The sequence below is a fragment of the Finegoldia sp. BIOML-A2 genome (assembly GCF_009678315.1).
GTDB lineage: Bacteria > Bacillota > Clostridia > Tissierellales > Peptoniphilaceae > Finegoldia > Finegoldia magna.
Window position 1 is genome coordinate 1 of sequence record NZ_WKZE01000005.1, and the last position, 57671, is coordinate 57671.

Below are 57671 nucleotides of genomic sequence, written 5' to 3' on the forward strand. Positions count from 1 at the left end.
AAGGCCCTATGGTCAAGCGGTTAAGACATCGCCCTTTCACGGCGGTATCCCGGGTTCGAATCCCGGTAGGGTCACCAGATATATGGGCGATTAGCTCAGCTGGGAGAGCATCTGCCTTACAAGCAGGGGGTCACAGGTTCGAGCCCTGTATCGCCCACCATATATTTTTAACAAATAAATTTCTAACTAATGGCCCGGTAGTTCAGTTGGTTAGAATGCCAGCCTGTCACGCTGGAGGTCGACGGTTCAAGTCCGTTCCGGGTCGCCAAGTATGCTGGTGTAGCTCAATTGGTAGAGCAACTGACTTGTAATCAGTAGGTTAGGGGTTCAAGTCCTCCCACCAGCTCCACAAATCCTTTTTAAACAAAGGATTATGGAGGAGTTCCCGAGTGGCCAAAGGGGACGGACTGTAAATCCGTTACTTTATGTTTCGGTGGTTCAAATCCACCCTCCTCCACCAAAAGAATTCATGCGGAAGTGGCTCAGTGGTAGAGCATCGCCTTGCCAAGGCGAGGGTCGCGAGTTCGAGTCTCGTCTTCCGCTCCAGACAACAACAGATGTGCATACATCTGTTTTGTTGTATATGAACGATTAGCTCAGCTGGATAGAGCGTCTGGCTACGGACCAGAAGGTCGGGGGTTCGAATCCTCTATCGTTCGCCAAGACTATAGATTTCTGATCTATAGTCTTTTTTTATTTCTTAATAATCAATATATTCCAATTCAAATAAATAAGCCTCATACCCAATTATTTTCAAAATAATCACAAATATTTAATAAATCTAAACAAATTTTAAAAAAATTTGCAAACGATGCGATATTTTTCGCTCTTAGTAACAAATTATATCAAAAAATTCCTATTTTAAATCTATAAATTATAACGTTTACTTAAAATTATCAGGAAATTTATAAAAATATTCCTAAATTTTTATGATATATCTCACTAAATATATAGAACAATATTTGAACAAAAAACTTAGAATAAATATCAAATTAACAATTAATTTCATAATATAAAGTAAAATACAACAAATTAGTCAGTAATAAGATAAAAACAAAACAAATAAAATCTATTTAAAAAGTAATTTGTAAATATTTAATAAAACTTTATTTGTATAACATCAAAAAATCATAAAAACTATATGAACAATTCATGTAATTTGACATTTCCTATATATAATGTTAGACTATACATATAAATAATACATGCAAATATATATTACATAAAAACGAAGGCAAACGTAATTATAATGGATATAAAAAGCGATGCATTTTATTTAGAACTAACAGAGTCGGGCAACATTATTCATAAAATATGTTGGGCTGATTCTTTCTTTATTTTTAGGGATAATGCAAACGATATTCATTAATTAGCTGAAAAAATGTAGTATTTTATTCAAAATGCATGTAAAGTAGTAGAGAATAAAATTAGTATAATAAATATCAAAAAACTAACATTTGAAATAAAAATCAAGTAATTCAGGAGGTTAAAATGAAGAAAATATTTGATAGACTAACGGCGTTAGTCATGGTAATGCTGATGTTCATACAATCATGCGTTCCAGCCATAACATCATTTGCTAAGGAGGAAGAGCTCGACAAGAGATATGTAATACAAAAGCTCGAGACCTTGAAACAGGATACCTATGCCAACTTTTCATTGAACCTCGCTACAGTAATTGATGACAAGAATCTGGACACAGATACGAACGTCAAGTTTGTATTGAACACCACGAATATCAATTCTAACATCAAACTATTAGTTAGAAAGGATTTTAGTCTTTATGACGAGAGGACATTTGATACAGTAGAAGAGGCTCACAAAGAATTCGACAGAGTGGACAAATCACTCAAAGATCAAGGATTGAGCTTGGATGTATCCGTAGTACAAGAAGATGGAAAATACAGAATCCATAACAACTATGTGCCTCAAGCTGATAAGGAAGACTTTGGAGACGACTACAAAGTATACAGTCTTAAAGTCGTAGACGAATTTGATTTTGATAAAGAAGGATTGTTCAACAAACTTCCAGAAAATCTAAAATCAACAGAACAACACAGACTTCAACTTGCAGAAGAACGCAGACTTCAACAAGATGGCGAAGTACCAGAAGGTGACAAACACAACCGTACTTACATCTTCGACTTCAAAGTTGACAAAGCAGTTGACAGCAAACTTACAACAATAGCTCTTAATAAGGATGACAATAATCCACTTGAAGTAAAACAAAACGCAGACTTATTTGCAGCTATATTAGATGATAAAACTTACAGCACATATCAAACAGAACAATTACCAGCTGAAGTTACATCATCAATAGAACACAAAAAAGAAGTTGCCGAAGCAAAAGCAAAAGCCGAAGCAGACGCCAAAGCCAAAGCAGAAGCCGATGCCAAGGCAAAAGCCGAAGCTGAAGAAAAAGCAAAGAAAGAAGCCGAAGAAAAAGCAAAAGCTGATGCAAAAGCAAAAGAAGAGGCAGACGCAAAAGCAAAACAAGAAGCAGATGCTAAAGCAAAACAAGAAGCTGAAAAAATAAAAGCTGAAGAAGCTAAAAAAACAGAAGAACAAAAAGTTCTTGACGAAAAAGCGAAACAAGAAGCTGATGCTAAGGCAAAAGCAGAAGCAGACGCCAAAGCCAAAGCAGAAGCTGAAGCAAAACAAAAAGCAGAAGCTGAAGAAAAAGCAAAACAAGAAGAACTTGCCAAAAAACAAGCTGAAGCAGAAGCAAAAAAAGCCGCTGAAGAAAAAGCGAAAAAAGACCTTGAAAACAAAAAACTTCTTGGACTAGTACAAGACACAGAAGAAAACCAAGAAGAAGAACCTATTATAAAGAAGAAGGAAACAACTGAAGAAGTCAAAAAAGAACCTGCAACACCAGAAGAAAGAAAACAAAAAGCAGAAGAATTTGACAAAGCATTACAAGACAAAAAAGAAGACATCAAAAAATCAGAAGACAAAAAAGATGCTAATAATAAAGAAGATAATAAAAAGACAGCTGACAAAAAAGAAGTCAGCAAAGAAACAAAAGGATTATTAGAAGGCATCAAAGAATTCTTCGGACTTACTAATCTTCAAAAAGCAGACCGTGAACTAAAAGCAATCCTATCAGTAAAAGCAAATGGATTAAAAGAAGTTCAAGCATTATTATCCAGCTTTGAAGAAAAATATCACCTTACAAAAGAAGAACAAGCAAAGCTAATGGAAGATAACAAAGATGCAATTAAAGCATTAATCGAAAAAGATGCCGACAAGAACTTCAACCCACAAATGCTTATTAATCCAGTAGGTGCAACTAGTCAAGGCTTATCAGATAAAAAGTATACAATCATTACTCGTTTTGATGTATCTAGAAAAGCTGGTCCTATCCAAGAAGGTCAATCCTTTACAATAAAACTTGACGATAGGCTTACAGTAAAATATCCTAATACATTAAAACCAATTGTAAATAATGGAAAAACAATTGCAACTCCATCTTATGATAAAGATACTAATTCAATAACATACACAATTGCTGAACCTATTTCAGATGATCTACAAATACCTCTATCAATTGATGTCGATTACAATGTCGAAAAAATTAAAAAATTAGACGGAGATGCAACAAAACACTCTATCAAAAACTCAATCACAGGAATTGGTGTTACAAAAGCAGTAAGCCTTCCAGAAACAGTAGTTGATAATGACGGAAAGATTATAAATCAAATCATAGAACCTGGTTCAAAAGATGTGCTTGAAATCGTAGACCAAGGTGAAGATTATCAAGTTCACATGGACGTTTCAGGTTCCCCAATAGTAAAAGATGGAGAACTAGAATCAATTGACTGGACAGTTCGTTTTTCATCTACTAAAGACTTGCTGGACTTAGGGCTTATTTCTAACGCAACTTTAGTTAAAGGTTCTGGTTTATCTAGATACGAAAATATAACTATTAACGGTAAACCAATAAACAAAGATGATATAACAACAAATGAAATTGAAGGTAAACTAGGTATTAGAGAATCTAAGAATTATACATTAAAAGATCATACAAAAGATGTTACTATAAAATTCCAAACACCAGTATTTAACAAACAACAAAAATACATGATTGACTTTTCTGTTTTATTAAAGAATAGAAATAATAAATCAGGTGCAGTAAGATTAGTATTTGACAAGGGATACACTGACGAACAAGTAAAAGAAAAAACATCTAAGCGTATTGGCATGAACAACAGAACTACCATCATGGGAGAATTCACATCAGAAAATACTGCAAAATGGACAGTTACTGATGGAGTATCAACAGCTGATGCAAATAATGGTCTTCCTCTTGCAACAAGAGATTTGACTGGTGCACAAAGGCTAGATTCTTCAAGAATGGCAGTATATGGTATTGATGAAACTACTGGTAAGATGGTTATAAAAACAGTTAACCCTGATGGTGATGATGAAGGTACAAATATAACTGGAATTCCAGATAAAGAAACTAATCCAAGTGGAGGCCAAGCTCCAGGAACAATTGCGGTTTATGAATATGATACTTCATTAACAGATAGCAATGCAGGCTATTCACTAGCAGGAGTTAACATCAACAAATACCAAGATTTAACTATAAAACAAACATGGGCAGGAATAGATTCTACTAAGAAAATGCCAGCTCAAGGATTTGTAGTAAAGGATGAATCTGGCAAGGCAATTTCTCCAGAAATAAAAGTTTCTGAAGGAGAAACTGGAAAAGCCTACAGAGAAATAACTATACCAGCTGCAAAATATTGGGACATAAAGACTAATGCAGATGGAAGCATCAAAGAAAGCAAAACAAATCAAAAAATAGAACAAAGCTTACCAAAAGATACGACAATTGGTGGAACAACTTATTCATATAAAGAAAAATACAACTACCTAGCAGAAGAAGATGGCGCTTATCATATTTACAATGTAATGGCACAATCCACACAAGAAAAGGATGCTGACTTTACAGTTCTAAAATTTGATAGCAAAGACCCTAGTAAAAAGCTAGAAGGTGCTAAGTTCACTCTACAAAGTCCAAAGGAAACTATAGAACTTCTTACAGACGCCAATGGACGAGCAAGTTTTTCAAATGTAAGTCCAGGAACTTACACATTAATAGAAAACAAAGCTCCTAATGGATATAAGCTAGATACGACTGCTAAGCAAATCAGAATAGATAATGACGGAAAAGTTTCAGTATCAGGCGATAACATCGCTATGCAAGGTGGAAAAATTGAAACAGAATTAGACCATCATCAATATTATCCATCTTATCCAAGTTTCATGAACGCATTGCACTACGGTAAGATCGATGATAAAGGAAATATTGAATTTTATATTCATTTAAAACCAGAAGCAAATGGAAGTGACGGATATACAAATAAAAACACTAGATTAAACCTAAATGTATTAGGTGGAGAAATAAAAGAAGTACAAGTTCTTGATGTAGAACCTGGAAACAGAAATACTGTTAAAAACCACATGTATAATCAAACTGCAGACAAATATACTGGAAATAACCTAATAAACGCTGGTGTGGAAAATGATATTACTGGACAAGATAATATCACAGATGGCTTCACAGGAAAAGCTGGTTACCAAATCAAATTCCCTGCAGCAAGATTTGGTGGACAAACTAATGATTGGGGATTCCTAGTAAAAGTAAAAGCCACTGGTTCAGATTCGACAGCAGTATCCTACGATTGGTTAACTGATACAGATAGAGTAAAAGACGAAGCTAGAATCCAAGAATCAATTGGCTTATCAACTTCAGCGGAAAGTGGAGTTATGCTTAATATAGCTAACGATCCTTTCCCAAGACTTCCTGTAGAAGTTACAAAGATAAAAGAAGACAAATCACCACTAGCGAATGCAACTTTTAGATTAAGAGATGCTAACAATCAAATAATATCTGATGTCAAATCAGGAGCAGATGGTAAGGCAAGCTTTGGCGAATTAAGTCCAGGCAACTATACTATAGAAGAAATTAGCGCTCCTTCAGGATATCAAAAGTCACAAGTTATCTTTGATGTTCACGTTGGAGAAGATGGCAAAGTAATCTATAAGGCTAGATTTAAAGACGGAGCAGGAACTCCTAAAAACGGTGTAGACTATATAATTGAAGAAATCGAAACTGGTCAAGAAGGCGGTAAGGCAACAGTTACTGGCATAACTCAATCTATGATCCTTCAAGAAAAACAAAATCAACCAAATGATGGACGTCTTGGTTGGACAGAAGGAGTTTGGGAGGCTTATGGTATTGAATCCTATAGATATAAGGCTAATTTCTTAATTTCCAATGCAAAAAAAGGTGGATTATTCAAGATTCAATTCGACCCTAACTTAGATTTCAGAAGATATGTCTATGAAATTCCTGAACTAAAAGATGCCACAGGAAAAGTATTGGCAAAACCATACTTCAACTACGAGACAAATCTTTTAACATATCAGTTTACAGATAATATAGATAGTAACGCTGTAAATGCTTCTCTTGAAATTATTGGTATTATTCCAGATAAGTATTATGCAACACAAACTAATACAACTACTGGCTATAATTTCAGAATAGTTGTTGACCCAGATAACACTACGGGAACAAGTAACCCTACTGTTAATCACCCAAACATTCAAACAACTCAAAGTAAGGATAAGGTACTTCCATTTAACATCAAGACAGATTATTACTCATATGACTCTCAAGGAGGAAGTGGACCACTAACAAGTGAATATATTTACGATGTATACAAGGATAAAAATGGAGATATTTATCTAAAGGCCATGTCCTACTACAACCCAACAGGACTTACTAGTGGTAAGAGAACTTTAAGATACGATTGGATATCAATGAATAGGCCTGTATCAGATTTGAACACATACAAGGCAAATGGATATCCAGCATTTGGATTCCAAGAATTAGAAGTATATAAGGTAACTGATACTCCTGAGAATAAGCAGAGATTAATGCCATTATCCTATGGTATTAGACCAGACCAAGACCCAAGAAATTACGACTTGGTATATTCAAAGAATAATGTAAATCCACAAGAAGGATTTAGAGATCAAGTTGGTGATTACAGGATAACTTACGATCCTTCAAAGTTAAAATCCACAGAACTTTTAACAAAGAATGGACATAACAATCACCCATTAGAAATAGATGTTCCAAGAGTTGAAAAAAATGAAGGTTACGTAGTAATACAAACATTTAAAGTTACTGACGTACAAAGATATAAAAACTTGTGGTCAGCTTACTACCTATCAAATGGTAGTAGACAAACAGGATCTTATCAAAAAGGTAATGCAAATATTGCTACAGGATCAGAGACAGGACAAGAAATACCAAAATTCTACACAGAAAAAGTTAAACTATTTAACAAAACTTATAAGCCAGGACAATTTAAAATCGAAAAATTAAATGAAGCAGATAGAACTAAGAAACTTCAAGGTGCGACATTCTCTCTTACAAATGAAAGTGATGGCCATGTAATCTATAGATCAAGTGATGCCGATGGTATCGTTGATTTTACAGATATAGAACCAGGCGAATACATCTTAGAAGAATCTGAAGCACCAAATAGATATACGAAATCCACTAAAAAATGGCGTGTTACAGTTTATGACACTGGTAATGTCCTTATAAGAGAAATTGGTATCACAGGAACTGGGTCAGTTGTAGAAGGTACAACTATTAAGTTACCAGTAACCAACAAACCTGTTGGAGAAAAATTCCAAGTTTATAAGAAAAATGGAAATGGACAAGCTCTTCCAGGCGCAGAGTTTGCTATTTACGATAAAGATGAAAAAACAGTAATAGCAAAGGGAACATCTGATACAAATGGTATTGTTGACTTCAAGTTTGAAGCAGGTAAAAGCTTAGAAGAAGGACAAAAATATATCCTTAAGGAAACAAAAGCACCTAAAGGTTACAAGCCAATCGATAAGAAATGGGTTCTCGAAGTAAAAGATGGCAAGACAAAAGTTTATAACTATGTAGCTTCAACAGGATCAACTGACCTTAAATCCTTCCTAGCAGAAGATAATGTCAATTGGGTTGATGTTAAGAATAGATCTACAGAAGGCTGGTCAGATTACGACAACAGATGGACGGGTTGGACAGGCAATAGTAAAACTGCTCAATACATGGGTACTAGAATTATTGCTATAAATAAAAAAGATGGTTATGCTATCCAAAGATATGTTATAAATCCAGAAGCAAGAAATCTTGGACAAACAACCGCATCTATCCACAGACAAGATCCAAGAGATCCTAACATGACTTGGTACAATGGAAGTGCAGAATACAAAGTATTTGAATTAGATAAACCAGTAACTGGACTTATATCTGACTTAAGACTTGCAAACTACACAACTGAAGATATAACAGGTGATGTTAAGAAAACTGCAAAGAGTGAAGAAGGCAGATACGGAGAACCAAAAAGATTAAATCTAACACTTCCAGCTACATCTAGGCCAATAGTTATTGACGTAAAAGTTCCATATATAAATGAAGATGGTGGCGTTGGTACAGGAATGGACTGGTTGGTTGATAATTCCAACATCTATTGGAAAGCTGACTACTATGAAAGTGTCCAAGACATGGTAGTAGGAGATCCTACAAAAGCAGCTGTTGGAGACATCAAAGGCTCTTATATCTCAGAAGGATCACTTGATGTAAATAACGAAAAAGAAAAGTTCCAATTCAAACTTAAAAAAGTTAAAGAAGGAACAAACGATGCAATAAAAGGCGCTGTATTTAAACTAACTGGACCAGAACCTCTTAAAGACGAAAGGTATATGACAACTGGATCTGACGGAATGATAACTTTCGCTGGATTGGAAGCTGGAAAGTACAAGCTAGAAGAATATCAACCAGCACCGGGTTATGAAGGAGTAGATTATTACTGGATAGTGACTATAGCTAATGATGGTACCGTATCGTATAGAGAAGTGAAAAAAGAAGCTGACACATATAAAGAAAGTGTAGTCGTACAAGATATTACCAAAAATATTGGACAAAAAGCTACAGAAGAAGAAATCAAAAATGCCGTATCTATTACAGGCTATCCAACAGAAAAAACAATTACAAAAATAGTTGTAGATCCAGCTCAAATACCAGCAGGCGATAAGGAAGAAGTAAAGGAAGTAGATGTAGAATTAACTTTTAGTGATGAGTCAAAAACTACTGTAAAAGTAAAAGTTGTCACTAAGAGAATAATAACAGATTCAGAAAAATATACAGTTACCACTGAAAACCTTGAAAAGAAATATGATGGAAGGAGTATTACTTTAGATGCTTTAAAAGCGCAAGTAAGATTTAATCCACCAATCGAACAAGGACAGGTACAGCCAAAGATAACATTAGTAGAAGGTCAAAACTTATCAGCAGTTAAAGATATAGGAACATACCCTATTCAATTAAAAATAACTTATGCTGATGGTTCAACTGAAAATGTAACAGTAAGTGTGACTATAACTGGACAAAAAAACAATGAACAATTCCAAGTTTATATAAGTGGAACAGTAGAAAAGGAATTGGGACAAGCTCCAACTTCTGAAGAAATACTAGCAAAAGTAAGCACTAATTATCTAGGAGCTGGTAAAGTTAATAAAGAAGTAATTGGAAGTATTCCAAATGGACAAAATCCAGGAGAATACAAAGTTTCTATAAGGGTAACTTACCCTGATGGATCAATAGATGAAACAAAATCAGTTACAGTTAAAATAAATGACAGACAATATCCTGAAGGAACTTATAAAGTTATAGACTCAAGCAAAGCTACAAAATGGTATGTTAATGGACAGAATAGATATGATGGAGAAGCTCAAACGAGAATAGTTGAGGTAGATTATAAGAACAAAACTTTCACACAAGTATTTGTATTTGAAGTAAATTCAGCTTATAATACTGACCAACCAATATTTGAAATTCATAGACAACCATTAACTTCATTTGATCAATCTGACATTTTGTCTCTAGAATTTAACAAATATCCAACAGGAACAAATATTGATAACTACTCTACTAAAAGAGCTGGCGCTAAAGTTGCAACTACAAAAAGTGCAATGGGAACAGATAGATATATCATTGAAACAGGAAGAAATATTAGAAGATTTAATCAACCGCTTGTTTTAAAAGTTAAGGCTAAACTCCCAGAGGGAGCTGACTATAGTACACCATTTGGTTTAGGCGCAGATTGGTTCACTTATGGAAGCAGAAGTGAAGAAAATTTTAAAATATGGGTTGCAGAAGCATATAAAGGTGGACTCAATGAAGTAGGTACATCTGTTAGTGGTACATTTTCTACTAGGTCTTATGCACCGATAAGTCTATATTCACTTAGATCTAATTTTATCGAAGATAATAATTTACTAGGATTTAGAACTGAGGCTAATGAGACACCGTTAAAAGCGAAAATTGAAGGAATTCAAGAAGACGGAACTCTTGTAGTAACTAACAAACAAGTTGGTATTGAGCTTAAAGTCCACAAGAGAAACAATATAAACGAAGGACTTGAAGGCGCTAACTTTACACTAAAGAAATACACTGACAAGAGTTTTACCGAAGTAGATGGAACATTTACAGACATAACAGCAACTTCTGATAAAGAAGGTAATGTAGTATTTAAGGATAAAGATGACAAAATAGTCAAATTAAACACTGGCTACTATATCCTTGAAGAAACAAAATCACCAGTAGGATACAAGAAAGCAGCAGCTCCTTGGAAACTACAAGTAAAAGAAGAAAATGGTTCTCTTGTAATAGTAGAAAATGGACCGGAAAACACAGCTGCATCTTTCTTAACATCAGATAAAGCTGTAGCAGCTAATGATTTAAATGGTAAGATTAAGTACAAGTCTATAGTAAAAAATATAGACCCAGACTCAAAGACATTTGTTCAAAGAGTTTATATTGATACAAGAGCTTATGGTAAGGTAGTAAATGTACAAATTACACCAAAACACAAGAGAGAAGAAATTGATAGACCTGGAGAGCCACCAGTAACTATTACAGAAGGTGTGAAGACAGCTTACAGATCAACTTACCAAATCACTAATCCACCAGCAGATGTGGATGTGGATAAAGTGTTGAACAGTTATGACTTGAGAGATCCTAATGTAAAAACTGTTAATACAGCAAGATGGAGACCATTTGACTGGGGCTTTGACGAAGACTTGCTAAATCTTGAACCAGGTGTTTACTATATCGACATTGAAGGATACTATGATGGTTCTATAGTAGATAAGAAAGTTACTAATGAAGTAAATGTAGATTCTAACTATAACTTTATCGACAACAATAACCAACCAAGTGCAGAACCAGTTAAAAAAGCTCCTTATGAAAGAACTGATATACCACAAAAAGACCTAGGAAAAATCGAACTTCACTTCGACTTCTTTGATGGAGCAAGAGAGTTCCGCCAACTTTATGATAAAGGTGATGACTATGTAGGTTATAAGTATAAAGATAAAGGCTCTTACCAAGGAGGTATGATAGAACTTAGAAATTGGATTGCAAGATATAATGGAACAACTAATGCAAATTATTGGGCTAATAATAAACCAGCTGGTCAAAAATATAAGAATGCATTAAGTAAAGAAGCTTATGTTGATACTGCTAAATTTGCTGCTGGTATAATCTATCCTTCAGTTGCAGGAACTCCAGCAGCTCATGTGGATACAAGTCTTGATATTTCAAGTTTGTACACATCAGACAAGCTCGAAACAGTACCACAAGAAGGTATGTCAATCACAAATGAAAAAGAAGTCTATAACATTACCTTCTCTAAGCACAAAATGGATGGCGACGACAACACAAACAGACTAGAAGGAGCTGTATTTAAACTTCAAAAGAAGGAAGGTTCTTTCTGGTATGATATGGATGAATCCTATGTATCTTCAGCTTTCAACGGTTACTTTGGTTTCAGAAGACTTGAACCAGGAACTTATAGATTGCTAGAAGTTGCTCCTCCAGAAGGATACAGAGCACTTGACGGAACTCTATTAGAATTTGTTATCAAGACAATTGATCCAAAGGGTGAAATAATCAAAAAGGATGATGGAAAGACTTATGACAAAGAATCTGGATTAGAAGTTCAAGTTCAACCAGATGGAACTCATAAAGTGGTTGACCCAAAAACTGGTAAAATCGTAGAAAGTGCCAACGGATATGTAACAATTGAATACAAGAGAGACAACTATCTAATTCCTAATGTAAAGGATGATGAAACTTCAACTGGAAAACTTGTCGACTTCGTAACAAGCGCTACTGCCAAAAATATTGGTAAGGTAAGAAACGAAGAACCAGGTAAAGGTTCTGTTACTATCAAAAAGGTCGATGAAAATGGCAAGGCTATTCCAGGTAAGAAAAATGAATCTGGAGACTTAATAGCAGGAGCTAAGTTTAGAGCTACAAGATTAGGAGCAAAAACAGATAAAGATGGTAATCCTGTTACCGATGCCGTATATGAAGGATATGTTGACGAAAAAGGGACACTAAAACTCGAAGGACTTCCACTAGGTAACTACGAACTAAGAGAAATCGAATCACCTAATGGTTATATCAACACTGGCCATGTATGGCACTTCACAGTTGGTGGTAAGGGACTTGACCCTTACGCAGATGACGCAAGTCCAAGAACTAGAAATATTACAAGCTTAATTGAACTTACATCATCTGACATGATAGTGAATAGACCATACGATGAAGATACAACTCAAGGTACTAATGAAATAAGACCTCACGTTGGACAAAGTTTACAATTTACTAATAAGTATAATATTAAAGATGGTGTAAAAATAAGTGCAGGAGATTATTTCGTACTAAAATTAACTGACAACATGGACTTACATGGTATTAGAGAAGATAAGCCAACTAACTTAGACTTGTTCGCTGATGGTATAGGTACATTAGCTAAGGCAGACTATAACAGACAAGCTGGAACAATTACCTATACATTCACAAAGGCAGCAGAACAATATACTGTCACAGATTTCAAGAATGTTATATCATCTCACATTAATCTCAATAGGGTTAGAAACTCAAGCTATCAAAAGGTTGGTATGAGTATTGGAAATGACACAAAAAAACTTAAAGACATCTATGTAAACTATATAGTAAGCACCGAATATGATAATGATGGATATAACTACATCAATATGGCTTCTAAAATAGTAAGTTTCAATTCAGATACTGGTGAATTTGTTCACTACTTCTATATTAATAGAGAAGGTCAATATGACGGCAAGAATTTGACATTCAGATATAAACCAAATCAAACAGTCAATAATTTACAAATTACAACTTACGATTTGTATTACACTGATAATAATTCGAAAATACAAAGTATGCCAGCTTCCTTTGGTGTTAATGAAAATGACAGAAACTTATGGCGTTATGGAATAACACAACCTAAAACTGTCGAAGCAAATAAGACAACAACAACTAATATAGGTAACTATCCTTATAATAGAGCATCTATTGTAAAAGTAACTGGAAAGATTGCTAATACGAAGAATTTAACAGAGTACAGAGGAAATTCAGCTTTATACTATGGTTATAACTATACAGATAATTATGGTTATCAACGATGGGCAGAAAATCCATCAGTTTACAGATGGGATGGAGTATATGTATTTGAAAACGAAAGTACTGCCAAAGCTAACTTTGAACTTCCAATAACAAACCCATCGAACAAAGTTGTATTTGAAAAGGTAAATACAGAAGGACAAGTTCTAAAACCAACAGTAGATGAAACAGGAAAAGTAACTAAAGGCGCTAAGTTCACATTAGAAAAGAATGATGGAACTATAGAAAATCCAGCAGCAACTTGGACTGCAAAGACTAATCCAACATTTGTCGATAAAGATGGTAGAATTTCCTATAATCACCTTGAAAAGGGCTTGTACAGATTAATAGAAAATGAAGCTCCAGAAGGATATGCTAACCCTAATGGTCCAGTAGCCTACCTAAAGGTAGATGACTCTGGTAAGATTTATCAAAAAGTCACTGTTCCAAATGCAGATGGAACTGGTACTGCTGAAATTTACCAAGAAATAAGTGAGACTATTCCAATCAAAGTTGTCAACAACAAGCCTATAGAGTTTGTCAAAGTTGATGCTGATGACAATGGTAAGATTTTACCAGGAGCTGAATTCAAAGTCCTTTATAAGGAAAAACTTGATGATAAGTATAAAGAATATAAAGTTGATGGCAAAACATTAACTGGTACTTCAGAAAAAGATGGTAAGTTTAGTCTTAATATATCAAAAGATGGTTACTATGCCTTAGAAGAAACTAAAGCTCCAGATGGATATTCAAAATTCCCAGGATATATTAAAGAATTTAAGCTAGAAAAGGGAAAAATCCAAGTTCTTGAAAAAGATCCATTAAAGGCAAGCAAGACTATTGGTGCAAATGGCATGATAAAAAGCGAAATCCTTGAAGTGGATAAAGACAAGGGAACATTCAAGCAAAGAATAATCTTGAATCCAAATCATACTTCATGGAAATTTGATGCAATTGATACTCAGCTAAGAATAGTAGAAAATGGTTGGAAGGTAAATTCATTAAATACAATAAGAACCGCTATATTGCCAAAGGATAAATCTATAGATCAGCTAACAAATTCAGACTATAGTACAAGTGTAGAAAATAGTGAAAGATACCTTAACAATGAACAATGTATAAGATATCAAGTTAGAGATCTATATAGGATACCTTGGGATCCTAATGTGCAATATCAAACTAGAACAGACTCAGTAGTAGTAGAAGTTGAAGGTAAGTTAAACCAAGCTGTAACAAATCTTAACTTAAAATCTTATATACAACACGATTTATTAAATATTGATACAGTTAATTCTGAGATTGACATCAATAATTTAAGTTCAGACAAGGGAAAATATATAAATTATGAATCTCAAGATCCAATCCAAGTTGAAAATCGTAAAGGAGAATATCCTCACACAGGGGCGTTGGGTATTATTGGTTTCCTTGTAGTGGGTGCTGTGATGATGGCAACGGCGTACTACAAGTACAGACGTAAGAAAAGAGAGAGTGCGTTATCATGATTGAATTAAATCAAAAGATGAGGTACCCTCCGTAAAGGGACTAAATAAGAGACAAAAGGGATGAGGCGATGAGCTAAGTCCCTGGTATCTCAAGGTATTTAAAAAACTGAGGAAAGCATAAAAGGCTTAATCAGTATAAGAAACGGACAGAAAAAGGCGAATCGAAAGATTTGCGAAAAGAGATTGGCTAGTATAATGATACCGTGTAAGATATTATTAGACGAAGCCTAAAGTAAAAAGTGCCTAAAAGGCAAGGGTAAGGTAATAATTTGCGAGAAGCAAATGATTATAAAAAAATATAAAGGAGTTATATTATGAAAAAAAGATTTTTATCACTAATCATAGCATTAGCGATGATGGTTGGCGTATTCACCCCATTGTTGTCAAGTGCTGCTAATGATGAAGTGACAGTTCCAACTGGAAAAGTTGAACAAGGTCAACTAAAAGATACAAAACCAACAGAAACTACTGTTAATCTTTACAAGTTGACAACTAAGAAAAGCTACAAAGCTGGTGCACCATGGAATCACACTGGTGGAAAAATTGATCCTAAAGAATATGCTAATTTAGGTTCAGGTGTTACAGCTTTAGCAGGAGCTCAATTTACATTCTACAAAATCAATGGAAAAAATGATGTAGAAAATGAAAAAATCCTTGAACTTTTAAAAGATAACCAAGGAAGTTTTAAAACAGTAGCTCAAATGAACGATTTAATTGCTAAGGGAAAAACTGACCTAACACCAAGCAAAGTTGATAATACTATGAACGCAATCGAAAAAAACAAACTTGCAATTGCAACTGGTGATGGCTTAACAGATGGACATACAGTTGATACAGATAAAAATGGTTTAGCAACAGTTAAACTTGGTGAAGGATACTATTGGGTAGTTGAAAGTAAAGCACCAGATAAAGTAACTGGACAAGTAGCAGTACCATTTGGATTAACACTTCCACTTACAAATGCATATGATGTTACAAATGAAAAAGGAGATGTAATTGCAAAAGCTGGTACTAAGTACCTTAACCCAGTTCACATTTATCCAAAGAACATTGAAATAAATGATGTAAAAATTGACAAGAACTTCTTAAAAGAAAAAACTGGTAAAATGACAGATGCAGAATTTGCACAATTTAAAAAAGAAGCTATTGCAAGCGGATATACTGAAGCACAAATTAACAAATGGCAAGCAGACATAAATAATTACAATGCTGAAAAAGCTAAAGTTGCACTTACAGTAGGTACAAAGGCACCTTACGATATAGTAACTGAAATTCCACAAAACTATAACTACACTTCTATGTCTTGGTCAGATATTATGTCTAAGGGACTAACATTTAATAATGACCTTAAAGTAACAGTTTCTCAAGAAGGACAAGATGATAAAGTATATGATTTTAAAGATGCTGCTACAGTAAAAGGAGCAACATATGCACAAGGAAGCTATGGATTCGATTTAACATTCGATGAAAATGGCGAAATAATGAAAGATATATTGGCAAAAGCTAAAAATGGAGCTGTAAAAGTTCGTTTACAATATTCTGCAACTGTAAATAACAAAACAGTAGTTGATAATTATGAAAACAACAAGGTTTCATTCACACCAGGTAAACCAAATCCAACACCAAATTTAACACCTAAAGATAACAAGATTGAAGTTACAAAAACTTGGGATGACGGAAAAGGTGGAAATACTGCACCTACAGGTGTTGAAGTAACTTACTTCCTAATTAACAGTAAAGGCGAAGTTGTAGACTCTGTTACTAAGAAAGGTCCAGACTTCAACCACACATTTAATATTGATAAAGAAATTGCAAACGACACATTCACTGTAAGAGAAGTTGTACGTGGATATAAAGCAGCTTATGAATCAAAAGCTGATGGAAAAGTTACTGTAACTAATAAAATTAATCCAGATGTTTTAGTACCAACAAACCCAGAAGTAACAACTGGTGGTAAGAAGTTTGTCAAAGCTGACCAAACAACTGGCGAAAGATTAACTGGAGCAGAATTCGAAGTTTATGATTCTAAAACTGATGGAAAAGTTTTAGCTTATGTTTCTACAACAGAAGCTGCAGCTAAGAAGAAAGCAGTTACTGATGCAAAGGCTGCTTTAGATAAAGCAATAGATGCTTATAATAATCTATCAGCTGAACAACAAAAAGGCGAAGATGGGAAAAAAGCTAAAGCTGCTATTAACACAGCTCAAAAGAAATACAATGATGCAGTAGTTGCAGCAGCACAACAATACAAATGGGTTGAAACAACTGATAAAACTGCTGAAAGAGTAAAATTAGTTTCTGATGGACAAGGTAAGTTTGAAATAACTGGTCTTGCTTATGGAACATACTACCTAAAAGAAACTAAAGCTCCAAAGGGATATGCACTAAATAATGCTAGATATGAATTTAAGATTGCTAAGGGTTCTTATAGCGCTACTGAAGGTGGAGTAACTTATGAATCAGATGATAATCTAACTGATAAAACTATCGGTGGAGCTCAAAGAATAGACAATAAGAAAGTAACAATCCCACAAACAGGTGGTATTGGTACTATTATCTTCACTGCTATTGGTCTTGCAATAATGGCATCAGCTATTATCGCTATCAAAAAAAGACAAGCAACTGAAGCTAGATAATAACTAAAAGAAGAGAGGAAAAGCAATTTTCCTTCTTCTAAAAGTGCAAATATGTGAGGTATTTGCACTTTTAGAAGGATAAGATAATGGATATAAATATATATGGAAGGTAATAATATGAAGATTTTAAGAAAAATTTTGATGGTTATGATAATGGTGGCGATGATTGCGACTAGCAGTTCATTTGCTGCGGGTGATTATTCGATAACTGTGACGGTTGACAAGAAATACGGAGATGTTACGGGAAAGATGAGTTTGTGGAAGGTGAAGGATGAACAGATTCCCGATTCCGAAAAGGCTACTGAGCTTGGAGATTTGAATAAGTTGTCCGTAGAAAATCTGAATTCTACATACAAGAATGCTACTGAAGTGGAGTTTTCCAATAATGAGGCAGTATTCAAGAATTTGGATAAGGGTGCGTATTATGTGCGTGACACTTCGGGTATTAAACGTGACAAGGATATTGTTCCTGCTTTGATTAACCTTCCAGATGATGTGGAGAATGACAGCAAGAATGTGACTATTCACGCGAAGGAATCTTCTACTAATGTGAGACTTGTGAAGGTGGACGAAAGCGGCAATCCTTTGAAGGGTGCTAAGTTTAAGTTACTTGTGAGACGTGGCAGCGAATACGTTGAGTTGAAGAACAAGGATACTTTGAAAAAAGATGACAAGCTTGAACTATCTCCAGAAGATGAGAACAGATCCAAGGTGCAATCTGAAGAAAACGCAGATGAGTCGAAGGACGAAAATTCCAAGTCTGAAAAAAGGGAAGAAAAATCCAAGGATGAAAAAAAGGAAGAAAAGTCCAGCGAAGAATCTAAGAAAGAGGAAAAATCTGATGAGGGCTTGTATATTTCCAATGAATCTGGTGAGATTATAATCAACGATATTAAGAAGGGCGATTATATTTTCAGAGAGGTGGAAGCACCAGCAGGTTATATGATTAAGAATGTGGACACTAGGTTTACTATTACTGACAAGTCGGTGGAACTTAGGGTTGTAAACAGCAAGACTTCTACTGACAAGGGTAGACATGATTTCATGAAGACTGATGAAGCTAAGAAGCCTTTGGGTGGCGCGATGTTCAAGGTTATGACTAAGAATGCGGATGGAAAGTTTGAGCCTGTGAAGAAGGACGGCAAGGATTATATTGTAACAAGTGCTGACAATGGTAAGTTTGCTGTTGAGGATATGGATTATGGTAAGTATTACTTGGTTGAGATAAAAGCTCCACAAGGTTTCATTTTATTGAGTGAGCCTGTGGAATTTGAAATCAAAAAACAAGCTGATGATAAGACTATTTCCATTGCTTTCATCACTAACAAGAGTGACACTATTACTAGACGAAGAACTCCAGGTGGAGATATTACTCGTCGTATTCCAAAGACTGGGGACATTAGATTTTTCATGAGTATGATTGGCGGTGCGATTATGTTCTTTATTGGTAAGTGGATAATTGCGAAGGACGATAAGTTAATAGGAAAAGATATTAAGTAAGTCGAAAAATAGATTTTAGAATATGTAAAAATAAACCCTCATGCTAGGTGGTCTACGATTTTGTGAGATGTGTTATTGGTGTGAGGGTTTGGTTATGTTCGTTATCAAATATTTTTCGATTTTATTTTTTAAGGTATAATTGACTTAGAAACCGGTATTTGAGAAAGGTAATTGTAATGTGGAAGAAGATTAAGCATAATTTTGTGTTTATTTTAATATTTTTATTGGGATTTGGTGTGATGATGTATCCTGTAATTTCTAGGTTGTATTATAGGGTGGATTCCACTAATCAAGTGAAGGAGTTCGACAAGGCTGTGAAGGGTTTGTCGAAGGAGGAATTGGATAAGAGGTTGGCTTTGGCAAAGGGCTACAATGATTCATTGAATAATGTGGTGAGCAAGGATCCTTATGATAAGAAAAACCAAGAAGAGGGCAGGAAGGCTTATGCGAGAATGCTTGAGGTGAAGGAGAAGATTGGTCACGTTGAGATTCCGAAGATTAATCAGGATTTGCCGATGTATGCTGGTACGAGCGAGGATGTGTTGCAGATTGGGATTGGCCACTTGGAGGGGACTTCTCTTCCTATTGGTGGGAACAATACTCATGCGGTGTTGACTGCTCACAGTGGGCTTCCTACGGCGAAGTTGTTTACTGATTTGAAGATGATGAAGATTGGCGATAAGTTTTATGTGCATAATATTTTCGGTACGTTGGCTTATCAGGTGGATCAGATAAAGATTGTGGAGCCTTCGAATTTCAATGATTTGCTGATTGTGAAGGGTCATGATTATTGTACGTTACTTACTTGTACTCCTATTATGATTAATTCGCACAGGCTTTTGGTTAGAGGTCATAGGGTTCCTTACGTTCCTGCTGTGGATGAGGCGTTGATTGCTGATAATAAGGCAAGTTATATTTACAGGTATTTGTTCTATGTTTCTTTGGTTATTATCGCTATTTTGTTGTATTTGATTTATCGTCAACGTAAGGCGAAGAAGAGATTAAAAGAACTTGATGTAGAGGATAAGCATGAAGAAGTCTAAGTTAAAGGAAAATTTGAAGTATGTGTTGATTTTCTTGATGGGGTTTGCTGTGGCGATGTATCCTTTGATTTCAAGGTTGTACTACAGGATTGAGGCTAATAGTGCGGTGCACGATTTTGATATTACGGCTAAGAAGATTGACAAAAAGGAGATTGACAGGAGGATTAGACTCGCTCAGATTTACAATAAGACTTTGGATCCTAGTAAGCTTGCGGATCCTTATTCTGAGAAGGAAAAGAAGAATGCGATTAGCGAGTATGCTAGGATGCTTGAGGTGAAGGAAAAGATCGGCCACGTTGAGATTCCGAAGATTAATCAGGATTTGCCGATTTACGCTGGTACGAGTGAGGAGGTTTTGCAAAAGGGTGTGGGTCACTTGGAGGGGACTTCCCTTCCTGTTGGTGGCAAAGGGACTCATACTGTGTTGACTGCTCACAGGGGTCTTCCTACTGCGAAGCTGTTTACTGATTTGAATAAGATGAAGAAGGGCGATGTGTTCTACATTCACAATATCAAAGAGGTGTTGGCGTACAAGGTTATCGACGTTTTTGTTGTGGAGCCGAGCGATTTCGACAAGGTTTTGGTTGTGGAGGGCAAGGATTATTGTACGTTATTGACTTGTACTCCGTATATGATTAATTCGCACAGGTTGTTGGTTCGTGCTGAGCGTACTGAATACAATCCTGCTGCTGTGGAGAAGGATTTGGTGAGTCAAGTGACTGGTAAGTACAAGATTTATTTGATTATTTCACTGATTATTATAGCGATTTTATTGTGGTATTACATTAGACAAAGAAGAAGGAAGAAGAATAATGAGATCAAGTAGGAAGTTTGGTTATGTGATTTTGTTTGTGGGGATTGGGTTGTTGACTTTTTGTTTGAGCAATTTGTCGTACAAGATTTTCTCACAAGATAAAAAGATGGATGATTTTTTGAGGACACAAGGTGAGATGTCGACTGAGCTTTCCGAACGAATCGAAAAATACAATTCGAATGTGAATGTGGATGAGACGGGTCTTGTGGATCCTTTTAATTCGGAGGATATTGAGCTTGAGAATAGTAAGGTGATTGATGAGAATGGGATTTTCGGGTATTTGGAGATTCCTAAGATTAATTTCAAGAAGCCTATTTATTTGGGTGCTAGTTACGATCATTTGGCGAAGGGTGTCGGTCAACTTGACGGTACTTCGATTCCTGTGGGTGGTAAGGGCAGGCGTAGTGTGCTTGCGGGCCACAGGGGTTGGTACGGCGATATTATGCTCTTGAAGGTGGGTCAATTGTATTCTAATGATGTGGTGTATGTGCATCATCATGGGAAGACGTTGACTTACAAGGTTGTCGGAAGAGAGTACATCAGTCCGTCAGATTGGGATAGGTTGAAACCTGTGGAAGACAAGGATATGCTAACGATATTGTCGTGTGATCCGATGTATCCTCCATTTACTAGAAGAATTTTGATTAATTGCGTGAGGGTTGATGAGAATTCTGGTAAGACGGGTGCTGATGCTACAAGTAAGAAAAATGCGGCGACAATGAATACTAAGAGCAATTCGTCATCAAAAACCGTTGATTATGTTTTGTTGGCGCTTACAATCGTAGCGTGGATTGTGCTTATTGTGAATATCAGAAAATTCGTGTTGGATATTAGAAGGTATGGGAAATAGGAAAACTGCGGGTGTGAGCTCGCAGTTTTTTGGTTGTGTGAAATGGCAAATGTGTGTGAATTAGGATATAATTGATGTAACGAATGATGAAAAAGAGGGATTTATGAGATATAGATTATATAGTGCAGATGATTACGACAGTTGTTGTGATTTGTTGAGAGATTCTGATATGAAGTACAGTTTTTCTGAGAAGAACGATGCGAAATTGTTTGAGGACATTGTGAAATCAGAGAGTTTCTGTGAGGATTGTACGTTTGTATTGGAAGATGAAGATGTGATTTGTGGGCTTGTGATGTTCACGAAATGTCGTGTGAGGAAGTTCGATGGGTTGTTGTTGTCGATTTTCTACATTGACGATGAGCATTTGAGTGATGATAATGTGGATTTGCTTGTGGGAAATGCTGTGAATGATGTTATGAGTCGTGGTGTGAAATTTGTCTGCGTAATGGGAGAGCCTGATGTGTTCACGAGGTTTGGTTTTACGAGGGCGAGGGACTACGGGATTTTGTGTCCTTTTTATGTTGAGGATGATTATTTCATGGCGAGATGCGAGGAAGGTTTTAAAACTCGTGGTGAGTTGAGTTATGCAAAGGAGTTTTTTGAGTAATGAAGATTAGTTTGTGTGCTGTAGAGCAACGTTTGAATGATAAGGTATTTAATATGAAGCAGATTGAGAAATACGCGAGAGAGGAAGCTTTAAATGGAGCTGACATGTGTGTGTTTGGGGAGAGTTTTCTGCAAGGGTTTGAGTGTTTGAGTTTCGTGTACAAGGATGATGTTGGTGTTCCTGTGACGCAAAATTCGAATGAGATTGCGGAGATTCGTAGGATTGCAAGGGAGAATGAGGTTGCGATTTCGTTCGGATATATTGAGAATGATCATGGTGCGTTTTATTCTTCGCAGATGACTGTGACGAAACGTGGCGAGATTATTAACAATTACAGGAGAATGAGTCCTGGTTGGAAGGAGCCTTCTGCTTGCAGCGATTACAGGGAAGGCGATAAGTTGTATTTGTACAAGATGGATGGAGTGAGTTTTTCGACGTTGATTTGCGGTGATTTCTGGGATGAGGATTTGTATACTTATATTTCTATGATTGACTCTGATATTTTGTTGTGGCCTGTGTTTGTCGATTTTTCGGTGAAGGACTGGTTTAAGAATGAGTTTGTGGACTACAGGAACCAATCGCAGCTTGTGCCAATGCCGGTGTTGTTTGTGAATTCGTTTGTGGATGAGGATGACAGGGCGAAGGGCGGCGCTTATGTGTTTTACCAAGGGAAGGTTGTTGAGGAACTGGAGCCAGGGAAAGAGGGCGTTTTGAGGTATGAGTTTGTAAGGTGAGGTATTAGAGAATTCGTGTGTAGGTAGGTTTTGAGTGAGTGGTAAATTGTTAGATGGGGTTAGAGAGTTCGTGTGAAGGTAGTTTTTAGGTAGAGTTAGAGAATTCGTGTGAAGATAGACAGAGACGGGGTTTTTGATTGCTGGAAATACTTGGTTTCATACCAGAATAAAAGGTTTAACACGCTCCTCTGACTTCCAAAAATTGGAAAACAACAAATCTCGAAATCCTAAAATTTGAAGCACGCTTCGCTTACGCGGTCAAATTTTGGCCGGATTTCTGCGATTGAGTTTTCACAATTTTTTCCAGATGACTCGCTTAGTTAAAGCCTTTTATTCTAAAGGATCATACCTCTGGGGGATTAGGGGGAGAAAGTTGATAATTCAACTCTCAAAATCCTAAATCAGTCCGCTTGCTTGCGCTTGCGCTTCCTGATTTTGACGGATTTTTTCGAATGAATTTTCGTTTGTATGGGGCTGGTGCTTAGGTAGGTAAGGACAGGAGTTATGGTTGCTGGATTGAGAGCAGAGAATTCGTGGCTAGATAGACAGGGGCAGGATTTGGTTGCAGGAGTTACGCAGAGAATTCGTGTGAAGATAGACAGAGACGGGGTTTTTGATTGCAGGAATTAGGTTGTTTCATACCAGAATAAAAGGTTTAACACGCTTCGTCTGGCTTCCAAAAATTGGCAAACAACAAATCTCGAAATCCTAAAATTTGAAGCTCGTGCTTCGCACTCAAGCGGTCAAATTTTGGCCGGATTTCTGCGATTGAGTTTTCACAATTTTTTCCAGATGACTCGCTTAGTTAAAGCCTTTTATTCTAAAGGATCATACCTCTGGGGGATTAAGGGGAGAAAGTTGATAATTCAACTCTCAAAATCCTAAATCAGTCCGCTTGCTTCGCCTTGCTCCCTGATTTTGACGGATTTTTTCGAATGAATTTTCGTTTGTATGGGGACAAGTGTTGACGTAGGTTAGGAATGGGCGTTGTTGCAAGAGTTACGGAGAGAATTCGTGATTAGATAGACAGGGATTGGGGTTTTGGTTGCAAGATATGGTGTGAGAATTCGTGTGTAGAGGTAGATAGGGACAGGTTTTTGTTGAGAGATTTACTCTGTTTCAAACCAGAATAAAAGGTTTAACTTCGCTCCTCTGGCTTCCCAAAATTGGAAAACTCTAATCTCGAAATTCTAAAATTTGAAGCAAGCTTCGCTTACGCGGTCAAATTTTAGCCGGATTTCTGCGATTGAGTTTTCACAATTTTTTCCAGATGACTCGCTTAGTTAAAGCCTTTTATTTTAAAGGATTTTACGGATAAACTTATGGTTTTTGCATGAAATACTCTAAAAATCCTGGATATGAATTTGAAAATTACGATAGGTTTACATATCTCTAAACGAGAAAAAAGCAGATTACTACAATTGTGGTTTTCTGCTTTATATGAATTTATGATATGTTGGCAATTTTTTATTTTGAGAGTTCCTTGTAAGCTTTTTTATTTTGTTTTAAGATTCTTTTTGAGATTTCTGTGATGCATTCATCATCAGCATTTTGTTCTGATTCAAATTCAGTATATTTAATAATTACATATTTAGGATTATTATTTTTTAATATGACAGCAGATCCTTGCTCATCTACTAAACGTGCTACTTTAGAGAAGTTTTGGTTTGCTTCTGTGATTGATACAAGATTTTTTGTATTAATTTTCATGATTATCCCTCCTAATAGAATTATACCGCTATCTAGGATAAATTAAACCTATTTTCGCAAGCTAGATATTCGGTCAATTGTGGTTTTCTGCTTTGCATATTTTGAAGAGGTTTTTATTCTCAAAAAAAAGAAGCTGTTTTGCAGCTTCTTTCCTAATTCTATTAAAATTTGTCTACTAGATTTTCTAATGTTTCGAGTTTGATTTGTGGATTCCATTCTGATCCGCTATCTTCTAGTTGTTTGATGTATGCTTGTTTGTCTTCTTTGTAGTAGTCGATTGTGTTTTTCAATGTTTTGACTGCCATTTTGAAGTTTTCTGTGTCTTTTACTTCTGAGACTTTTTTGATGAAGTATTGTTGTGATTGTTCTGGTTTTGTTTCTAGGAATTCGCATCTATTAACTATTTCTGTGAATAGTCTGTCCATTTTAAGTGATGCGCCTGCTGTTCCTACTTCGTATTTTTCTAATCTTTCGACGAATTCATCTATTGTTGCTTTTTCATCATCTGTAAGTTGTTGGTCGTCTTTTTGTGTATCTTCTTTTTTGTCTGTGTTTTCTTTTTTATCTTCTTTATCTTCTTTTTGTTCTGTTTTATCAGTGTCTTCTTTTTTGTTTTCTTGTGTGTCGGCCGCTGTATCTTTTTTGCTGTCTTCAGCTGTTGATGTTGTTGTATCAGGTTTAGTTAATGATTGTTCGCTGCTGCAGCTTGATAGCGATACTGAAGCGATTAATGCAAGTAATAATCCAAATTTTTTAATGTTTTTCATAAAATCCTCCTCCGATTTCTTTATATATATTATACCACTATTTTGATTTTCCAATCAGGACAATGTCTACAATATAGCTACGATTATACTAAGATGCCTATTATTATGGTGATGATGAGAAGCATTATGATGTGAAGTACGATGTCTAGGTAGACTGCAGCTAATAATTCTATGAGGTATGTCGAGATTTTGGAGTTGAGGTTAGATTCTGCTGGTATTACTGTCCAATTGACTTTCATTTTGTTGCAGATGAGTTTGGTTCTGAATGCGTGGAAGTTGTTAGTGATGACGCAGACTTTTTTTCTGTCGCACTCTGCATCTTGCTGTTGTATGAGTGTTTTTACGTATTCTATGTTTTGCATTGTGTTCATGGCAAGTTTTTCCAATAAAATATCTGTGTCCTGGATGTTGTTTTGGACGGCGAAGTTTTTCATGGCTACTGATTCTTCGATGTCTCCGTTGGATTTGCCACCGGAAAATATCATTATGCTTTTATTGGTTCTGTAATATGCGAATGATGTGAGCATTCTTTGTTTGATGAGTTCGGACAGTTCGATTCCTTTCATGGATCCACCGAGGACTACGATGTAGTCGAAATCCGTGTCGATTTTTTGGTATTTGATTATGAGGTTTCCAAGTAAATGCGACAATACCATCAAGCTTAGATACAAATTCATTCCTATTATGTATTTGTAAAGGTCAAATATTTTGAACAGGTTTATTGCTATCATTGCGATGTATAGTAAACTTGCCGATAAGTGAAGTGCGATGTTGGCTTTGACTTTTGCTTTTTGGTAGAGTCTGTATGATATTATCGCAAGGATAAATAAATTTGTGATTACATTGATCGCTATGATTATGTTCAAGATTATGTTTGAACGTGGCGCAAATATTAGTCCGATGGCACTAATTGCGAACAAAACGATGCTTGTTGCTGTGAACATACTTATGAAGTTGTCTGCGGCTGCGATTATTAGAAGTATCGCAGATATGAGTAAAAGTGTGTACATTTTGTGTCCTTTCACGAAAAATTATATCACACATTGTGGGGTGGTTGATGATATAATCATATTAAGAAGGGGGTTTTTATGAGAGGTTTAGTGTTGGAAGGCGGCGGAGCGAGGGGCTGCTATCAGATTGGCGCTTACAAGGCGTTGGTGGAAATGGGAATTGACTTTGATTATGTTGTTGGAACTTCGATTGGAGCTATCAATGCGGCTATGATTTGTCAGGGAGATTGGGAGATTGCGTATAAATTGTGGGAGAATTTGACTTACGATGATGTGATTAGCCTAAAGGACAATGATGTCAATTCTATTATGGAACAGAGTTTAAGTTTGGATAATGCGAAGGATAAGCTTGGGTTGGCGAAGGATTTTATCGATAACAAGGGTTTCAGTGTGGAGCCTTTGAATGAGTTATTGAGCGAATATATTGATGAGAAAAGAGTCCGTGAATCTAAGATGAAGCTTGGGCTTAATACTGTTGATGTGGAACAAAGGAAGGTTTTGAATTTGTTTATTGAGGATATTCCACAAGGTCATTTGCGAGATTATTTGCGTGCGAGTTCCAATTTGTTGGTGTTTAAGCAAGAGAAATTGGACGGTAAGAGGTTGATTGACGGCGGATATATGGAGAATAATCCGTACAAGATGGTGGATGATGTGTGCGATGAGATTGTTCTTGTATCGTTGAAGCCGTATTTGTTGACGAATAAGTTGAAGAAAAATCCAAAATACACGATTATTAAAACGTGGGACAGGGATTTTCCTAAGGTTATGGAGTTTGAGAAGGAAAAGATGAGATATGGTTTGAAGCTTGGATATGATGATACGATGAAGGTGTACGAGGATTTGAAAAAAGAAAATTTGTAGAATTATTGGAAAATATGATAAAATTTGAAAATTTTGTTGGGAAAAATTTTTGTTAGTTGTATAATATTTAATATAGAGAATTTTTGAAAGAAGGAGGTCTGAATAATGAGCATTAAAATTAATAAGGGGGGTTTTATGAGAGGTTTAGTATTGGAAGGCGGCGGAGCGAGGGGCTGCTATCAGATTGGCGCTTACAAGGCGTTGGTGGAAATGGGAATTGACTTTGATTATGTTGTGGGGACTTCGATTGGAGCTATCAATGCGGCTATGATTTGCCAGGGCGATTGGGAGATTGCGTATAAATTGTGGGAGAATTTGACTTATGATGATGTGATTAGCCTAAAGGACAATGATGTCAATTCTATTATGGAACAGAGTTTAAGTTTGGATAATGCTAAGGATAAGCTAGGCTTGGTGAAGGATTTTATCGATAACAAGGGTTTCAGCGATAACAAGGGTTTCAGCGTGGAGCCTTTGAATGAGTTGTTGAGCGAATATATTGATGAGAAGAGAGTTCGTGAATCTAAGATGAAGCTTGGGCTTAATACTGTTGATGTGGAACAAAGAAGGGTTTTGAATTTGTTTATTGAGGATATTCCAAAAGGTCACTTGCGAGATTATCTACGTGCGAGTTCCAATTTGTTGGTGTTTAAGCAGGAAAAATTGGACGGTAAGAGGTTGATTGATGGTGGATATATGGAGAATAATCCGTACAAGATGATTGATGATGTGTGCGATGAGATTGTTATTGTGTCGTTGAAGCCGCATTTGTTGACTAGTAAGTTGAAGACAAATCCAAAATACACGATTATTAAAACGTGGGACAGGGACTTCCCAAAAATTTTGGAGTTTGAAAAGGAAAAGATGCGATACGGTTTGAAGCTTGGATATGATGATACGATGAAGGTGTATGCGGATTTGAAAAAAGAAAATTTGTAGAATTATTGGAAAATATGTTGAAATTTTGAAAATTTTGTTGGAAAAAGTTTTTGTTAGTTGTATAATATTTAATATAGAGAATTTTTGAAAGAAGGAGGTCTGAATAATGAGCATTAAAATTAATAATGAAGTAGTTGAAATGATGCTATATTTCTGGCAATCAGCGTCAGAAGGTCAAAAGGTTGCTGAATCTTTTATCATTGATGTAGCTAATAGAGATGAAATGAAGTTAATATACAATGACAAATTTGATGAGGAAGCTGTAAGAAGAGTTTTATCATCTATTACAAACAAAGAGCTTTTGAATGGTGGAAGTCCTGAAGAAAAAAGATTCTGGAACAACAACATGTGGATGATGGAAGATATGGGTGTGGTTGAAGCCATGGTTGACCCTATCAAACATCTAAACCTTGATGATGTTGAAACAGACAAGAAGGAATTGATTTTCGTTCCGGGTCATATCGAAGAACACTATGATTTGGGAGACAAATTAGTTGTGAACTTCTTCAAGGTATCTGTGGATATTTTTGGTGGCACAGGTGCTGTTACTATGGACGGAGAAGATTTCAGAGAACACATCATTAAATTATTGCAAAAATAGAATTTGCTATTTAGGGCTCTTTATGAGCCCTATTTTTTATTGCAAAAGTAAAGGAGTAAGTATGTTAAAAAGGTATAAGTGGTTTATTGATTACTACAAGAAAAGCTACATAATCGCAATTATCGCACTTATTTTTGATTATGCTTTCAAGTTGATTTTGCCTTACATGATTGGTAATGTGGCGGACAATATTTTCAACAAGAATGTGACAGCTGAAAATTTGAAGATTAATTTGGGAATTTGCTTGGTTGCAAGTGTGTTGTGTTATGTGGTTAGCGTTGTGTGGAATTTGAATGTGTTTAAGGGCGATGACACGATTAGGTATTTGGTGACGACTAGGTTGTACGACAAATATTTGAAGCAATCGCCGGAGTTTTTCGAGAAGAATTCCACGGGGTCTTTGATGGGGAAGGCTACAAATGATCCGTACGCTTTGGGAGATTTTGCGGGATACGGTCTGATGAGTTTATTCGATTCGACTTTTTATCCTATTTTAATAGTTATCGTGATGATTGTGACGACAGATTTCAGGTTGACTTTGTTAAGTGTGCTTCCACTTCCGATTTTGGTTGTGGTGAGCAATAAAATTGGCAACAAATTGAATACGACTTTTGATGAGTCGCAAAAATCGTTTGATAAGATGAACGATCAGACTTTGGAAACTGTAAGTGGTGTGCGTGTGGTTCGTGCGAATAATTTGAAGGATTTTCAAAGGAAGAAGTTTCAAGACAGAGCGGATGATTTGTACGAAAAAAACATGGCGACTGCAAAGTTAATCGCATGGTATGGCCCAATCCAAAAGCCTATAGAGGTTATGACTTATGTGTTGGCGATTTCTTACGGAACTTATTTGATACGAACTGGAAGCATTACTGTGGGAAGACTGATGAGTTTTATGTTTTATTTGAATTTGTTGATTTGGCCGATGATTGGCATGGGCGATTTCATCAGCGTGAAGAAGCAAGCCGATGCGAGCATGGATAGGATTCAAGAGGTGTGGGATTACAAGGAAGACATTGTGAATAAACCTGATGCTGTTGATTTGAAGGAAAATCCTACGATTGAGTTTAGGAATTTGTCATTCAAGTATCCGAGTTCGAAGGAGAATGTTCTCAGTGATATCAATTTCTTAATTACACCTGGAAAGACTTTGGGTGTTTTAGGGAAAACTGGAAGCGGCAAGACTACTTTGTTGAAGCAATTTCTTAGATTTTACGATGTGGAAGATGGAGAAATACTTCTGAATGACAAAAACTTGACCGATTATACTATCGAATCAGTCAGAGAAAGAATGGGATATGTTCCACAAAACCATATGATTTTTTCGAAGACTATTGGCGAAAATATCAAGCTTACAAACAAGGATGCAACTGATGAAGAATTGATGGAAGCTATACGAATGAGCGATTTTGAGAAGGATTTGGATAAGCTTGTGAATGGAACGGATACGTTGTGTGGAGAAAAGGGGATTAGTTTGTCGGGCGGTCAGAAACAAAGGATTGCGTTGTCGAGAGCTTTGATAAAGAATCCGGATATTTTGATTATGGACGACTGCATGAGTGCTGTGGATGGAACAACGGAGAAGAATATTTTGGATAATTTCAGAAAAATTCGCTCCGGCAAGACGAATATCATCGCAACTCATAGGATTAGCCAGGTGAAGGATGCAGACGAGATTATCGTTCTTGAAAACGGCAGAATAGTGGAAAGAGGTAATCACGACTCTTTGATGAAACAAGATGGTTGGTACAAGGAGCAATATTTGAGACAGACAGTGGAGAGTGCTTATGAGAAAGAGTGTGACGAATAGAATTATAAAATACTCCCTAAACGAGAAGAAAAACTTGACGATAGGGATGGTGTTTACGGTGTTGATGACTGTGTTCGAGATTATCGGGCCGATTATATTGGCGTATATCATCAACAATTTACTTACAGGAGAAAAACTTGTATACAATATTAGAAAATTAGCGTTGGTGTTGTGCTTGTATGCGGTGGTTTTCTTCGTGGATTCACTGTGGAAATACAATTCTACGGTGTATTTGGAGAAAACTGCGAACAAAATCGCACGCAGAATGCAGATGGATGTGTACGATCACATTCAAAAAATGCCGATATCTTTTTACGATAATTTGCCGGCGGGAAAAGTTGTCAGCAGAATTACAAACGACACGAAAACTGTGAAGAGTTTCTATCAAATGGTGTTGGCACAGCTTATGGTAAGCGTAATCGTGAGTATATTCATGATTGCGATGGTGCTTATAACTGACACGAAAATCGGGATTATTGTGTGCCTATTTTTCCCAATTATGTTCTATATTTTTAAGAAATTTTTGCAAAAATCACGCTTTGCATTTACAAATATGAGAAAATACATCAGCGAAGAGAATGCGAAAATCAACGAGACTATCAATAATATCGAGATAATCAAGGCGTATAATTTGGAAGAAGATTTTAGCAAGGATTATGAAACTTCTGCGAAAAATGTCTACGATTACGGGTATATGGTGACCAGGGCTTATGGTACGATGAGCTACAATGTGTCGCAGCTTCTCAGAAATTTTGCGACGATTACGATACTTGGAATTTACGCGTACAATGTTTTGACTGGAAATACTGATGTAAAATTGGGGAGCATGTATTTGACGATGGAATACACTTCGAGGACTTTCTTGTACATCAGTAACTGCGTGGAAAGAATGGGCTCGTTGGAGCAATCGTTCAGTGCAGCAGAGCATGTTTTTGAATTGTTGGATACTGAGGTCGAGGAGTTTCCAGAAAGAGAAATTGGCGACATCAAGGGTGATGTTAAGTTTGAAAATGTGGATTTCTCGTATATTGAAAACGAACCTGTGCTTAAAGATTTGTCGCTTGATATAAAAAGCGGAGAAAGTGTTGCATTTGTAGGGTTTACTGGAAGTGGCAAGACTACAATAATCAATTTGCTTTTAGGATTTTATAAGCCTCAAAAAGGAGTAATCAAAATCGACAGCAAGAACTTCAACGACTACAGCGTGGATTCTATAAGGAAGAATATTTCCTTGGTGCCACAAGATCCTGTGCTTTTTATGGGAGATGTTAGGAGTAACATCAGGCTCGACAAGGATTTTACAGATGAAGAAGTCGAGAATGCGTTGAGAGATATCGGTGCGGACAGGTTGATAGATTTCAGAAATGGTCTTGATGAAGAAGTCAAGGACAATGGTGCAAGTTTCTCTGCAGGAGAAAAACAACTTATTGCATTTGCGAGAAGTTACATTACCAATCCGAAGATTTTGATTTTGGACGAGGCGACTGCAAACATCGACACGCAAACGGAATCTGTGATTCAATACGCAATCGATAAATTGAAACAAAACAGGACTACATTTATAATTGCACACAGATTGTCTACGATTAAAAACGTGGATTGCATTTACGTGTTGGACAAGGGCGTTATTGTGGAAAAAGGTACGCACGAAGAATTGTTGGCAAATGGCAAGATTTACACGAGAATGTATCGTGAACAAAACAAGAAGGGCTAATATGAGTGGTAATAGAAAAGCAGGGATTTTGTGTCCTGTGTTCAGTTTAAGTTCAAAATATGGAATAGGAAGTTTTGGAGAGAGTGCGTATGAGTTTGTGAGGTTTTTGAAGAAATCAAAGCAAACTTACTGGCAAATATTGCCACTTGTTCCGATTAGTTCTGATGGCAACAGTCCGTATTTGTCGCCATCAACTTTTGCTGGAAACTACATGTACATCGACATCGACAAGTTGATTGAGGATGGTTTGCTGACGAAGAGTGATGTTCGTGGCTACAAATTCGAAGATGATTTTGTGGATTACGATTATGTGGCAAAATCAAAGGATGAGATTTTACGAAAGGCTTTTGAGAACAACCAGATTTTGAAGATAATCGACACAGAAAATTTTAGTGAGCGTGAACTTGTTCGTGGATTTTGTTTGTTTCAGGCTTTGAAAAAGCATTTTAATGGCAAATCTTGGTTGGAATTTCCGTATGAAATAAAATACCGCAAGAAGAAAAGCGTCGATTATTACGAAAATTTGTTAGCTTCTGAGATTGAATACAATATGTTCGTACAATGTTTGTTTTACAAGCAGTATTTCGAATTGAAAAATTACGCGAATGATTTGGGGATAAAAATATTTGGAGATTTACCGATTTATGTGTCGAAGGAAAGCAGTGATATGTGGCAAAATCCCGATATGTTTGTGGTGAACGAGGATTTGTCACCGAAGCTGGCTGCAGGTGTTCCTCCGGACAGATTTTCTGAAACTGGGCAATATTGGGGTAATCCTGTGTATGATTGGGATTGTTGTGAGAAAACTGGTTTTGACTGGTGGTTAAAAAGGTTGAAGCACAATTTGAAAATGTACGATGTGCTTCGCTTGGATCATTTTAGAGGATTTGAAGCTTTTTGGGCGATTGATGCATCGGAAAATACTGCTGAAAACGGACACTGGATTAAGGCAAAGGGCGAGGAGTTTTTCGAGATTTTGAAAAAAGAAAACTTGATTGACAGGATTGTTGCCGAGGATTTGGGTTTGATTACTGATGATGTTATAGATTTGCGCGACAGATTTGGTTTCAAAGGCATGAAGGTGATGCAGTTTGCGTTTGATGTGAACGAGGAATCGGATTATTTGCCTCACAACGTGGGAGAAAATTGTGTTTACTACACTGGAACTCACGACAATCAAACGTTAAATGGATTTGTTACAAGCAGGTCTTCAGAAGAGCTTGAATACATTAAAAATTATGTGAACTCAGTTGATGTGGAAATGGCTATGATAAAAGTTGCGTACATGACGAGTGCTAGTCTGTGTATGTGTCAGATGCAGGATTTCTTGGGTTTGGATGATGATTACAGGACGAACACGCCTAATACGTTGGGTAATTGGACGTGGAGAATGAAAAAAGATTGGCTTACGGATGAGCTTGAATGTAAAATTTCTTCGATTGTGAAACTCTACAACAGGGATTAGTTGAAGTAAAATGATTATAGGTATATAATTTAATTTGCAGCAAATTATTAGGAGGAGTTATGAAGAAAGTTCTTACGATTGCAGGTTCGGATTGTTCAGGCGGAGCGGGGATTCAAGCGGATATCAAGACTATGTCGGCACACGGGGTGTATGCGATGAGCGTTATTGTTTCGGTGGTCGCAGAGAATACTTTTGAGGTGGTGTCGATTGAGGATTTGCCCAATGAGATTATAAGGGATCAGATTGATTGTATTTATAATGATATGGGAACTGACGCTGTGAAGATCGGAATGTTATCAAACAGGAGGATTATGAGTTGTGTTAGGGACAAATTATTGGAGTACAAACCAGAAAATGTGGTGTTAGATCCTGTGATGTATGCAAAGCACGGCGCTTGTTTGATGCAAGAAGATGCGATTGATTTGTTGATTGAGGATTTAATTCCTTTATGCACTTGTATAACTCCGAACATTCCAGAGGCAGAGAGAATTAGTGGAATGAAAATCGACGGTGTGGACGATATGAAAAAGTGTGCTGTGATTATTCACGATATGGGAGCGAAATACGTTCTTGTGAAGGGCGGTCATCATGTGGGAGATGCGATTGATATTTTGTATGATGGCGAGAATTTTCACGAATTTGTGACTGAAAAGATTGACACGAAGAACACTCATGGGACGGGCTGTACGCTCTCAAGTGCGATCGCTAGTAATTTGGCGCTTGGAAAATCAATAGATGACGCTGTGAAATTCAGCAAGGATTACATTACTAATGCTATTAAGCATGATTTGCATATTGGCAAGGGAAATGGGCCGACAAATCATTTCTACAAATTTTTTGAAGGAGAGTTGGAAAATGAATAAGGAATTTAACTTAGGTTTGAACTTGGTCACGAATAAACAAACTCTCAAGGGCAGGGATTTGTCAGAGACTATTGAGATTGCGCTAAAAAATGGTGCAGATTCTGTGAGACTTAGAGAAAAAAACATGGATACACGAAGCATTATGCGCGAGGCTTTTAGGATAAAAGAGATTACTCAAAGCATGGGCAAACTTTTGATTGTGAATGACAGGGTTGATATTGCTAAGGCATGCGATGTCGACGGGGTGCATTTGGGACAAAAGGATATGCCGATTAAGTACGCTAGGGAGATTCTTGGTGACAATAAGATTATTGGGATTAGTTGTCACACGTTGGAACAAGCGTTGGAGGCACAAGAGGCTGGCGCTGATTACATTGGCGTGGGGGCGATTTTTCCGACGTTCACTGGAGATGATTTCGTGAGGGTTACAATCGACACGTTGAAGGAGATTGCTGAGAATATTCACATTCCAATCACTGCGATTGGTGGCATTAACAAGAACAATATTAGGATGATTTTCGACTGTAATGTGGATTCTGTGTCATTGACATCGGCGGTTTTTTCGACGGGAGATGTTGCAGCATCAACACAAGAGTTGAAACAAAAATTCGATATGATTTTGAGTAGATAATGAGGGGTGCGAGGGCACCTCTTTTTTAATGCGGGGAATTGAGGTAGTTTAAAGACAAAGTAAAGTAGAAAACCAGTTTGCACGAATATCTAGACTACGCAAATTTGTGATTTCTAAATCTCAAAATCCTAAAATTTGAAGCACGCTTTGCTTACGCGGTCAAATTTTGGACGGATTTTTTCGATTTGAAATCAGCTAAATTTTCTCCGTATGATATTCTTAGCAAACTTGGTAATCTACTTTGTTTCACATAATTACAAATCGCTGGACACCGACGCATGACAGAGACATGGAAAACACAAAACTCGTAGCACATTCGTCTGGCTTACAAAAATTGCAAAAATTCTAATCTCAAAATCCTAAAATTTGAAGCACGCTTCGCTTACGCGGTCAAATTTTGGACGGATTTTTTCGATTGAATTTTGCACAATTTTTTCCAGATGACTCATTTAGCTACGATCTTTTTTGTTTGTTTCAATGCATCCTTATCAAATCTAATAATCTATTTTATTTCACAATAATAAAAATCAACAAAAGAAAAAACTTCGCTTAACACCAACGGGGGACGAAGGCGCCGTTGTGTCGTTATGATATAATCTAGGTTGATAGGGGGATTTTATGAAGGGAAATTATGAGACGATTGTTCATCCGTTGTCTCCTCTTTACGATGAGGATTCGAAGGTTTTGATTTTGGGTTCTTTTCCGTCGGTGAAGACTAGGGAGTACGGGTTTTTCTACGGTCATCCACAAAACAGGTTTTGGAAGTTGATGGAGAGTCTTTTCGATGTGGATTTGGATGTGAGTATTGAGAAGAGGAAGAGGTTTTTGTTGGAGCATAATATTGCTGTGTACGATTCGATTTATCAGTGCGATATTATTGGTTCATCAGATTCTAGTATCAAAAACGTGGTGCCTTCTAATTTGAAGGAGATTGTGGATTGTGCAAATATTAATCATGTTTTTTGCAACGGGACTGCTTCTTTTGAGTGTTTTGAGAAATATCACGCTAAGAATTTGGGTGTGGATGCTACGAAGCTTCCTTCGACATCACCTGCAAATGCTAGATACAGGTTGGATGATTTGGAAAAAGAATGGAAGGTTATTTTGGAATATTTGTAACAGAGGTTGTATAGATGAAATTGTGGGCGATTCAACCTATAGAGAATTATGAAACATACAATGAAAAATTTAACAAAGAGACAAAGAAAACATAATATATTTAATAAATATTAAATAAATCAAAAAAACTATTTACAAAATTATAATCACCATGCTATAATTAGAAAAAATAACTATAACACTTATTACGATGATGTTTATAGTTATTTTTTAATTGGTAAACTTTTGTTGACTATATGGTTAATAAATAAACAATAAACAATATTATGGGAAAATAAGGGGTAAGAATGAAGAATTACACTGAATTATTAAAATCTGAATTAATTATGGCGTTGGGATGTACTGAACCGATTTCTATTGCGTTGGCAGCGGCAAAGGCTAGGGAAGTTTTGGGAAGTTTTCCATGTAAGATAGAGGTTATGTGTTCAGGAAATATTATCAAAAACGTTAAGGGCGTTACTGTTCCAAACACTAACGGTATGAAGGGCGTGGAAGCTGCGACTGCTATTGGAACTGTTGCGGGAGATTCTTGTCTTGGTCTTGAGGTTTTGTCAAAAGTTACAGAAGATGACATTAAGGCTGCGAAGGATTTGATTGCAAAGAGCATCATCACTGTTAGCTTAAAAGAAGGCGTAGAAAACTTAGACATAGAAATTGTAGCAGATGATGACAATGGAAATACTGTGGATGTTGAAATCAAAAACAAACACACAAATATCGTCAAGGTTACCAAAAATGATGAAGTAATACATATTGATAATTGCTACACTCACACACCAGAATACGAAAATTATGACGAACTTTCAGTAAGGGATATTTTTGAATACGCAAACAATGTTAACCTAGATGAGGTTAAGGATTTGTTGGAAAAACAAATTACTTTGAATTCTGAAATTTCCGATGAAGGATTGACTGGAAAATGGGGAGTTTCTATGGGCAAGATTTTGATGGATGAAGATGAATCTATCAGAACAAAAGCTAAGGCAAGAGCTGCAGCAGGATCAGATGCGCGTATGAGTGGCTGTTCACTACCAGTTGTAATAAACGCAGGAAGTGGAAACCAAGGTATAACTTGCACGATGCCTTTGGTTGTGTTTGCTAATGAAAAAAATTACGACAGAGAAACATTATATCGTGGACTTTTGATTACAAACTTGACTGCTCTTCATATCAAGAGATTTATTGGTAGACTTTCAGCTTTTTGTGGGGTTACTTCTGCGGGAGTTGCTGCAGGTGCTGGAATTTGCTACATGGAAACTAAGGATTTGGATTTGATTGAAAAAACAATAGGAAATGCGTTGATGATTGCATCGGGTATGATTTGTGATGGTGCGAAACCATCCTGTGCTGCAAAAATAGCAACAGCTGTAGATGCAGGAATTTCAGGATATTATTTGGCAAAAAATAACAGAAACTTCGAACCTGGCGATGGTTTGTTAAAAGACGATATCGAAGAAACCATCAGAAGTATTGGTTATGTTGCTAAGGAAGGTATGAAAGAAACGGACATTATTGTGCTTAACACAATGATTCAAAGATAAGGAGATTTTTATGAGTAAACCAATTATAGGAATTTCAGGATCTATTATCATTGATGGATCTGGAAATTTTCCTGGTTATAGGAGAAGTTATGTAAATGAGGATTATGTAAAATCAGTAATAAAAAATGGAGGAATTCCGTACATAATACCTATGAACAGCAGTGAAGAAGTTATAAAAGAACAAATCCAAAATGTTGATGGATTGATTTTAAGTGGAGGGCATGACGTTACTCCAAGGTTTTATAATCAAGAACCACACAAGAATTTAGGTGGTATTTTGCCAGAAAGAGATGTGTTTGATTTTAATTTGGTAAAATTTGCGATTGAAAAGAACATTCCGATTTTGGGAATTTGCAGAGGTTTTCAAATTTTGAATGTTTACTATGGTGGTAGTTTGCATCAAGATGTTGGATTAAAAAAAGATACGTTTATAAAACATAATCAAGTGAATTTTCCATATTTGACAACTCACAGTGTTGAATTAATTGATAATACTAAGTTAAAAGAGATTTTCAATGAAGACACTATTATGGTAAATTCTTTTCACCATCAAATCATAGATAAGGTGGCAGATGGATTTATTACGTCGGCAGTTAGCAAAGATGGTGTAGTGGAGGCGATTGAAAATCCTAACTATAAATATATGCTTGGTGTTCAATGGCATCCGGAAATGCTTCATTCGTCTGAAGAAAAGATGAATCTTTTATTCAGTGAATTAATAAAAAATACTTATTAAAGGAGTAAAAAAATGAATAATGCAACAAAGAAATTGGGATTTTGGTCAATTGTTTTATTGACTATAAATTCTATAATCGGTTCAGGGATATTCCTGTCACCTGGATCTGTAGTTCAAATGTCGGGCAAATATGCGCCTTTCATTTATTTAGCGGCGGCTGTTTTTGCAGCTTTTTTGGCGATTACTTTTGCATCTTCTGCAAAATACGTGTCAAAGGGTGGGGCATCTTATGCTTACACTAAGGCTGCTTTTGGAGATAATTGGGGATTGTATATTGGTATTACAAGATTCTTTTCTGCTGCAATAGCCTGGGGAGTTATGGCAACAGGTGTAGTCAAAACTGTACTTAATATATTTGGAGCAGATAATACTAATTTTAATTACATTACCATAGGATTCATAATTTTGATGACAATTTTATTTGTAATCAATGTTTGTGGTACAAGGGTTTTAGAATTAGTTAGTAATATTTCTACTATTGGTAAACTTTTGGCTTTAGTCACTGCGATTGTAGCAGGATTAGTGGTAGTTATAATGACAGGACAAAACAATTTCTCACAAGTAGAAACAATTACAGCCGATGTGACAAGTAATATGAGTTTGGAAAGTATAGTAATTGCTGTAATTGCAGCATTTTATGCTTTTACTGGTTTCGAAAGTGTGGCGTCTGGCTCAGAAGATATGGAACAACCAGAAAAGAATTTGCCAAAAGCAATTCCTTTGGGAATAATAATAATTGCTGCAATTTATTTCGGAATTGTACTTGTATCAATGATGATAGATCCAGTAGCTATGGTAAACACAAAAGAAGTAGTTGCTCTTGTAGCTGTATTTAAGAATAATATTGTTCGTTCAATAATTCTTTATGGTTCATTGATATCTATGTTTGGTATTAATGTCGCAGCTTCTTTCCACACACCTAGAATAATTGAATCAATGGCTAATGAAAACCAAGTTCCTAAAATATTTGCAAAAAGAACAGACAAAGGATTCCCATTATTTTCAATGGTAATTACAGCTGTTTTGGCTATTATATTGCCAATCGCTTTTAAATACAACATGGGTTCAATAATGATAATAAGCGCAATTGCTAGATTTGCACAATTTGTTATTGTTCCGCTTGCTTTGATATGGTTTTATTATGGAAAGAACAAGCAAGAAATAGTTCAAGATGTAAAGAAAAACTTCTTCACCGATGTTATAATTCCTATCATAGCACTTTTGTTAACTCTAGTTTTACTTGCAAAATTTAGTTGGGTTAAGCAATTTACTGTTGATAACAACGGAGTATTAGCTCCTAACTATCTTGCAATAGTATCAATGTTTATCGGATATGTATTAGTACCATTGTTTGTGTACTTCTACAATAACAAACAAAAATAAAATCTTAATAAAATTTGATATCCTCTTTATCGGACTAAATGATAGAGGGGATATTTTTGTGTTGAAATAGCCGTGAAGATAAAATTTTCAGTCGTAAATAGAAATATTTGTAAGAGTTTGAAATCATTTACAATAATGTATTTCTGGTGTTATAATGGTTAATGTATGGAAGAAATTGTTATAAAATTATTTTTTATTGAGGAGTACAAATGAAGAATTACACTGAATTATTAAAATCTGAATTAATTATGGCGTTGGGATGTACTGAACCGATTTCTATTGCGTTGGCAGCGGCAAAGGCTAGGGAAGTTTTGGGGGTTATTCCATGTAAGATAGAGGTTATGTGTTCAGGAAACATCATCAAAAATGTTAAGGGCGTTACTGTTCCAAACACTAATGGTATGAAGGGCGTGGAAGCTGCGACTGCTATTGGAACTGTTGCGGGTGATTCTTGTCTTGGTCTTGAGGTTTTGTCAAAGGTTACAGAAGATGACATCAAGGCTGCGAAGGATTTGATGGCAAAGGACATCATCACTGTTAGCTTAAAAGAAGGCGTGGAAAACTTAGACATAGAAATTGTAGCAGAGGACGACAATGGAAATACTGTAGATGTTGAAATCAAAAACAAACACACAAATATCGTGAAGGTTACTAAAAACGATGAAGTAATACATATTGATAATTGCTACACTCACACACCAGAATACGAAAATTATGACGAACTTTCAGTAAGGGATATTTTTGAATACGCAAACAATGTTAACCTAGATGAGGTTAAGGATTTGTTGGAAAAACAAATTACGTTAAATTCTGATATTTCCGATGAGGGTTTGACTGGAAAATGGGGAGTTGCAATGGGCAAGATTTTGATGGATGAAGATGAATCTATCAGAACAAAAGCTAAGGCAAGAGCTGCAGCAGGATCAGATGCACGTATGAGTGGCTGTTCACTACCAGTTGTAATAAACGCAGGAAGTGGAAACCAAGGTATAACTTGCACGATGCCACTTGTTGTATTTGCGAATGAAAAAAATTACGACAGAGAAACATTATATCGTGGACTTTTGATTACGAACTTGACTGCTCTTCATATCAAGAGATTTATAGGTAGACTTTCAGCTTTTTGCGGAGTTACTTCTGCGGGAGTTGCTGCAGGTGCTGGAATTTGCTACATGGAAACTAAGGATTTGGATTTGATTGAAAAAACAATCGGCAATGCCTTGATGATTGCATCGGGTATGATTTGTGATGGTGCTAAGGCATCCTGTGCTGCAAAAATCGCAACAGCTGTGGATGCAGGAATTTCAGGATATTATTTGGCGAAAAATAACAGAAACTTCGAACCTGGAGATGGTTTATTAAAAGACGATATCGAAGAAACTATCAGAAGCATTGGTTATGTTGCTAAGGAAGGTATGAAGGAAACGGATATTATTGTGCTGAACACAATGATTCAAAAATAATTTTGAAGGCGTTAGTAAATCTAATGCCTTTTTTATTTGTGTGAACAAAAACATTTTCATATTTAACACAAAAATGATTTGATTTTAACGGAAAATTATTGTAAAGATGTGGATTTAAAAGCAAGTAAATTACTTGTGATTTTATTTATAAATTTTAAGAAAACACTTGCATAATTTATTTATTAGTATTATAATTTAATTAAATAAAATATTTTGAAGGAGGATTCTTATGGGATCATTTATTAGTGCCGAAAGTACTTGGATACTTTGGGCTGTGTTGGCATCATGTGCTGCTCTTGCAATATATTTGGAACAAAAATATACATGGGCAAGTAAGGTTACAGGATGTATTTTGGCTTTGACTTTTACTTTAATTTTGTCAAACCTTAAAATTATTCCAACAGAAGCACCTGTTTACGATGCTGTATGGGATTATGTAGTTCCTTTGGCTGTACCAATGTTGTTATTTAACGCTGATATCAAAAAAATTGGTAGAGATTCAGGAAGAGTTTTAATTATTTATTTATTCAGTGGTATTGGAACAATTTTAGGTGGATTTGTTGCATACTTTGCTTTGAAGAATGCTATTCCTGCTTTGAACGATATCGTTCCAATGTTTGTGGGTACTTATACTGGTGGTTCAGTAAACTTCGTTGCAATGAGTCAACAATACAAGGTTCCAGGAGCAACTGTATCTGCTGCTTTAGTTGCAGATAACTTACTTATGGCTTTATATTTCTTTACATTGATGGCACTTCCAACAATGGCTGTTATCAAAAAACATTACAAGATGCCACTTGTTAACGCTTTGGAAGAACAATCAGAATCTGACAAGGAAGCTAATAAAACTATGGCTGCAAAATATTGGGGAGCAAAAGAAATTTCTCTTAAAGACATTGCTTTCACAGTTGCATTATCATTTGTTATCGTAGCTATTTCTGACAAATTAGCCACTGTTTTTGGAAACTTATTCTCAGGCGAAGGAGCTGGAAGTGCAATTTTAGGTGGATTATTGGGAAATAAATACTTGTTAATGACTACATTTACTATGATAATTGCATCAGTATTTCCTAAACAAATTTCATCTATCAGAGGTAGCCAAGAAATTGGTACTTTCTTGATTTATTTGTTCTTCGCAGTTATTGGAGCTCCAGCTTCAATAGGATTGATTTTGAGAGAATCTCCATTGTTATTAGTATTCGCATTAATCGTTGTATTAATCAACTTAGTAATCTCATTGATATTTGGAAAACTTTTCAAATTCAACATCGAAGAAATCATTATCGCATCAAATGCGAACGTTGGTGGGCCAACTACTGCAGCAGCAATGGCTGTATCAAAAGGTTGGACAGAACTTATCGTTCCAGCACTTCTGGTAGGTACGTTAGGTTATGTAATTGGTAACTACTACGGTATTCTTTCGGGAATATTGTTACATTAATTTAGAAATTTGAACACATTCTTTGGGTTAATCTCAAAGAATGTGTTTGTTTGAACAGTAATTTGAACAGAAAAGGAGAAAATATGTTAGAAAATTTAAAACCAGAAAGAGTGTTTCATTATTTTGAAGAATTGACTAAAATTCCTAGAGAATCTGGAAATGAACAAGCAGTGAGTGATTTCTTATACAAGACTGGAAAAGAACTGGGACTTGAAACAATTCAAGACGAAAGCAATAACATTATAATCAGAAAACCAGCTCATCCAGATTATGTGGATCATCCTTCAGTTGTAATTCAAGGCCACATGGATATGGTTGCAGAAAAAGCTGACGGAGTTGAACACGACTTTTTGACAGATCCTATTCCACTAGTTGTAGATGGTGACTGGGTTAAAACAGAAGGAACTACTTTGGGGGCAGATGATGGTATTGCAAGTGCTATTGGACTTGCGATTATGGAAGACAAGGACGCTAAGCATCCAGCGCTTGAATTATTGGTTACTACTAATGAAGAAACTACAATGGTCGGCGCAAGAGCTTTGAAGAGAGAAAATATCAAAGGTAGAAAACTTTTGAATATTGACGCTGAAGTAGAAGGAATTTTGTTGTCTGGTTGTTCTGGTGGACACAATATAATTGGTACGAAAAAGCTAAATTACGTGGACAATAAAATGAAAAACACATTTGTAATGAACATCAACAACATGCTTGGTGGTCACTCAGGAATGGAAATTCACCAACAAAGAGGTAACTCCATCAAATTTGCACGTGAAGCTTTGAAATTGGTAGAAGAAAAATCTCCTGTATCACTTGTTAGTATAGAAGGTGGAACAAAACACAACGCTATTCCAAGAGATGCTAAGGTTGTGTTCAGTTCTAACGAAGACGATTACGATGTTGATTTTTCTGATTTAATTGCAAAATATCCATTAGATAAGGATATGAGAGTTAAGATTGAAAAATGCGACAACGCCGAAAAAGTTTTGGATGAAAAAGACAAAAAAGATATCTTATCTTTCATAGAAGATGTTCCTCACGGAGTTTACAGCATGATGAAGGAATATCCAGATATCGTTGAATGCTCCAACAACTTGGCAATATTTGAAATAAAAGATGATGTGTTGAAGGTAACTATTTCTCTTAGAAGTTCAAACCCAGAAACTTTCGACGCACACACTGAAGATGTGTCAAAAGTTTATGAAAAATACGGATTTGAAGTTAAGAAGGAAGATTATTACAAACCATGGGCGTTCGCAAAAGATTCTGAATTGAGAAACTTAGCGCTTGAAACATACAAAGATTTGTTTGGAAAAGAAATGAAAGTGGAAGTAGTCCACGCAGCATTGGAACCAGCAGTATTCATAGATACTTTCCCAGACATGGAAATGATCTCCATTGGACCTACTATGAAAGACGTTCACAGTCCTAAGGAAAGACTTTCAATTGAATCTACCCAAAGAACTTACGAATTTGTGAAATCACTTCTAGAAAGACTTTAGTTCTTGACAAAATAAATCACAGACAAAGACTGTGATAAACAAACCCTTATGCATAGAAATCGACGATTTTGTCGTCGTGTGTATAAGGGTTTTTGTGTTTTCTTATTCCTGTAAAACGTAAACGTCCAGTGATTTTTGAGAATATTTGTGAGTGCATTGAAACAAAGTAGATTACCAGCTTTGCTAAGAATATCATACGGAGGAAATTTATCTGATTTCAAATCGAAAGAATCCGTCCAAAATCGCATTTGCGTAAGCGCTAGCGTGCTTGCGATTTTAGGATTTTGAGATTTAGAAATCACAAATTTACGTAGTCTAGATATTCGCACAAACTGGTTTTCTACTTTCCTTTGTTATGAAATTTCTTTTTATTTCACGACATAGCAAAACCGCAACTTTACAACACAAGTAAATAAAATTTCTACAAATCTTTAAGTTTGCGTTTTGTGACCGACGTATTCAAAAAGAATTATGGATTTGTTTTCTTTTACGAAATTTTTCCTGAAGATAAAATAATGGTCGCGATTATCTTTGCAGTTTTTCGCATTTATTCTGAAATAATCACTTTTCGTAGTCACCATGTGTTCCAAAATGTCGTCTGTCAGAAATGTAAGAGGCACGTTGATGTTTGCGTATTTGTAAAAATCTTTTTCAAAAGCTATGAAATTGTCCGAAAAATAATCGAATTGAAATGTGTTTTTGTGTAATGTGTTCATAACTACTCCATCAAATTAATGTTCAAAATCTCGCTGAATTTTATCTCTATCATTTGATTGTCGCTTTCGAAATATATCTTGTCTTCGAAAAAATCGTAGATTGTCCCGACGTATGATTTGTTGTTGAGTATGAAGATTTCAACTGTGAAATCATTCAGAAAAGCTTGGCTTATCAGTAAAAGCAAACTACTCGCACTCAACGATTGAACGCTTATATTTTCATTCATCGAATGTAGTGCTGTTGTGTGTTCTGACAGGAAAAATCCCATCCATTTCGCCATTTTTCTGTCGCAATATTCCCTTGCTGATTTGTAGGGGAGATAATTTCTAATAATCATAAGTACCGTCCATTCCGCCGCAGTGGCCGCCGATTAGTTTGCTTCGTTCGATTACACGCGATCCTTCCATGAGAGATGTCGCTTTTTGAATGGAAGTGAATCCGTATTTGTCTCTGATTTCATCGATTGCAGCTTCCAAATTCTTCTGTTTTTCTATTTTCTCAATGTCTTCGAAAAGCGAAAATGATATGCACGATTCGTCCACCAAATTTTCGTAGCTAACGCCAAGTCTTCTGACAGATCCTCCCTGATATTTTTGATGGAACAAATCCATAACATGTTTCGTGAGCTCAGCTGTTGATTGGGAAGGGGAGATGGTTTTTTGTGCGTGTATGGATCTTTTGTTTTCCTTGTAGGAATATCCAACGTAGATCGACACCACAGTCGCCTTCTTTTTGATTCGTCGAATTCTGATTGCGACTTGTTCTGCGATTTCTTTGAGAACTATTTCGATTTCACTTTTCTTGGAGTAATCTCTGGGAAGAACTTGTGAATTGCCCAGTCCCTTGGATTTTCCTTTGTAAGGTTGTGTGACTTTGGATTCATCTACGCCGTTCGCGTGAAACCACAACTGCACGCCCATAATTCCGAATTCTCGTTTCAAAATATCTGGATTGGAATTTGCGAGATCTCTCACCGAAAAAATACACAATTTATTCAACCTTCGTTTTGTTCTTTCTCCAATTCCCCAAAAATCTGTCAAATCTGGAATATTCCACACTTTTTCTTCAACATCCTCATAAGACCAATTCGCTCTCATATTCACAGTTTTCTTAGCTTCGTTGTCCAGCGCAAGTTTTGCCAACAGAGGATTGGAATTACTCATTCCAACAGTAGAATACAAACCAGTTTTGTTTCTGATTTCGTTTTGAATCCTAGAAGATATCAAATCCAACTTGTCCTTGCGAGATATTGTTTTATCGGGGATAAAATAGTTCAAACTAGTTGTCAAATCGATAAATCCCTCGTCGATAGAGTAGGGAAGAATCTCGTCTTTCGCTGCGTAATTCATGAAAATCTTCTGGATTTTCAAATTCTCCTCAATATATAATGCCATTCGAGGAGGAACGATGACGGTGTTTTTCGCCCACGTTTCGATGTAATTTATATATGAATCAGTTATTGGTAAATTTTGTCTGAGAGCTGATTGGAAGTTAAACTTCCTATCGCAGACGTGAAAAGGCAAATCAAAAGCCCTACCGACATTCTTCTTTCCAAAAACTTTCTTGAAAGTTGGAGAGCTTGCAAGAATTAGCCCACTTGCATTGTCGGAATTACTCATAACGCAAAGAGAAGTTGTCAAGGGATTCAGATTTCTCTTGACGCATTCAACGCTTGCATAAAAACTTTTGATATCCACAAAAGCAATATCAGATTTTGGCTCCAAAGAGTAATCTATAAGTCCCATAACAACCTCCTTACTCGTCATCCAACGGACTGTAATCTTCCAAAAACGTAGATTTTGGATTTTCAATATAGAAAATATCTGCAGGAAACTTGTTCAGCTTCACCATTTCAGATATTTTCAAATTCAACAAATTAATATCCACACCTAACTTGTACGCCATAGTCTTGTCGTCAGTGTACTCGCGCATAGTTTTAATCAAATCCTCATCAGAAATCAAAAGATGCGCCGCGAAAATATTCGCTTCGTTTTCAAAAACATCGGTAGGATTGAACACCTTGTTCTCGTGAAAAGCGTGGCCATCAATGCAGTATTTTCTGTGGAGTTGATCGTGGCCAATCTCGTGAGCCAGTACGATTTTTTTCAAACTTCCGATGTTGTTCGCAATCAAAATAACCCTATTTCTAAGAATTACTTGATACACTCCCAAAAGTTTGGACGGACTATCGATATAATGAAGCTTAATTCCCAACAACTCCAAAAGCTCCTCGGGATTTCTGGTGTGGTATTTTTCAACCAAACTATTTACCTTATCATATATCCATCTATTGTACATAAGACTACCTTTTATTCTTGTTTTTTCCGTATTTTTTATTCTCTAATTTGGCTTCGTAATACGCCTCAGCAATCGCATTGAAAAGTTTATCCTTGTCTTCTTCAGGAAGAGAACCTCCAGCAAAAAGCCCTGACAAATTATCCACCAAATTCTCCGCATCTTTTTTACCAGAATATCCGAATTTTTTAGCAGAATCCAGCACGAAATTATCTTCAACAGTCAACAAAAAATTGATGTCAACATTGAAAAATTCCGAAATTTTTTTGTACATATCTTGCGTGCGTGGACGAGTGCCTTTAGTTTCGTAGTTACTTATAGTCTTCAAAGTAACACCAAGCTTGTCCGCAAGTTCTGTCTGGGTAAGACCCCTGTCTTCTCTAAGTTGTTTTAATTTAGCACCAAAGCTCATTGATTTCCTCCATAAACGAAATTAGAAGTTCAAATTCAAAACATATGAACTGTAACTACTAATATTATAATTTAAACTTCTAATCACGTCAAATTTTTGTAGAATTTGAAAATGAAACTCAATAGGTGTATAATATAAATGTAAACAAGTTGACATTGAAACTAAAAAGGTAGTGATTAAATGAAAATTTTTAGTAAAATAAAGAAAAATTTTGAAGAATTTTTAAAAAAATTGGGCAACGAAAACAAAAACACTTTCGGTGAAGAAAGATTAGACTGTTGCACAATGAATAAACAAGATAAATAGAACATCACAGATCGGATTTGATTATTCAAGTCCGATTTTTTGATTGAAAAAATCTAAATACAAATGATTATCATTATTGACAGAATAAAAAAATAATGTTATTATTTATTTGGATAAAGTTAGTAGGATGATTTTTACAATTGATTTTGCAGATTAGACGTAATTTGCAACTAAATAAGTTTTTAATTCTCAAAAAACTTATTACATATTTAAAATTGAATAGAATGATTAGAATGAGAAATAAGATTTTATTGTAATAAGTTAATTAATTAATAAAATTAGAATGCATTCGAATTTATTTTGGGATATTAATAACTACTTGTATTGTTCTACTAACAAATACAAATAAGGAGTATTGATATGAATAAATTAAAATTGATGGCTATAGTTGGAGTGATGTCAGCGGCGTTATTGCTGAATGGTTGTGGAGCACAAAAAGATGCACCGAAAGAAAACACAAAACAAGCTGAGCAAAAACAAGAAGATAAAAAAGAAGACAGCAAGGCTACTGAAAAAACTGAGGACAAAAAGGAAGAAGTAAGCTTGTCTGATTGGGACGGAGAATGGAACAACATGGGAAGCTATTTGGAAAAACCAGAAGTTCAAGGTGCTTACAAAACTTTAGCAAAAAAAGAAAATATTGATGAGAAAAAAGCAAAAGCAGATTATCTTGAAAAAAGAAAATGTGAATTCAATGGATTGAAAATCGACGGAAACAAGATTACATTCACAAGTAAAATCCCTTCAGAAAATGGAGATAAAATAGCTGAAACTGAGTACAAATTTGTGGAAAAAAAGGCTGTAAAACATGGATCACACATGCTAGAATGGGATGTTTTTGAAGCTGTGGATTCTAATGCAAAATATAAAGTTTTGTTGATGATGCCAATTCACGGCGAAGAAGAGTTGACACATTTCCACATGAGATATGGTAATGACAAGGAAGAATTATTTGCAAAGGAAGGCTGGTTCCCAACTTTCGTAAAACCAAACACAACTGATAAACAAATTATCGGAGAAATCGAAGAATAAGGTTGGAATATGAAATTGACAAAGGGCAGGGACGACCTGTCCTTTGATTTTTGAAAAGGAGAATTTAGATGAAAAAGAGATTTTTGAGTTTTCTATTAGCCTTGTGCATGGTTTTGTTTGCGGGATGTTCCAATCACACGAAAAAATCTTCAGGAAAACCTGTTATCTACACATCGTTTTTTCCTGTGCATGATTTGGTGAAGATGATTGCAGGAGATACTGTTGAGGTGAGAACTTTTATGCCTGTGGATAAGGAGCCTCATTTGTGGGAGCCGTCTGCTAAGGATATGAAAAAACTTGCCGATGCAGATTTGCTGGTTGTAAATGGTGCGAATATGGAACATTGGGTTGACAAGGTGCACGAGAATTTGCCTAATTTGGATATTTTGAAGTTGTCGGATTCTGTAGAGCTGATCACGTATAAAGGAGCTGCTGCAAGGGGCGATTTTCAATATATGGCACAATTGGACTTAACAAAGGGAAAACGAAAGATAGATTTTGGGCATACTCATGAAGATATTATGAGAGTTGCGTTCTTCAAATACAATGGAGAAGACAAAAAAGAATTGGTGAAAAAAGCTAAGGAAATTATGAATCAAAAAGGTGAGATTGTTCACCAAAAAAACACTTTCGATGTTGAAGAAGGAAAAGTATATGGCCTTGAAATGGGCCATGAATCTGGGGAGATATTTTACAATATAAAAGATGATGGCAAGTGGATTTTCGTATCGGACAGAATAAGCGAAGATTTGCTACCATATTATTTACAAGATACTAACGGTAAATTGCTTCAAGATGAGGGCAAATTAAAGCCTGTAATGGAAGGATCTTCGTCAGGGTTTGACAAGATAACTTACGATCCACATTCATGGTTATCTGTTGTAAATGCAAAAAAATATTTGAATAGTATCCAAGATAAATTGATACAAAAATACCCAGATAACGAGAGAATTTATCGAAAAAATAAATTGAAATACGTTGATAAATTGACAGATATTGACGCAGAATACAAAGAAAAATTTAGTAAATTAGACAATAAAAGCTTTTTGGTAACACATTACGCTTATGCATATATAGCGAGGGATTTTGGGCTTACTCAGTATCCATTAGAGGGTCTTACTAGCATGGAAAGTCCAAGTCTTAAAACAATAAAAAAAGCCGTGGATTTTGCGAAAACGAAAAACATTACTACGGTATTTTATGAATATGGAAAACCTCCTAAAGAAGCGAAGACTTTATCGGAAGAATTGGGAGGAGATATAAAGCCTTTGGCTTCTATGGAATTTATAACAAAAGAACAACAGGACAATAATCAAGGATATATCGAATTAATTGAGATGAATTTGAAAAACTTATACGAATCTATGAAAAAGGCAGGTGTATAAATGAATGCAGTAACTATTAAAAACTTAAACTTTGGTTATAATGAAGATTTGGTGCTTAAAGATTTGAATTTGAAGATAAATCAAGGAGAAATGGCTTTAATCTTGGGAGGAAATGGAAGTGGTAAATCAACTTTATTGAAATTAATGCTGGGAGAGTTAAAAGCTGATGACGGAGAAATCAAAGTTTTAGATAAAAATATTAAAGATTACAAGAGCTACCGAGATATAGGATATGTTCCTCAAATAAATATTGTAAACAAAATTGCGTTTCCGATTACTTGTTTGGAGCTTGTAACGTTAAATTTGTATGAAGATTTTGGGCTAATTAAAGTCGCACGCAAAAAGCATTACGATAAAGCTAGGAAAATTATGGAAGAAATGGGTATGAAAGAATATATTAATCGTCCTGTAAATGAATTGTCGGGAGGACTTCAACAAAGAGCTATGATTTGCAGGGCGATGATTAACGAGCCGAAACTTTTGATACTCGATGAGCCGACTGCAGGTGTTGACAAAGAAAACAAAGAGAAATTTATAAAAACAATTGCTAAACTCAACAAAGATTACAACATAACTGTAATAATGGTAACTCACGAAATAAAAGAAATAGAAGCTTTGGATATTGAGAGAACACAATACGAAATGATTGAAGGGAGGCTTGTAAAATGCTAGAATTTGCGTTTATGAGAAAAGCATTGGTAGCAGGATTGATGCTTTCGATAATGATTCCGATGATTGGAATAATAATGGTCAATCGTAAAACATCGATGATAGGAGATGCGCTTTCTCATACTGCTCTTAGTGGAGTTGGGCTTGGACTTATTTTAGGATTCGACCCATTAGTAGGATCTGCAATAGTTTGTGTAATAGCAGCATTTTTAATAGAATTAATCAGAAAAAAATTCCCACAATACGGAGATATGGCAACGGCTGTTATAATGAGTACGGGACTTGGAATTGCAGCGATTTTATCCGATTTTGCTCCTGGAGGAAACTCATTTGAATCGTATCTTTTCGGAAGCATTTCTTCTGTAACAAACAGAGATGTGATAAATATTTCTGTGATTTTTATATTAATTTTAGTGGTGTCTATATCGCAATATTCCGGACTATTGGCTATTTCTATCGACAAAAACATCGCTCGTCTTGCTGGGGTGAAAGTAAATCGAATTAATGCAATATTTACTTTTTTATCAGCGATTACTATAGCTCTTGCAGTCAAAATCGTTGGAGCGTTGATGGTGACATCTTTGATTGTACTTCCCGTAGCCACAGCACTCATAATTGCAAAAAGCTACAAGAAAACATACATCATAACGATAATACTCGGTATTTTGTATATGATGTTGGGAATAGTTCAATCTTATCAATTTGATATTAAACCAGGTGGAGCAATCGTAGTAAATGCAGTTATAGGAATGATAGTTTTCGTAGCATATTCAAAAATTAAACAACCAAATAGGAAAAACTTTTCAAATTCAAGAAATAATGCTAAAATAAAGTAAACACAACATTACAGAAGAAGGCAGGATAATATGAATTTCGAAGTAGAAAAAGGAAACAAAATTACAATACCAGATATATTAATGAGAAAATACGACCTAAGAGTTGGAGATATATTTGAGTGTGAACTTGAAAACGACAGGATAATATTGATTCCTAAGAAAAATCACGATGCAAACTATGTCGAAAAATTAAAGGGATTGACTGATGATACAATCGATGCATTAAACGAAGAGGAATAAAATCAAAAGGACTATCAAAAAAACGATAGTCTTTTTTCTTTTTTCTGTGTAAAAAATATAAAAAAGGGGTATAATGATATTGGATATTAAAAAAGAATATCACATTTAAGGAGGTATGTAATTATGGCATGTACTACATTATTAGTAGGTAAAGAAGCGAGCTTTGACGGCTCCACAATTATTTCAAGAAGTGAAGATTCCCCTTCTGGAATTTTTACAGCTAAGAGATTTATAGTTGTAAAACCAGAAGATCAACCAAGAAAATACGAATCAGTTTTATCAGGATGCAAGGTGGATTTACCTGATAATCCTATGAGATACACAGCACTTCCAAACTCTGACACATTTGAAGGAGATTGGGCGGCATCAGGCGTTAACGAAAAAAATATTTCAATGAGCGCTACTGAAACGATCACTACTAATCCAAGAGTTCAAGGAGCAGATCCTTTGATTCAATCTCCAACAAAAGATGAAAAATTCGGTGGACTTGGAGAAGAAGATTTCGTAACTTTGGTTCTCCCTTACATCAACTCTGCAAGAGAAGGCGTTGAAAGATTAGGTAAATTACTTGAAGAACACGGAACTTATGAATCAAACGGAATCGCATTCCAAGATGTTGACGAAATTTGGTGGTTGGAAACAATCGGCGGACATCACTGGATGGCAAGAAGAGTTCCTGATGATGCATACGTTGTAATGCCAAACCAATTGGGAATTGATTATTTTGATTTCGACGATGCTTATGGTGAACAAAATGAATTCATGTGCTCAAAAGATTTGAAAGAATGGTCCGAAAAACATCACTTATTCTTGGATCAAGAAGATTATGTAAATCCAAGATTAGCATACGGATCTCATGATCATTCAGATCACACATACAACACACCAAGAGCATGGATTATGCTTAGATATTTCAATCCTAACACATTGATTTGGGATGGAGTAGACGCTGATTTCACACCAGAATCTGATGATTTGCCATGGGCAATGGTACCAGAAAGAAAAATCACAGTTGAAGATATGAAGACAATATTGTCCAGCCACTACGAAGGAACACCTTATGATTGCTACGCAAAACACGGAGATCCAAACTACCGCGGAATGTATCGTCCATTGGGAATTAGCCGTGACAATGTAACTCATTTTACACAAATAAGACCATACGCTCCAGAAGAAATTAGAGCAATTCAATGGTTGTCATTCGGTAGCAACGCATTCAACGCAGCCGTTGCATTCTACGCAAACGTAGAAACAACTCCAAGCTATGTAGGTGATCAAGTAGTAAAAGCAACATCAGAAAACTTCTACTGGGCTAACAGAATCATAGCTGCACTTTGCGATGCACACTTCAACAAAACAGCAATCTTTATCGAAAGATATCAAGGAGCAATTCAATCCAAATCCAACGAAATCATCAACAAATACGACGAAGAATTTGCTAAGAACTCAGGTAACGCTCACGAATTACTTGAAAAAGCAAACCAAGAAATGGCAGATTTCTTAAAAGAAAAAACAGACAAATTACTTCACGACGTTTTATTCACAGCAAGCTGCGAAATGAAAAACGGATTTGCAAGAAGTGACAACTAATATTTAACGATAAATCGGGTTTGAACAATCAAATCCGATTTTTTCATAAAACAAAATTAATTTTTAAAATCAGAGCGAAAGAAATCAAACTTTCGCTCTATTTTTTTGCACAGACAAACAGCTACAATGCTGAATTAACAAACTCATTTTGATATAATAAAAGGTAAGAATATTTAATAAACAAGAATGAAAATATAGCAGGTGATCACATGGATAACATAACAGGAGCTAACCTTGGATTTGAAATTGTAAAGAGTTCACCAGCATAAGGAGGGAGTAAATTGTCGAAAATCAAGAAAGATCAAATTTCTGCTAAGGGATTTTCAATTCAAGTATATACTGAAGATTTTAAAAATGATTATATAAGCTTAACGGATATAGCAAAATATAAAAACACAGATGATCCAAGATTTGTTATTCAAAATTGGATGAGAAATAGAAACACCCTTGAATTTATAGGATTATGGGAAGTTTTGAATAATCCAAATTTTAACCGTGTGCAATTCGACACGTTTAGAAATGAAGCAGGCCTAAATAGATTCACAATGACCCCAGGAAAATGGATAGAATCTACAGATGCCATAGGTATAGTTTCAAAAGCGGGCCGATATGGAGGAACTTATGCTCATTACGATATAGCAATGGAATTTGCGTCTTGGCTTTCTCCAGAGTTTAAGCTTTATATTATTCAAGACTATAAAAGATTAAAGGAAGATGAAACCTCAAAACTATCATTAACTTGGAATCTTCATAGAGAAATTTCCAAGATTAATTACAAAATTCATACAGATGCAATAAAAGAATATCTCTTAAAAGACCTAACTAATGAACAATTATCTTTTAAATACGCAAGTGAAGCAGATATGCTTAATGTTGCCTTATTTAACAAGAGAGCAAAACAGTGGCGTGAAGAAAATCCGGATTTAAAAGGCAATATGAGAGACTATGCAAGCTTGAATGAATTACTTGTGCTTGCAAATATGGAAAGTTATAATGCAATTCTTATTGGAAAAGGTGTGGATCAAAAAGATAGAATGGTAGAACTTAGAAAACTTGCAAGAACACAATTGTTATCACTTAAAAAACTTGGAGATGGCGGTATTAAAAAATTAGAGGAGAAGAAATAATTATTTGAGTAATTAATACATAGATTATTCTTTAGAAGTGTTTACATCGGCGAGGTTGTAGGATAAATTTATCATCAAAAGGAGATTATTATGGAAAGAACTATTCGCGTAAAGGGAAAGGGCAAGATTTCGGTGAAGCCTGATACTATCAAGATTATGATAAAGGCTGAGGGTTTGTGCTGGAATTATGACGAAACTATTGAACAATCGACACAAGACACGAGGATTTTACGAGACGCTTTGAAAAATGCGGGGCTCGATCCGAAGAATTTGAAGACGACATATTTTTCGATTGATTCAAAATACAAGAGTTATCACGATAAAAATAACGACTACAAGGAAAAGTTCGTAGGTTACGAATACGAGCATCGCACATATATTGAGTTTGAAAATGACAATAAGATACTGGGGAAAGTTCTGTACGAATTGGCGCATTGCGATGTAAAAGTGAAGTTTGATATTAATTACACCGTGAAGGACAAGGAAAAGGTCAAGAATGATTTGTTAGAAAAAGCTGTAGAAGATTCTACGACGAAGGCAAAGGTGTTGGCGAAGGCTTCTGGTGTGAAGTTGAAGGAAATACTAAACATAGATTATTCGTGGGGAGAAATTGATATATATTCTTCGCCGATGGATGATTGGATGGTTTGTGAAGCAAAATCGGGCTATGACATAGACATTGAGGCTGACGACATTGATGTGCAAGATACTGTTACAATTACGTGGACAATAGAATAAATCAAAAAAACCAGAGAATTGTACGTTCTCTGGTTTTCGTTTACATAAACAACAAATGTGCGATTGGTGCTACTATCAAAAGCGAAATTATTGTTCGTTCAATAAATATGACGAATAATTCGAACAAGTTTACAGGAATTGACGATGCGAGGATTAGTCCACCGACTTCTGATAGATAGATCAATTGTGTTACGGAGATTGTCGCTACGATGAACTTGGTCATTTGCGATTGAATTGTGCTTGCAGCGATGATGGATGGTGTGAACATGTCACTGAATCCTACAATCATTGTCTTAGAGGCTGCCAAACTTTCTGGAACTTTCAAGAAGTTCAACAGTGGCAAGAATGGCTTGCCTAAGATTTCAAAAACTTGCGTGTTGTTTGCAAGTACAAGTGATGCTGTTCCTATTATCATAACAATCGGCATTACTGAAAACCACATTCCAAATGCGTTTTCGATTCCGTTTTTCAAAAATTCTCCGATTCCTTTGTGAGACTCTGCACGTTTGATTGCCAAATCTAGTCCGTACTGTACCGATGAAGAATAATTTTCTGCAATATCTTCGTTATCATGATTAGATTTTACTACGTAGTCGTCTTTTTTGAGTGACAATGGTGGAATTCTTGGAACTATAATCGCACAGACAATTCCAACTAAGCAGACCAAAAGGTAGTACACTCCGAAATAGTCGACCATGTCAACTTGGGATAAAACGATAAGGCTGAATGTGATGGAAACTGCAGAGAAATTCGTAGAAATAATTGCAGCTTCTTTTGCAGAATAATATCCAGATTCGTATTGGTTTGAGGTCAGCATGACACCCAATGTTCCATCTCCAATCCAACTTGTGATGCAATCTACTGCGGCACGTCCAGGAATTAAAAATACTGGACGCATTATTTTTGTGAAAATCGCACCGATAAATTCCAAAAGTCCGAAATCTAATAAAAGTGGTAGAAGCATACTTGCTATTACGAAAATAATTACAAGTGATGTCAACAAATCGTTGAGTATAAATGTCGCAGATTCATCGGAAACTATCATGTCGAAAAACGGCCCAAGGTTAAGTTTGTCCTTCAAAAAGACCATCCACACGACGATAAATCCTAGAATTCTAAGTACTAGCCACACAGGCGTTACAGAAAATGTTTGATTTAAAAGTTTGTTTTCTTTGATGAATTTTACATTAAAACTTGCCAAAACGCTCATCACAAATGATATTGTGATTATAATTGTACAAAGTGCTGGCAGATAATCGCCGATGGTTTTGGCTATAAAATCAGCGAAAATTTTGACAATTATTGTCCATTCGCCATCGAATTTTACGGGTATCATGAAGATGATTATCCCGATAATCGATGGAATCAGAAAATTCAGTAATGATTTTTTGTTGGTTTTCATATTATCTCCTCGCTTTAAAATATTTCAACTAGTATAACACTTATGAAAATATGATGCAAGAAAATAACAAATAAAATTAATTAGGAGAAGCAAGAAATCATATGGCACGAAGAATTAGAAAAATC

General features: G+C 35.8%; 41 protein-coding genes, 7 tRNA genes and 1 pseudogene. 39 read left to right on the forward strand and 10 right to left on the reverse strand.

The features are described from left to right. Positions 1-2: 2 nt before the first annotated feature. The 15 genes from GKF99_RS05435 (at position 3) to GKF99_RS05505 (ending at position 23241) form a co-directional block, all read left to right on the forward strand. Positions 3-77 (forward strand) — tRNA-Glu (locus GKF99_RS05435). 7 nt (positions 78-84) lie between these two features. Continuing rightward, positions 85-160, forward strand: a tRNA-Val gene (locus GKF99_RS05440). Between the two features lie 31 nt (positions 161-191). Continuing rightward, a tRNA-Asp gene (locus GKF99_RS05445) sits at positions 192-268 on the forward strand. Positions 269-273: 5 nt separating this feature from the next. Continuing rightward, a tRNA-Thr gene (locus tag GKF99_RS05450) sits at positions 274-349 on the forward strand. A gap of 26 nt (positions 350-375) precedes the next feature. Beyond that, positions 376-460 (forward strand) — tRNA-Tyr (locus GKF99_RS05455). An 11-nt stretch (positions 461-471) separates the two neighbouring features. Further along, positions 472-546, forward strand: a tRNA-Gly gene (locus tag GKF99_RS05460). A gap of 39 nt (positions 547-585) precedes the next feature. Next, a tRNA-Arg gene (locus GKF99_RS05465) sits at positions 586-662 on the forward strand. Between the two features lie 829 nt (positions 663-1491). Further along, on the forward strand, positions 1492-15057 hold the full coding sequence (locus GKF99_RS05470; protein WP_154272821.1) for a SpaA isopeptide-forming pilin-related protein: 13566 nt from the start codon (positions 1492-1494) through the stop codon (positions 15055-15057). A gap of 314 nt (positions 15058-15371) precedes the next feature. Continuing rightward, complete coding sequence (locus GKF99_RS05475; protein WP_154272822.1) at positions 15372-17693, forward strand: SpaA isopeptide-forming pilin-related protein; 2322 nt, start codon at positions 15372-15374, stop codon at positions 17691-17693. 117 nt (positions 17694-17810) lie between these two features. After that, positions 17811-19193 (forward strand): SpaA isopeptide-forming pilin-related protein, encoded by a 1383-nt coding sequence (locus GKF99_RS05480; RefSeq protein ID WP_154272823.1) that lies wholly within the window; start codon positions 17811-17813, stop codon positions 19191-19193. A 176-nt stretch (positions 19194-19369) separates the two neighbouring features. Then, positions 19370-20236: a class C sortase gene (locus tag GKF99_RS05485; protein WP_002840364.1), complete on the forward strand. Its 867-nt coding sequence runs from the start codon at positions 19370-19372 to the stop codon at positions 20234-20236. Continuing rightward, a complete protein-coding gene (locus GKF99_RS05490; RefSeq protein ID WP_154272824.1) occupies positions 20223-21062 on the forward strand; it encodes a class C sortase in 840 nt (279 codons plus the stop codon). The genes GKF99_RS05485 and GKF99_RS05490 overlap by 14 nt, the downstream gene beginning before the upstream one ends. Then, positions 21049-21900 carry a class C sortase gene (locus tag GKF99_RS05495; protein ID WP_154272825.1) on the forward strand — a complete coding sequence of 284 codons (852 nt, stop codon included), beginning with the start codon at positions 21049-21051 and terminating at the stop codon, positions 21898-21900. The genes GKF99_RS05490 and GKF99_RS05495 overlap by 14 nt, the downstream gene beginning before the upstream one ends. Before the next feature lie 103 nt (positions 21901-22003). Next, positions 22004-22507: an acetyltransferase gene (locus tag GKF99_RS05500; RefSeq protein WP_154272826.1), complete on the forward strand. Its 504-nt coding sequence runs from the start codon at positions 22004-22006 to the stop codon at positions 22505-22507. Next, positions 22507-23241, forward strand: a complete 735-nt coding sequence (locus GKF99_RS05505; RefSeq protein WP_154272827.1) for a carbon-nitrogen hydrolase family protein — start codon at positions 22507-22509, stop codon at positions 23239-23241. Before GKF99_RS05500 ends, GKF99_RS05505 begins: the two co-directional genes overlap by 1 nt. Before the next feature lie 1467 nt (positions 23242-24708). On the opposite strand, the gene GKF99_RS05510 is transcribed toward GKF99_RS05505, so the two are convergent. From GKF99_RS05510 to GKF99_RS05520, 3 genes are all read right to left on the reverse strand, one after another. Then, positions 24709-24951: a type II toxin-antitoxin system Phd/YefM family antitoxin gene (locus GKF99_RS05510; RefSeq protein ID WP_094206721.1), complete on the reverse strand. Its 243-nt coding sequence runs from the start codon at positions 24949-24951 to the stop codon at positions 24709-24711. Between the two features lie 161 nt (positions 24952-25112). After that, on the reverse strand, positions 25113-25718 hold the full coding sequence (locus tag GKF99_RS05515; RefSeq protein WP_154272828.1) for a hypothetical protein: 606 nt from the start codon (positions 25716-25718) through the stop codon (positions 25113-25115). A gap of 83 nt (positions 25719-25801) precedes the next feature. Then, entirely contained in the window at positions 25802-26728 is a 927-nt protein-coding gene (locus GKF99_RS05520; RefSeq protein ID WP_154272829.1) for a YdcF family protein, read from the reverse strand. Between the two features lie 78 nt (positions 26729-26806). Here GKF99_RS05520 and GKF99_RS05525 point away from each other — a divergent pair, with 78 nt between their 5' ends. The 15 genes from GKF99_RS05525 to pepD all read left to right on the forward strand — a co-directional run bounded on the left by GKF99_RS05525 (position 26807) and on the right by pepD (position 44797). Further along, positions 26807-27592 carry a patatin-like phospholipase family protein gene (locus GKF99_RS05525; protein WP_154272830.1) on the forward strand — a complete coding sequence of 262 codons (786 nt, stop codon included), beginning with the start codon at positions 26807-26809 and terminating at the stop codon, positions 27590-27592. A gap of 135 nt (positions 27593-27727) precedes the next feature. After that, positions 27728-28531, forward strand: coding sequence for a patatin-like phospholipase family protein (locus tag GKF99_RS05530; protein WP_154272831.1), 804 nt, complete (start codon positions 27728-27730; stop codon positions 28529-28531). 106 nt (positions 28532-28637) lie between these two features. Further along, on the forward strand, positions 28638-29132 hold the full coding sequence (locus GKF99_RS05535; RefSeq protein WP_094204231.1) for a hypothetical protein: 495 nt from the start codon (positions 28638-28640) through the stop codon (positions 29130-29132). 61 nt (positions 29133-29193) lie between these two features. Beyond that, complete coding sequence (locus tag GKF99_RS05540) at positions 29194-30942, forward strand: ABC transporter ATP-binding protein (protein WP_154272832.1); 1749 nt, start codon at positions 29194-29196, stop codon at positions 30940-30942. Next, positions 30920-32656: an ABC transporter ATP-binding protein gene (locus GKF99_RS05545; protein ID WP_154272833.1), complete on the forward strand. Its 1737-nt coding sequence runs from the start codon at positions 30920-30922 to the stop codon at positions 32654-32656. Before GKF99_RS05540 ends, GKF99_RS05545 begins: the two co-directional genes overlap by 23 nt. A gap of 1 nt (position 32657) precedes the next feature. After that, positions 32658-34121: a 4-alpha-glucanotransferase gene (gene malQ, locus GKF99_RS05550; RefSeq protein ID WP_154272873.1), complete on the forward strand. Its 1464-nt coding sequence runs from the start codon at positions 32658-32660 to the stop codon at positions 34119-34121. A 59-nt stretch (positions 34122-34180) separates the two neighbouring features. After that, a complete protein-coding gene (gene thiD, locus GKF99_RS05555; RefSeq protein ID WP_154272834.1) occupies positions 34181-34984 on the forward strand; it encodes a bifunctional hydroxymethylpyrimidine kinase/phosphomethylpyrimidine kinase in 804 nt (267 codons plus the stop codon). Next, a complete protein-coding gene (gene thiE / locus GKF99_RS05560; protein ID WP_154272835.1) occupies positions 34977-35615 on the forward strand; it encodes a thiamine phosphate synthase in 639 nt (212 codons plus the stop codon). Before thiD ends, thiE begins: the two co-directional genes overlap by 8 nt. Positions 35616-36233: 618 nt before the next feature. After that, complete coding sequence (locus GKF99_RS05565; RefSeq protein ID WP_154272836.1) at positions 36234-36734, forward strand: DNA-deoxyinosine glycosylase; 501 nt, start codon at positions 36234-36236, stop codon at positions 36732-36734. Between the two features lie 287 nt (positions 36735-37021). Continuing rightward, entirely contained in the window at positions 37022-38275 is a 1254-nt protein-coding gene (locus tag GKF99_RS05570; protein WP_154272837.1) for an L-serine ammonia-lyase, iron-sulfur-dependent, subunit alpha, read from the forward strand. 10 nt (positions 38276-38285) lie between these two features. Next, on the forward strand, positions 38286-39011 hold the full coding sequence (locus GKF99_RS05575; RefSeq protein ID WP_154272838.1) for a gamma-glutamyl-gamma-aminobutyrate hydrolase family protein: 726 nt from the start codon (positions 38286-38288) through the stop codon (positions 39009-39011). Positions 39012-39023: 12 nt separating this feature from the next. Then, the gene (locus tag GKF99_RS05580) at positions 39024-40394 is read left to right on the forward strand and encodes an APC family permease (protein WP_154272839.1); all 1371 of its coding nucleotides are present in this window, start codon (positions 39024-39026) and stop codon (positions 40392-40394) included. A gap of 209 nt (positions 40395-40603) precedes the next feature. After that, positions 40604-41857 carry an L-serine ammonia-lyase, iron-sulfur-dependent, subunit alpha gene (locus tag GKF99_RS05585; RefSeq protein ID WP_154272840.1) on the forward strand — a complete coding sequence of 418 codons (1254 nt, stop codon included), beginning with the start codon at positions 40604-40606 and terminating at the stop codon, positions 41855-41857. 229 nt (positions 41858-42086) lie between these two features. After that, positions 42087-43298 (forward strand): DUF819 family protein, encoded by a 1212-nt coding sequence (locus GKF99_RS05590; RefSeq protein ID WP_154272841.1) that lies wholly within the window; start codon positions 42087-42089, stop codon positions 43296-43298. 83 nt (positions 43299-43381) lie between these two features. Continuing rightward, entirely contained in the window at positions 43382-44797 is a 1416-nt protein-coding gene (pepD, locus tag GKF99_RS05595; RefSeq protein WP_154272842.1) for a beta-Ala-His dipeptidase, read from the forward strand. Positions 44798-45228: 431 nt separating this feature from the next. Here pepD and GKF99_RS05600 read toward each other — a convergent pair whose 3' ends face one another. The 6 genes and pseudogenes from GKF99_RS05600 to GKF99_RS05620 form a co-directional block, all read right to left on the reverse strand. After that, positions 45229-45513: a DUF5960 family protein gene (locus GKF99_RS05600; protein ID WP_154272843.1), complete on the reverse strand. Its 285-nt coding sequence runs from the start codon at positions 45511-45513 to the stop codon at positions 45229-45231. Between the two features lie 2 nt (positions 45514-45515). Then, entirely contained in the window at positions 45516-45851 is a 336-nt protein-coding gene (locus GKF99_RS05605) for a hypothetical protein (protein ID WP_154272844.1), read from the reverse strand. Beyond that, positions 45841-46434 (reverse strand): hypothetical protein, encoded by a 594-nt coding sequence (locus GKF99_RS08810; protein ID WP_277752389.1) that lies wholly within the window; start codon positions 46432-46434, stop codon positions 45841-45843. The genes GKF99_RS05605 and GKF99_RS08810 overlap by 11 nt, the downstream gene beginning before the upstream one ends. 78 nt (positions 46435-46512) lie before the next feature. Next, positions 46513-47280: pseudogene (locus tag GKF99_RS08815) on the reverse strand (DNA polymerase); the annotation flags it as partial. After that, positions 47270-47812 carry an ImmA/IrrE family metallo-endopeptidase gene (locus GKF99_RS05615; protein ID WP_154272846.1) on the reverse strand — a complete coding sequence of 181 codons (543 nt, stop codon included), beginning with the start codon at positions 47810-47812 and terminating at the stop codon, positions 47270-47272. The pseudogene GKF99_RS08815 and the gene GKF99_RS05615, both read right to left, overlap by 11 nt. A gap of 4 nt (positions 47813-47816) precedes the next feature. Further along, complete coding sequence (locus tag GKF99_RS05620) at positions 47817-48221, reverse strand: helix-turn-helix transcriptional regulator (protein ID WP_154272847.1); 405 nt, start codon at positions 48219-48221, stop codon at positions 47817-47819. A gap of 180 nt (positions 48222-48401) precedes the next feature. Between GKF99_RS05620 and GKF99_RS08820 the strand changes: the two genes are divergently transcribed. The 9 genes from GKF99_RS08820 (at position 48402) to GKF99_RS05660 (ending at position 56144) form a co-directional block, all read left to right on the forward strand. Continuing rightward, positions 48402-48527, forward strand: a complete 126-nt coding sequence (locus GKF99_RS08820) for an LDCC motif putative metal-binding protein (RefSeq protein WP_002834945.1) — start codon at positions 48402-48404, stop codon at positions 48525-48527. Positions 48528-48887: 360 nt separating this feature from the next. Further along, positions 48888-49559 carry a ZinT/AdcA family metal-binding protein gene (locus GKF99_RS05625; RefSeq protein ID WP_154271876.1) on the forward strand — a complete coding sequence of 224 codons (672 nt, stop codon included), beginning with the start codon at positions 48888-48890 and terminating at the stop codon, positions 49557-49559. A gap of 68 nt (positions 49560-49627) precedes the next feature. Then, complete coding sequence (locus GKF99_RS05630) at positions 49628-50944, forward strand: zinc ABC transporter substrate-binding protein (RefSeq protein ID WP_154272848.1); 1317 nt, start codon at positions 49628-49630, stop codon at positions 50942-50944. After that, positions 50945-51616: an ATP-binding cassette domain-containing protein gene (locus GKF99_RS05635; RefSeq protein ID WP_154271874.1), complete on the forward strand. Its 672-nt coding sequence runs from the start codon at positions 50945-50947 to the stop codon at positions 51614-51616. After that, the gene (locus tag GKF99_RS05640) at positions 51610-52449 is read left to right on the forward strand and encodes a metal ABC transporter permease (RefSeq protein ID WP_154272849.1); all 840 of its coding nucleotides are present in this window, start codon (positions 51610-51612) and stop codon (positions 52447-52449) included. The genes GKF99_RS05635 and GKF99_RS05640 overlap by 7 nt, the downstream gene beginning before the upstream one ends. A gap of 30 nt (positions 52450-52479) precedes the next feature. Next, a complete protein-coding gene (locus GKF99_RS05645; RefSeq protein ID WP_002834937.1) occupies positions 52480-52689 on the forward strand; it encodes an AbrB/MazE/SpoVT family DNA-binding domain-containing protein in 210 nt (69 codons plus the stop codon). A gap of 123 nt (positions 52690-52812) precedes the next feature. Then, the gene (locus tag GKF99_RS05650) at positions 52813-54279 is read left to right on the forward strand and encodes a C69 family dipeptidase (protein ID WP_154272850.1); all 1467 of its coding nucleotides are present in this window, start codon (positions 52813-52815) and stop codon (positions 54277-54279) included. Between the two features lie 281 nt (positions 54280-54560). Continuing rightward, positions 54561-55406, forward strand: coding sequence for a KilA-N domain-containing protein (locus GKF99_RS05655; protein ID WP_154272851.1), 846 nt, complete (start codon positions 54561-54563; stop codon positions 55404-55406). Between the two features lie 90 nt (positions 55407-55496). Then, on the forward strand, positions 55497-56144 hold the full coding sequence (locus GKF99_RS05660; protein ID WP_154272852.1) for an SIMPL domain-containing protein: 648 nt from the start codon (positions 55497-55499) through the stop codon (positions 56142-56144). A gap of 40 nt (positions 56145-56184) precedes the next feature. Here the strand turns inward: GKF99_RS05660 and GKF99_RS05665 are convergent, their stop codons facing one another. Continuing rightward, positions 56185-57546, reverse strand: a complete 1362-nt coding sequence (locus GKF99_RS05665; protein WP_154272853.1) for a YjiH family protein — start codon at positions 57544-57546, stop codon at positions 56185-56187. Between the last annotated feature and the right edge of the window lie 125 nt (positions 57547-57671).

Excerpts from the sequence above, each read along its gene's own strand:
- GKF99_RS05470 (WP_154272821.1), top strand. The coding sequence starts at position 1,492 with ATGAAGAAAATATTTGATAGACTAACGGCGTTAGTCATGGTAATGCTG.
- GKF99_RS05475 (WP_154272822.1), top strand. The coding sequence starts at position 15,372 with ATGAAAAAAAGATTTTTATCACTAATCATAGCATTAGCGATGATGGTT.
- GKF99_RS05480 (WP_154272823.1), top strand. The coding sequence starts at position 17,811 with ATGAAGATTTTAAGAAAAATTTTGATGGTTATGATAATGGTGGCGATG.
- GKF99_RS05485 (WP_002840364.1), top strand. The coding sequence starts at position 19,370 with ATGTGGAAGAAGATTAAGCATAATTTTGTGTTTATTTTAATATTTTTA.
- GKF99_RS05490 (WP_154272824.1), top strand. The coding sequence starts at position 20,223 with ATGAAGAAGTCTAAGTTAAAGGAAAATTTGAAGTATGTGTTGATTTTC.
- GKF99_RS05495 (WP_154272825.1), top strand. The coding sequence starts at position 21,049 with ATGAGATCAAGTAGGAAGTTTGGTTATGTGATTTTGTTTGTGGGGATT.
- GKF99_RS05500 (WP_154272826.1), top strand. The coding sequence starts at position 22,004 with ATGAGATATAGATTATATAGTGCAGATGATTACGACAGTTGTTGTGAT.
- GKF99_RS05505 (WP_154272827.1), top strand. The coding sequence starts at position 22,507 with ATGAAGATTAGTTTGTGTGCTGTAGAGCAACGTTTGAATGATAAGGTA.
- GKF99_RS05510 (WP_094206721.1), bottom strand. The coding sequence starts at position 24,951 with ATGAAAATTAATACAAAAAATCTTGTATCAATCACAGAAGCAAACCAA.
- GKF99_RS05515 (WP_154272828.1), bottom strand. The coding sequence starts at position 25,718 with ATGAAAAACATTAAAAAATTTGGATTATTACTTGCATTAATCGCTTCA.
- GKF99_RS05520 (WP_154272829.1), bottom strand. The coding sequence starts at position 26,728 with ATGTACACACTTTTACTCATATCTGCGATACTTCTAATAATCGCAGCC.
- GKF99_RS05525 (WP_154272830.1), top strand. The coding sequence starts at position 26,807 with ATGAGAGGTTTAGTGTTGGAAGGCGGCGGAGCGAGGGGCTGCTATCAG.
- GKF99_RS05530 (WP_154272831.1), top strand. The coding sequence starts at position 27,728 with ATGAGAGGTTTAGTATTGGAAGGCGGCGGAGCGAGGGGCTGCTATCAG.
- GKF99_RS05535 (WP_094204231.1), top strand. The coding sequence starts at position 28,638 with ATGAGCATTAAAATTAATAATGAAGTAGTTGAAATGATGCTATATTTC.
- GKF99_RS05540 (WP_154272832.1), top strand. The coding sequence starts at position 29,194 with ATGTTAAAAAGGTATAAGTGGTTTATTGATTACTACAAGAAAAGCTAC.
- GKF99_RS05545 (WP_154272833.1), top strand. The coding sequence starts at position 30,920 with ATGAGAAAGAGTGTGACGAATAGAATTATAAAATACTCCCTAAACGAG.
- malQ (WP_154272873.1), top strand. The coding sequence starts at position 32,658 with ATGAGTGGTAATAGAAAAGCAGGGATTTTGTGTCCTGTGTTCAGTTTA.
- thiD (WP_154272834.1), top strand. The coding sequence starts at position 34,181 with ATGAAGAAAGTTCTTACGATTGCAGGTTCGGATTGTTCAGGCGGAGCG.
- thiE (WP_154272835.1), top strand. The coding sequence starts at position 34,977 with ATGAATAAGGAATTTAACTTAGGTTTGAACTTGGTCACGAATAAACAA.
- GKF99_RS05565 (WP_154272836.1), top strand. The coding sequence starts at position 36,234 with ATGAAGGGAAATTATGAGACGATTGTTCATCCGTTGTCTCCTCTTTAC.
- GKF99_RS05570 (WP_154272837.1), top strand. The coding sequence starts at position 37,022 with ATGAAGAATTACACTGAATTATTAAAATCTGAATTAATTATGGCGTTG.
- GKF99_RS05575 (WP_154272838.1), top strand. The coding sequence starts at position 38,286 with ATGAGTAAACCAATTATAGGAATTTCAGGATCTATTATCATTGATGGA.
- GKF99_RS05580 (WP_154272839.1), top strand. The coding sequence starts at position 39,024 with ATGAATAATGCAACAAAGAAATTGGGATTTTGGTCAATTGTTTTATTG.
- GKF99_RS05585 (WP_154272840.1), top strand. The coding sequence starts at position 40,604 with ATGAAGAATTACACTGAATTATTAAAATCTGAATTAATTATGGCGTTG.
- GKF99_RS05590 (WP_154272841.1), top strand. The coding sequence starts at position 42,087 with ATGGGATCATTTATTAGTGCCGAAAGTACTTGGATACTTTGGGCTGTG.
- pepD (WP_154272842.1), top strand. The coding sequence starts at position 43,382 with ATGTTAGAAAATTTAAAACCAGAAAGAGTGTTTCATTATTTTGAAGAA.
- GKF99_RS05600 (WP_154272843.1), bottom strand. The coding sequence starts at position 45,513 with ATGAACACATTACACAAAAACACATTTCAATTCGATTATTTTTCGGAC.
- GKF99_RS05605 (WP_154272844.1), bottom strand. The coding sequence starts at position 45,851 with ATGATTATTAGAAATTATCTCCCCTACAAATCAGCAAGGGAATATTGC.
- GKF99_RS08810 (WP_277752389.1), bottom strand. The coding sequence starts at position 46,434 with ATGGGCGTGCAGTTGTGGTTTCACGCGAACGGCGTAGATGAATCCAAA.
- GKF99_RS05615 (WP_154272846.1), bottom strand. The coding sequence starts at position 47,812 with ATGTACAATAGATGGATATATGATAAGGTAAATAGTTTGGTTGAAAAA.
- GKF99_RS05620 (WP_154272847.1), bottom strand. The coding sequence starts at position 48,221 with ATGAGCTTTGGTGCTAAATTAAAACAACTTAGAGAAGACAGGGGTCTT.
- GKF99_RS08820 (WP_002834945.1), top strand. The coding sequence starts at position 48,402 with ATGAAAATTTTTAGTAAAATAAAGAAAAATTTTGAAGAATTTTTAAAA.
- GKF99_RS05625 (WP_154271876.1), top strand. The coding sequence starts at position 48,888 with ATGAATAAATTAAAATTGATGGCTATAGTTGGAGTGATGTCAGCGGCG.
- GKF99_RS05630 (WP_154272848.1), top strand. The coding sequence starts at position 49,628 with ATGAAAAAGAGATTTTTGAGTTTTCTATTAGCCTTGTGCATGGTTTTG.
- GKF99_RS05635 (WP_154271874.1), top strand. The coding sequence starts at position 50,945 with ATGAATGCAGTAACTATTAAAAACTTAAACTTTGGTTATAATGAAGAT.
- GKF99_RS05640 (WP_154272849.1), top strand. The coding sequence starts at position 51,610 with ATGCTAGAATTTGCGTTTATGAGAAAAGCATTGGTAGCAGGATTGATG.
- GKF99_RS05645 (WP_002834937.1), top strand. The coding sequence starts at position 52,480 with ATGAATTTCGAAGTAGAAAAAGGAAACAAAATTACAATACCAGATATA.
- GKF99_RS05650 (WP_154272850.1), top strand. The coding sequence starts at position 52,813 with ATGGCATGTACTACATTATTAGTAGGTAAAGAAGCGAGCTTTGACGGC.
- GKF99_RS05660 (WP_154272852.1), top strand. The coding sequence starts at position 55,497 with ATGGAAAGAACTATTCGCGTAAAGGGAAAGGGCAAGATTTCGGTGAAG.
- GKF99_RS05665 (WP_154272853.1), bottom strand. The coding sequence starts at position 57,546 with ATGAAAACCAACAAAAAATCATTACTGAATTTTCTGATTCCATCGATT.